This window comes from Pseudomonas sp. 37 R 15 (assembly GCF_900004865.1).
In the GTDB taxonomy this organism is placed as follows: domain Bacteria; phylum Pseudomonadota; class Gammaproteobacteria; order Pseudomonadales; family Pseudomonadaceae; genus Aquipseudomonas; species Aquipseudomonas fluorescens_AM.
Genome location: NZ_CVTV01000056.1, coordinates 207,944 through 257,675, shown reverse-complemented (window position 1 = coordinate 257,675; position 49,732 = coordinate 207,944). Strand labels below are relative to the sequence as shown.

The following is a 49,732-nucleotide window of genomic DNA, read 5'->3' as shown; positions in this document are numbered from 1 at the left end:
TGCCGGGTTACCCACGAATTCAAGCCTGCGTTCGGCCAGCGTGGTTTAACGGGGCGCCTAAGATCAAAAGCAGATCAAGATCAAGATCAAGAGCGACTCGCTTCGCATCGTGGTTACGGTTGGGCGCTACAGAGTGTGCCAGTCAATACTCTTGTGACTGATCCACCGCTATCGGGGGCAAGCCCCCTCCCACATTTGGATCTGGGCGTCCGCCGGCATAAGGTTAAACGTTTTTTGTCCTACAAAAATGCCTTTAAACCCGACAGGCTCCGGGATCTGGCCTAGACTCACGACCGATGGGTCCCTTCCAAAACAAAAACCCCGCAAAAAAACTAAACTTTTCAACTCGGCCCCTGGTCAAGTTTTAAGGCAAGGCGAGCACTCCGCGATTCACGCTACATGCCCGTCCATCCAATCTTTTTAGTTATCCGAGCAACTGGCATACGCCTTGCCAGATTGTCGTGCGCTTGTGCGCTTGGCCGCAGGAAGCGGTCATCGAGCTAATGGCAGCGGGCCACTAGCTAACCAACACGTTGGAGAGAATTATGATCAGTGCCGCAGCAAGTATTCAGGGAGAGCGTGTTAGTCAGCCAGTTGGCGGGTCGACCCCTTTGGTCGTCGACCTCAACACGGTGCGGCCGGTGTCCAGTCATAACCCCAACCGAAAGAAGGTGCTGTTTGTCACGTCCGAGTTTGCCGACCTGGTGAAAACCGGCGGCCTGGGCGATGTGTCGGCGGCCCTGCCCCGTGCCATGGCTCACTTGCACGATGTGCGTGTGCTGATTCCCGGTTACCCGCAAGTGATGGAAAGCGACAACCCGATTCACATCATTGGCGAACTGGGTGGCCACGCTGCGCTGCCGCCGTGCAAGATCGGGCGCATGGACCTCAAGGACGGCCTGGTCATCTATGTGCTGATCTGTCCCGAGCTGTACGAGCGCGAAGGTACACCCTACGGTGCCAACAATGGCCGCGACTGGCCGGACAATCACATCCGCTTCGCCCGTCTGGGCCTGGCCGCCGCCGACATGGCCGCCAACCTGGCACAGATCCACTGGTGCCCGGACCTGGTGCACGCCCACGACTGGCCCGCTGGCCTGGCCCCGGCGTATATGCACTGGCGTGGTTCACGCACCCCGACCCTGTTCACTATTCATAACCTCGCCTACCAGGGCGTGGTAAGCCTGGGTTGCACCCCGGAACTGGGCATTCCGCCCCATGCGCTGCAACAGGAAGGCATGGAGTTCTACGGCAAGATGTCGTTTCTCAAGGCCGGCATGGCTTATTCCAGCCATATCACCACGGTCAGCGCCACCTATGCCCAGGAAATCACCACGCCGGAATTCGGCTGCGGCCTGGACGGCTTCCTCGCCAGCAAGACCCAGCAGGGCCTGCTCAGCGGCATTCCCAACGGGATCGACGAAAGCTGGGAAACCTCCACCGACACCCACCTGACCCACAACTTCAATATCGGTGACTGGGAAGGCAAGGCCATCAACGCCGCCCACGTGCGCGAACTGTTCGGCCTGCACGATTCCACCGGCCCTTTGTTTGCCGTGGTTTCGCGACTGGTCTACCAGAAAGGCCTGGACCTGACCGAGGCAGTCGCCAGCTTCATTGTCGAAAACGGTGGCCAGATCGCGATCATCGGGCGCGGCGAGCCGGAAGAGGAACACGCCATGCGTGAACTGGCGCTGCGCTTCCCGGGCCAGGTCGGCGTGCGCATCGGCTTCAACGAAACCGACGCCCGCCGCATGTTCGCCGGCAGCGACTTCCTGTTGATGCCTTCGCGTTATGAGCCCTGCGGCCTGAGCCAGATGTATGCGCAGCGTTTCGGCTCGTTGCCGGTGGCGCGCAACACCGGTGGCCTGGCCGACACCATTGAAGACGGCGTAACCGGTTTTCTGTTCAACGAATCCACCGTCGACAGCTACAAAGCCGCCCTGGAGCGCGCGTTCAAAGTGTTCTCCTTCCCCGGCCTGCTCAACGCCATGCGCAGCCGCGCCATGACCCAACCGTTCAACTGGTCGCAGGCGGTGGAACCCTACGCCGAGCTGTACGAACAACTGGTGGTTAAAGCACTGGGGAAATCGACTAAATAATCAAGAGAGGTCTTCATAGATGCCGTTACGGACTTTGGAAACCTGGCCCCACGGCGCACTGATGCTGGACGCGCAACACACGCGTTTCGCCTTGTGGGCGCCAGACGCGTTTTATGTCAGCGTTGAATTGCAAGAAGGAAAATCCATCGCCATGCTGCCCCAGGCAGATGGCTGGTTTGAAGTCGAAATAGCCTGCCCCGCCGGGACGCTCTATCGCTTCAATATCGACGGGGAACGCGAAGTTCCCGACCCCGCATCCAGGGCCCAGGCCCTGGATGTGCACGGTTGGAGCCGCGTGGTCGACCCGCTCGCCTATCAATGGCGGCACACCCACTGGCAAGGGCGCCCCTGGCATGAGGCGGTGATCTACGAACTGCACGTCGGCGCGATGGGCGGTTACGCCGAAGTCGAGAAGCACCTGCCGCGCCTGGCCGAGCTGGGCGTGACCGCCATCGAATTGATGCCGCTCGCGCAGTTCCCCGGTGAGCGCAACTGGGGCTACGACGGTGTACTGCCCTACGCCCCGCAAGCAACCTACGGCTCCCCCGAACAACTCAAGCACCTGATCGACAGCGCCCACGAGCACGGCCTGGCGGTGATCCTTGACGTGGTCTACAACCACTTCGGTCCCGATGGCAACTACCTGGGCCAGTACGCCAAGGGCTTTTTCCAGGAAGACGTGCACACCCCCTGGGGCGCGGGGATTGATTTCGAACGCCGCGAAGTGCGGGATTTCTTCCTCGATAACGCCCTGATGTGGCTGCTGGAATACCGCTTCGACGGCCTGCGGCTGGACGCAGTGCACGCCATCGACAACCCCGGCTTCCTCCAGGAGCTGGCGCAGCAAGTACGCCAGCAAGTCGACACCGGGCGCCACGTATGGCTGATGCTGGAAAACGAGCTGAACCAGGCCGGCCTGCTCCAACATGATTTCGACGCACAATGGAACGATGACTTCCACAACGTGCTGCACGTGCTGCTCACCGGCGAAACCGACGCCTACTACAGCGACTTCGCCGAGCAGCCCACGGCCAAATTGGCGCGCTGCCTGGGTGAAGGCTTTATCTATCAGGGCCAGACCACCCGCCACGGCCATGCACGCGGCGAACCGAGCGGCGAATTGCCTCCTACCGCGTTCGTGGCGTTTTTACAGAACCACGACCAGATCGGCAATCGGGCCCTGGGCGAACGCCTGCACCTGCTGTGCCCGCCCCAGGCGTTGAAGGCGGCGACCGCGCTGTTGCTGTTGTCGCCGATGATCCCGCTGATGTTCATGGGCGATGAGGTCAATGCTGGCGAGTCTTTCCTGTTCTTCACCGACCATCACGGGGAACTGGCAGAGGCTGTACGTGAAGGTCGACGCAACGAGTTTGCCGATTTCGCCGCGTTTCATGACCCCGAGCAGCGCGAACGCATCCCCGATCCCAACGCCTTGACGACCTTCCTGCAATCCAGGCCAACCCTGGTGGAAAACGAGCATGCCCAGCTCTATCGACATTTATTGAGCCTGCGCCATCAATACGTAGTGCCTCATCTGCCTGGCAGCGCGGCCCTCGGCGCGCAGGTGCTGGCTGACAGTGCCGTTAGCGCGCGCTGGCGCCTGGGCAATGGCAGCGTGTTGCAAATCGATCTGAACCTGAGCACCGAGCCCGTCGATCAGCCGGCTTCGCCCCACGTGATTTTTCAAACGCCTGCCGACCCTGCGGCGGCGCAGTTGCCGCCCTTCAGCGCACGCGTGTCCCTATTCCCTGCTGGAGAACAGTCTTGAGTGAAGCGAACCTGGAAATACTCGCCAGCCGCGCGGGCCTGGCCGTCGATTGGATCGATGCCAATGGTCGCCCACAACATGTGAAACCCGACGCCCTGCGCGCCGTGCTCAAGGGGCTGGGTCACCCGGCCGATACCGAGGCCGAAATCGAGGCCAGCCTGCAGTCGTTGGAACACGTACAGCAGGATAAGCATCTGCCCCCGCTGATCACCGTCGACAGCGGCGAAGGCCTGGACCTGGCGCGTTTCTTTGCCCCGGACACGCCGTGCCGCGTGCAGTTGGAAGATGGCGAAAGCCTGGAACTGCGTCTGGATGGTGATGCCGTGCTGCCCGGCGTGATCGCCCTTGGCTACCATCAGGCGCATATCGACGGCCAGACGTTCACCCTCGCCGTCGCCCCCGCCCAGTGCTACAGCGTGGCCGAAGCGGTGCAAAATGACCCCGCCCGCGCCTGGGGCATCAGCGCCCAGCTCTACTCGCTGCGCCGCCTCGGCGACGGGGGGTTCGGCGACACCCTGGCCCTGGAGCACCTGGCCCGTTCGGCCGCCGAACGCGGGGCCGACGCCGTGGCGATCAGCCCGATGCATGCGATGTTCAGCGCCGATGCCGAGCGCTACAGCCCCTACTCGCCTTCCAGCCGGCTGTTTCTCAACAGCTTGTATGCCTCGCCCGGGTGCATCCTGGGTGAACGTGAAGTGCGCAATGCCATCGAGGCCACAGGCCTGGCCGATGAACTGCACGACCTTGAACAGCTCACGCTGATCGACTGGCCCGCCGCCGCCAAAGCCAAGCAGCGCCTGCTGCGCGCCCTGTATGACGACTTCCGCCACGGCCACCACCCGCAACATGCCGATTTCCAGAGCTTCCGTCAGGCTGGCGGCGAAGCCCTGGAAAACCACTGCCGTTTCGAAGCGGTGCAGGCATTGCGCGCCGCCGCCGGGGAAGACCTCGACTGGCGTCACTGGCCGCAAGACTGGCGTACGCCGCAGAGCCCGGCGCTGGCGCAGTTTGCCGAGGAGCACCGTGATGAAATCGGCTATTTCGCTTTCACCCAGTGGTTGATCGCCCGCAGTTTGCAGCGCGCACAACAGGCCGCGCGTGGCAGCGGCATGGGTATCGGCCTGATCGCCGACCTGGCGGTGGGTGCGGACGGCGGTGGCAGCCAGGCATGGAGTCGCCAGGACGAATTGCTCGCCGACCTCACCGTCGGCGCGCCACCGGACATTCTCAACCGTGCAGGCCAGGGTTGGGGCATTTCCGCGTTTTCCCCCGAGGGGCTCAAACGCCACGGTTTCCGTGCCTTTATTGAAATGCTGCGGGCTAACTTCGCGCACGCGGGCGGGCTGCGAATCGACCATGTGATGGGCCTGCAACGCCTGTGGGTCATCCCCAACGGGGCTTCACCGCGCGAAGGCGCCTACCTGTATTACCCGGTGGACGACATGCTGCGGCTGTTGGCCCTCGAATCCCATCGTCACCAGGCCATTGTCCTCGGTGAGGACCTCGGCACCGTACCCGACGGCCTGCGTGAAAAACTCAGCAGCCGGGCAATTCTGGGCATGCGTGTATTGCTGTTCGAGCAAAACCATGAAGGCCAGTTCAGGCCGATCCTCGACTGGCCCGACAACGCCCTGGCCACCACCAGCACTCACGACTTGCCGACGCTCAACGGCTGGTGGCACAGCCGTGACATCGAATGGAATATCGAACTGGGCCTGATCGACGCGCCGACCGTGGATCAATGGAGCGAACACCGTCTGCGCGAACGCCAGGCATTGCGCCAGGCCTTGAGCCAGGACCCGCAGAACTTTGTCGATGAGATCCGCAACGACACCGACCACATGATCGATGCCAGCGTGCGCTACCTCGGCCACACCCGTGCGCCGCTGGTGCTGCTGCCCCTGGAGGATGCCCTGGGCATGGAAGAACAACCCAACCTGCCCGGCACCACCGACACCCACCCCAACTGGCGCCGCCGCCTGCCCGGTGAAGCGTCCAGCCTGCTCGACAATGCCGGCGCCGCGCGCCGCCTCGAGCTGCTGGCCGTCGCGCGCAACCAAGCCTATGAGCGTGACCGATGAAAGCACTGCCCCTGCGCGCCACTCAGCGTCTGCAATTTCATAAAGGCTTCACCCTGGATGATGCGGTGCCGTTGGTGCCGTATTTCGCCCGACTGGGCATCAGTCACCTGTATGCCTCGCCCCTGCTCAAGGCGCGGGCCGGTTCGATGCATGGCTATGACGTGGTCGACCCCACCTGTGTCAACCCGGAACTGGGTGGTGAAGCGGCGTTGCAGCGCTTGGTTGCCGCGTTGCGCGAACACGACATGGGCCTGATCCTCGACATCGTCTCCAACCATATGGCCGTGGGCGGCGCCGACAACCCCTGGTGGCTGGACCTGCTGGAATGGGGACGCTTGAGCCCCTACAGCGAATTCTTCGACATTCAATGGCACTCACCCGACCCGCTGCTCAAGGGCCAACTGCTGATGCCGTTCCTGGGCAACGATTACGGCGAAGCGTTACAGAGCGGCAGCCTGGTGCTGAAGTTCGAGGCGGCGCACGGCGCCTTTTACGTTGAGCACTACGAACATCGTTTCCCGATCTGTCCACGGGACTACGCACTGATCCTGGGCAACGACGAACCGCTCAAGCCGCTGGCCGAGCGCTTCGCCGCCCTGGCGTATCAGGACGATGCCTACGCCGAAGCCGGCTGGCTGAAACAGGCACTGGCCGAGCGAGCCGGCGAGGTATTGCCCGCCATCGAACAGCGCCTCGCCGCGTTCGACGGGCGCACGCCTGAGGGCTTCGCCCGCCTGCATCAGTTGCTGGAAGAACAGAGCTACCGCCTCGCCAGTTGGCGCACGGCGGCGGACGACATCAACTGGCGGCGCTTCTTCGACGTCAACGAACTGGGTGGCCTGCGCGTCGAGCGCACGGCGGTGTTCGAGGCCACGCACGGGAAAATTTTCGAGTTGATCAGCGCAGGCCTGATCGATGGCCTGCGCATCGACCATATCGACGGGCTGGCCGACCCGCGTGGTTACTGCCGCAAGCTGCGGCGCCGGGTGGATGCGCTGTCGCCGCAGCGGCATTTGCCGATCTTCGTGGAAAAAATCCTCGGTGAAGGCGAGACCCTGCGCGAAGACTGGCAAGTGGACGGCACTACCGGCTACGAATTCATGAACCAGCTGTCATTGCTGCAGCATCACCCGGACGGTTTCGCGCCTCTCGCCGAGTTATGGTCGCGCCACAGCGAACGGCCGTCGGCGTTTATCGAAGAGGCGCGGCTGGCCCGCCAGCAAATCCTCAACGGTTCATTGGGCGGCGATTTCGAGAGTGTGGCCCAGGCGCTGTTGCAAGTGGCCCGTGACGACGTAATGACCCGCGACCTGACCCTGGGCGCGATCCGCCGCGCGTTACAGGAACTGATCGTGCATTTTCCGGTGTACCGCACCTACATCAGCGCTCGCGGGCGCAGCGCGGCTGACGACAAGATCTTCCAGCAGGCCATGGAGGGCGCGCGCAGCACCCTGAACGAGGGCGACTGGCCGGTACTCGATCACCTGGAACAATGGCTGGGTGGGCAACCGTGGCGCAATCGCCCGCTGGGCCGTGCGCGCAAGATGCTCAAGCATGCCTGCGTGCGCTTCCAGCAACTGACCTCACCTGCCGCAGCCAAGGCCGTGGAAGACACGGCGTTCTATCGTTCGGCGGTGTTGCTGTCGCGTAACGACGTAGGCTTCAGCACCGAGCAGTTCAGCGCGCCGTTGGCCGATTTTCATGCAGTGAATCAGCAGCGTCTGAAGAGCTTCCCCCATAACTTGCTGGCCACCGCCACCCACGACCATAAACGTGGCGAAGACACCCGTGCGCGTCTGGCGGTACTGAGCGAGTGCGCGCCCTGGTACGCCGAGCAGGTCGAACACTGGCGCAGCCTGGCCGCGCCGTTGCGCGAGACGCCAGACAGCCCCTCGGCGGGCGACGAGTTGATCCTTTATCAAGTGCTGCTCGGCAGTTGGCCGCTGGAGCCGAACCCTGACCTTGAGGCCTATCAGCAACGCCTCTGGCAGTGGCAACAGAAAGCGCTGCGCGAAGCCAAGCTGCAAAGCAGCTGGAGCGCGCCGAACGAGGCATACGAGCGCGGCGTCGAGACCTTTGTGCAGCGTGTATTGCTCAGTGAAACCGGCAAGCCGTTGCGCGACGCTCTTGCCGGCGCAGCCCAGGCCATCGCTCCCGCCGGCGCCTTGAACGGGCTGGCGCAGACCTTGCTTCATCTGAGCGTGCCGGGTGTGCCGGACGTGTACCAGGGCGATGAGTACTGGGACTTCAGCCTGGTCGACCCGGACAACCGGCGCCCGGTGGACTTCCAGGCGCGGCAACGTGCCCTGGAAAACCCGGCGGACATCGGTGAACTGCTGTCCAGCTGGCGCGACGGGCGTATCAAGCAGGCGGTGATCGGGCAAGTACTCGCCTTGCGCAAGGCTAACGTCGAGCTGTTCAGCGACGGCGCCTACACCGCTCTGGAGGTGGTTGGCCCACTGGCCGATCATGTCGTTGCGTTCTGCCGCGAACTTCACGGCAAACACGTGTTGGTGGTGGTGCCTCGCTGGCCCCGGCGCCTGCTCGAAAATGCGCTGCTGCCCCTGATTCCTGCCCAGGTTTGGGGCGATACGCGGGTGAAATTACCGTTCGCCGCCACAACTCAAAACTGGAAGGGACTTTTTCAGACAAGCGCAGTCACACCAGACAAGGAGCTGTTGATCAGCGCTGCCCTGGGGGATTTCCCGGTCAATGTCTTTATCAATGCCGATATTCAAGAAAGCTGAACATTTTCTGAGGAGTGTGTGATGAGTAATGAAGACAAACGCATCCGCGAACTGGCACACCAGATCTGGGAGTCCGAAGGCAAGCCCCACGGTGAAGATGCGCGTCACTGGGAAATGGCACGCAAGCTGGCCGAAGCCGAGGCATTGACGCCAAGCAAGCCCAAGCCGGCCGCCAAGCCCAAGACCGCGCCCAAGCCTGCGGCCAAAGCCAAGCCGGCGCCCGCCGCTGCCAAACCTGCGCCGAAGAAGCCCGCGGCACCGAAGAAACCCAAGCCCTAAGCTCATCGATCGCCGCGCCTCCTGACCGCATTGCCGTCAGGGGGCCCTCAACTGTCTACGTCATACGCTGAATAACTGTCAGTACGGCCGCGTTCGGCCCGAAAAAAGAATCCTTGCAGGAGCAACACCATGAGCAAACCCGATAAAGCCTCAACCACGCCGGACCATGAGCCGTCGCGGATTCGTGAAGGTTTGCCCTTCCCGCTCGGCGCCACCTGGGACGGCCTGGGCGTCAACTTTGCGCTGTTTTCAGCCAACGCCACCAAGGTCGAGCTGTGCCTGTTCGACGATGCCGGCGAAGTGGAACTGGAGCGCATCGAGCTGCCCGAGTACACCGATGAAATCTTCCACGGCTACCTGCCCGACGCCCATCCCGGGCTGATTTACGGCTACCGTGTGTATGGCCCTTACGACCCGGAAAACGGCCATCGCTTCAACCACAACAAATTGCTGATCGACCCCTATGCCAAGCAACTGGTGGGCGAACTCAAATGGTCCGAAGCGCTGTTTGGCTACACCATCGGCCACCCCGACGACGACCTCAGCTTCGACGAGCGCGACAGCGCGCCGTTCGTGCCCAAGTGCAAGGTCATCGACCCGGCGCACACCTGGGGCAATGACCAGCCGGTGCGCGTGCCATGGGACCGCACGATCATCTATGAAACCCACCTGCGCGGCATCAGCATGCGCCATCCTTCGGTCGGCGAATCCGTGCGCGGCACCTGCGCCGGGCTGATGGAAGACGACGTGCTCAAGCATATCCGTCAGTTGGGGGTGTCTTCGGTCGAGCTGTTGCCCGTCCATGCCTTCGTCAACGACCAGCATCTGCTGGAAAAAGGCATGACCAACTACTGGGGCTACAACAGCATTGCGTTTTTTGCGCCCGACCCGCGCTACCTGGCCAGCGGCAAGATCGCCGAGTTCAAGGAGATGGTCGCGCACCTGCATGAGCAGAAGCTCGAGGTGATCCTCGACGTGGTCTACAACCACACCGCCGAAGGCAACGAGCGCGGCCCTACCCTGTCCATGCGCGGCATCGACAACGCCTCGTACTACCGCCTGATGCCCGACGAAAAGCGCTTCTACATCAATGATTCCGGCACGGGCAACACCCTGGACCTGAGTCACCCGTGCGTGCTGCAGATGGTCACCGACTCCCTGCGTTACTGGGCGACCGAGATGCACGTCGATGGTTTCCGCTTTGACCTGGCGACCATCCTCGGACGCTATCGCGACGGCTTTGACGAACGTCACAGCTTCCTCGTGGCGTGCCGCCAGGACCCTATCCTGCGTCAGCTCAAACTCATCGCCGAACCCTGGGACTGCGGACCGGGCGGCTATCAGGTGGGCAATTTCCCACCGGGCTGGGCGGAATGGAACGACCGTTTCCGCGACACCGTGCGCGCCTTCTGGAAAGGCGATGACGGCCAGTTGGCGGACTTCGCCGGGCGCATGACCGCCTCGGGCGAAATGTTCAACCACCGTGGGCGCCGACCTTACAGCTCGGTGAACTTCATCACCGCCCATGACGGGTTCACCCTGCATGACCTGGTGTCCTACAACGACAAGCACAACGAAGCCAACGACGAGAACAACCAGGACGGCAGCAATAACAACCTGTCGTGGAACCATGGTGTCGAAGGCCCTACCGAAGATCCGGAAATCAACGCGTTGCGTCTGCGCCAGATGCGCAACTTCTTCGCCACCCTGCTGCTGGCCCAAGGCACGCCGATGATCGTGGCCGGCGATGAATTCGCCCGCACCCAGCATGGCAACAACAATGCTTATTGCCAGGACAGTGAGATCGGTTGGGTCAACTGGGAACTGGACGACGACGGCAAGGCGCTGCTCAAGTTCGTCAAGCGCCTGATCAAGTTGCGCCTGGCGTACCCGATCCTGCGCCGTGGGCGCTTCCTGGTCGGCGACTATAACGAAGATATCGGCGTAAAAGACGTCACCTGGCTGGCCCCGGATGGCAACGAAATGACCACCGAGCAGTGGGAAGACAGCCATGGTCGTTGCCTGGGCATGCTGATGGATGGTCGCGCCCAGGAGACCGGGATTCGACGTGCCGGCGCCGACGCGACGTTGCTGCTGGTGGTCAACGCCCATCACGACATGGTCAATTTCCGCCTGCCACCGGTGCCCCAGGGCGAGTACTGGAATTGCCTGCTCGATACCAATGACCCGGCAGTCCGTGGCCAGGAGCGTTTTGAGTTTGAGCACGAGTACGCTGCAACCGGCCGCTCGCTGCTTCTGTTTGAGCTGCATCACGACGACGAGGTGTGAAATGGCGTTGCACGGATTCCTTTCCGGCTACCGGGGCTATGCGAATACGCAAGCCCTGGGTAATGCCTTAAGGGACCTTCAGGAAGAAGGCCTGGACCAACTGCCCTTGCCCGGCAGCGGCCAGACGCTGGAGCGTTACAGCGGGCTGGCGCAAGTCGCCGGACATGACCTGCGTTTGTGCAAGCTGTTCGAGGGCCACGCCGACGCCCTGGCGATCATTGCCGAGCTCGACAGCCCGCTGCCGCCGTTGGGCAGCATCTGGGGGATGTGGGCCGCCGAGCCGCCGAGCGCCAGGGCGCGCGTGCGGCGCGATGGCCAACGGCTGATTGTCGACGGGCGTAAAGCCTGGTGCTCAGGGGCCTCCGTTGTCTCGCACGGGTTGTTGACCGCGTGGGATGAAGAAGATCGCCAGCAACTGGTTGCCGTGGCGATGGACCAGCCCGGCGTCACGGTGACGGATGAAGGCTGGGATGCGGTAGGCATGGCGGCTACTGGCAGTGTCGAGATCGTCTTCGATGAGGCCCCGGGGCTTGCGGTTGGCGGGCCAGGCGACTACCTGGCCCGCCCGGGCTTCTGGCACGGCGGCATCGGCATTGCGGCGTGCTGGTATGGCGCGGCGCAGCGCCTGGCCGAAGTGTTGCGCGAGCAGTGCGGCAAGCACCCTGAGCCCCATGCCCTGGCCCACCTCGGCGCGGTGGACAGCGCACTCAACAGCGCGGCCTGCGTGCTGCGCGCCAGTGCCGAGCAGGTCGACCAGGCACCGACCGCCGATGCCCGGCTCCTGGCCCAGCAGGTGCGCGCGTGCGTCGAGGAAACCGTCGAGCAGGTGATCCATCACGTCGGGCGCGCCGTCGGTGCGGGGCCTTACTGCAAGGACCCGCACTTCGCCCAATTGATGGCGGACTTGCCGGTGTATGTGCGTCAAAGTCACGCCGAACGCGACCTGGCCGCCCTGGGCGAACAGGTCGCCGGCGAACCGTCAGGGAGGTGGCAGTTATGAAACCCAACCCGATTGTCGGCCAGGGTACGTCGCTGCATTACTGGCAAACCTCGTCGTGCCTGGCTGAATTGCCGCATATCAGCGTTGAACAACTGGTGCCCGAGGGGCGGCGCGCAGTCATCATTGCGCCGCATCCGGACGATGAAGTGCTCGGCTGCGGCGGTTTGCTGCAAGGTCTGGCCGAACTGGGCCGGCCCATTCAACTGATCTCGGTCACCGACGGCAGCGCCAGCCATCCGGGCTCCAAACGGTGGCCGGTGCAACGTCTGAGCGTGGTACGGCCCCAGGAATCGGCCCAGGCGTTGCACCGCCTGGGCTTGCCGCTGCACAGTTTGAAGTGGCTGCGCGCCGGGTTTACCGACAGTAAAGTTGCCGAGCGTGAAGAAGAACTCGCCGCTTTCATCCAGCGCTACCTCAAGCCCGACGATGTGGTGTTCGCCACCTGGCGTGAAGACGGGCATTGCGACCATGAGGCCGTCGGCCGCGCCAGCGCGAAAGCCGCCCAGGCAGTGGGCGCTACGTTGTACGAACTGCCTGTGTGGACCTGGCACTGGGCGACCGCTGAAGATGGCATGGTGCCTTGGGACCGTGCGCGCAAGATCCCTTTGACGTCCGAAAGGGTGGCGCGCAAACGCCATGCCATCCACGCCTTCGCCAGCCAGCTGGAGGGCGACCCGCAGGCCGGTCTGCCGCCTGTATTGGCGCCCTATATAGTGGAGCGTTTGCTGCAACCTTTTGAAGTGGTGTTCGTGTGAGCGTGACGACCCCTTATTTCGACCGGATGTTCGCCGGCAACGACGACCCGTGGGCGTTTCGTCAACGCTGGTACGAGCAACGCAAACGCGCATTGACCCTGGCCATCCTGACCCGGGCGCGCTACACCTCGGTGTTCGAACCCGGCTGCGCCAATGGCGAGTTGAGCGCCGAGCTGGCGGCGCGTTGTGATCGCTTGCTGTGCTGCGATACGGCGAGCGCTGCGGTGGCGCTGGCCAGCAAGCGGCTGGCCGGGTTTTCCAACGTGCAGATAGAGCAGCGCTGTTTGCCCGAACAGTGGCCATCGGGGCAATTCGAGCTCATCGTATTGAGCGAATTCTGTTACTACCTGGACGCCGCTGATCTTGAGCGCCTGGCCGAGCGCTGCCGCGCCGCCCTGGCGCAGGGCGGCCAGCTACTGGCCTGCCATTGGCGACCGCCCATCGAAGGGTGCCCGCAGACCGCCGAACAGGTGCACGCGCTGCTTGAGCAACGACTGGGGCTGCACGCGGTGGTACGCCACCATGAAGACGATTTCCTGCTCGACCTGTGGGGCCGAGATGGCACCTCGGTAGCACGCCTCGAGGGCCTGCGATGATCGGCATCCTGATTCCGGTGCATAACGAAGAAGCGTTGTTGGGCGAATGCCTGAACGCTGCGTCAATCGCCGCCAACCATCCGGGGTTGCAGGGTGAAGCGGTGCACATCCTGGTCGTACTCGACAGTTGCAGCGACGCCAGTGCGACGATTGCCCAAGCGCACGGGGTGCACAGCCTGCCGGTGCAGGCACGTAATGTCGGGCATGCCCGCGGTGCGGGGGCGCGGCATCTGCTGAATCAGGGCGCGCGCTGGATCGCTTGTACGGACGCCGACAGCCGCGTTGCCCCGGACTGGCTGGTGGCGCAATTGGCGCTGGGCTGCGACGCCGTATGCGGCACCGTGACCGTAGACGCCTGGAGCGAGGGCTTCGACGCGGCGGCGCAGATGCGCTATCACCAGGCTTACGAAGCCCGCGACGGGCATCGGCATGTCCACGGCGCCAACCTGGGCGTCAGCGCCAGCGCGTATTTACAGGCGGGTGGCTTTGAACCAGTGGCCTGCCATGAGGATGTGCAATTGGTGCGCAATCTGGAGCGTTGCGGCGCGTCAATCGCCTGGAGCCATTCGCCCCAGGTGATCACCAGCGCGCGCCTGGATTGCCGCGCCCAGGGTGGTTTCGGTGACTACTTGAAGGGCCTGCTGCAGGTTTCGTAAAAATACGACGCTGCGCCCATTCGTCCTTGTCTATGCTCATAACGTCTCGCACAGCGCTCCAGGATCGGAGCGCCGCGCGCTCACCGCAGCCGGAGCCTGGGGTGAGTACAAGAGCGTCAACCGACAAGGATGTAATACCCCATGAGAACTGCCTCGTTAAGCGAGGGCCGTCGCGGCCCCGCGCAAATCTGGAACAGCGCGCCACAGTTGGCGCAGATCCCCGTCATCAGTTTGTCCAGCCTCATACCGCCGGGTGCTCGCGTGGTGGTGATCGCGCCGCACCCGGGCGATGAAGTGCTGATCTGCGGGGGCCTGCTGCAAATGCTCAGCACGCGCCAACACCCCTTGAAACTGATCTCCGTCACCGATGGCAGCGCCAGCCACCCCGGCTCCCGGGTCTGGTCGGCCGGTCGCTTGAGTGTGATTCGCCCCCAGGAAAGCGCCGAGGCCCTACGCCGCCTGGGTATGCCGTTGCACAGCCTGAAATGGATTCGTGGCGGGTTTTGCGACAACGCCCTGGCCAACCACGGGCAACGGATAAGCCAGTTCATCGCCCGATACCTGACGCCAGGTGATGTGGTGTTTACCACGTGGCGCCATGACGGCAACGATGATCACGAAGCCGTCGGCCGTGCCAGCGCCGAGGCATGCAATCGGGTGGGCGCGCAATTGTATGAACTGCCAATGTGGGCCTGGCACTGGCCCGCGCGCGAAGGCTCGGTGATGCCGTGGCAGCGTGCGCGCAAGTTGTGCCTGGACACTTGGAGCGTGGCGCACAAACTCCACGCCTTGCATGCCTATGCCAGCCAGCTCACGGGGGACCCCGCGATCGGCCTGGCGCCGATGCTCGCCCAGGTGTTGCTGGAGCGCATGCGTGAGCCTTACGAAATCGTATTCATCCAGGCACAGGCAGCAAAACGCACTGGCCCTCCCCACGTGTGAAAAATTCGTTAACTGATTCATTCATTGGGCTTTTTCCCACAGACCTGATCTGCCACACTGCCGCGAATAATTATCAACAGCCTTATTATTCGCCACGGACGGCATTCCGGGAGAGTTACATTCATGTCTGTGCACCACCACGGCGATAAAGGGTTTTCACCCAGCTTGATAGCGATGGCCATCTGTCTGACCACCTCCCACGCGGCCTTCGCCGCCGACGTCGCCACTCAGCCCGCCACCATAGAACTGGGCGCCACAGAGGTTTCCGGCCAACAGCTTGGCGAAACCACCGAAGGCAGCCAGTCGTACACCACCGGTTCGATGAGCACCGCGACCAAGCTGCCGCTGACCCTGCGCGAAACGCCGCAGGCCGTCACCGTGATTACCCGTCAGCGCATGGATGACCAGGCGATGACCAGCATCAACGATGTGGTCAATGCCACGCCGGGATTGTTCCTCAACTACTCCAACGGCCCCGGCCGGCAGGCCTACACTGCGCGCGGTTTCAACGTCGACAACCTCATGTACGACGGCATTCCCAGTGGCTATAACGGCGTCGACGTAGGGGCTCAACCGAACCTGGCAATGTTCGATCGCGTCGAGGTGGTACGCGGCGCTACCGGGCTGGTCACCGGCGCCGGCAACCCATCAGCGGCCATCAACCTGATTCGCAAGCGGCCCCTGGACGAGCAGAAAGTCACCCTGACCGGTGCCGCCGGCAGTTGGGACGACTACCGTGGCGAACTCGACGCCTCCAGCCCCCTCAATGACAGCGGCACCTGGCGCGGCCGAGTGGTCACCTCCTACCGCGACGCCAACAGTTTCATCGACAAGGCCGAGCAGGATCACGGCCTGTTCTACGCCGTGACCGAAGCCGACCTGAGCGAGGACACGAGCCTGACGCTCGGCTACTCCAACCAGAAAGACAAGACCAACTACTTCTGGGGCTCGTCGATGGTCGGCCTGGACGGCCATCACCTTGGCCTGTCGCGTTCCTACAATCCCGGCACCGACTGGGAGAACAAGGACCAGGAGATCAACACGGTTTTCGTCGAATTGCGCCAGCAACTGGCCAACGACTGGAAACTGCAGGTCAATGCCAATTACGCCGAACAAAACGCGCTGTTCTCCGGCTCCTACCAGTCGCGCTGGGTCGAAAATACCTTGGCGCGCACGGTGTACCAGGCCGCCTTCGATGAAAATCAGGCCGGGCTCGACGCCTTTGCCAGCGGCCCGTTCCAGGCGTTCGGGCGCACCCATGAGCTGGTGGTGGGCGCCAGCAAACGCATCTACGACATGACCACCCACGCTTACAGCCCGTACCGTCTGGATTGGCCGATCAATGCCGGCAAGCCGAACTTCACCCGCACCACCAACCAGCGTGACGTCACCACCCAGGACGGTGTCTACGTCACCACGCGCCTGAGCCTGGCCGACCCGCTCAAGCTGATCCTCGGCGGGCGCCTGGACTGGTACGACTATGACAACCGCGACGGCGACGGCGACTATAAGGTCACCCGCAACCTCACCCGCTACGCAGGCCTGATCTACGAGCTGGACGACCAGCACTCGGTGTATGCCAGCTACAGCGACATCTTCACGCCGCAAAAAGAAAAGAGCACCGGCGCGACGCCGCTCAAGCCCATCGTCGGCAAAAACTATGAAGTGGGCATCAAGGGCGAATACCTGGGCGGCGCACTGAATGCCAGCGTGGCGCTGTTCCGTGTCGACCAGGAAAACCGTGCCGTGCAGATCGTTGTGCCGGACTGCCCGCAGGCGGCCTGCTATCAAGCCTCGGGGGAGATCCGCAGCCAGGGCATCGACTTCGAACTGCAAGGCGCCTTGACCGACAACTGGCAGGTCGGCGGTGGCTACACCTACGCGCGCACCCACACTATCAGGGACGACGCCAACCCGCAGAAGGTCAACAAGCAGTTCGATACCGACACCCCGGAACACCTGTTCAAGGTCACCACCCGCTACAACTTCCAGGGCCCGCTGGAGAAACTCCGGGTGGGCGGCAACGTGTCCTGGCAGAGCCGTATGTACAACGACATCCAGCTGGCGGACGGCAGCACCTATCGGCTCAAGCAAGGCGGCTACGCCGTCACCGACCTGATGGCCGGGTACCGGGTCAACCAGCACCTGGATCTGCAGCTCAACGCCAACAATATCTTTGATCGGCACTACTACCAGTCCATCTCCGAGGACGTCAGCTACGGCGGCGACTCCTACGGCAGCCCGCGCAACATGATGCTGACGGCCAAGTACAGCTTCTGATCGTCATTGCAACCTCGGCTGCCCGCCCGGGCAGCCGTTCTTAAAGTCTCCCTGCGACGTGCCGATAACCGATTTGCCGGATCTTATCGCCGCACCTGCCTGGCTCTTTACCGGCTCCGCGCGTGGCACGCCGCGTGCTTGATTCCTGGCTAAATCACATGGAGTAAACGCCAATGCCCCTCCGCACACGCTTTCTGGAGCACTATCGCAAGGCCGACCGCATCATGCTGGCGTTGATCTGGCTGATGTTCCTGTTCTCCCTCGGCCTGGGGTTCTGGCATGACACCTTCACCCAGGCGGTGATCGTCGGTGGCGGCACCGGCGTGGTGCTGACCGCGCTGTATCGCGCCATTGGCGGCACCCGTGCGATGCGCTGCGCACTCGGTGCCGGCCTGATGGTGATGGCCGCCTTGCACATCAACCAGGCGCAGGGTGTCATCGAAGCGCACTTTGGTATCTTCGCGCTGCTCGCGGTATTGACGTTCTACCGTGACTGGCTGCCGATCCTGGTGGCGGCGCTGACCATCGCCGTGCATCACCTGGTGTTCCATGCCCTGCAGCATCAAGGCTGGCCGGTGTTTGTGATGGCGCATCATGGCGGCTGGACGATGATCTTCGTCCACGCCTTCTATGTAGTGATGGAAACCGTCGCCCTGCTCTACCTCGCCGTGCATAGCCACGCCGAAGCAGTCGAAAGTCAGGAAATGCTGGAAAAAATGCTCGCCGTCACCTCGCAGTTCACCGAAGACACGGCCAAGGGTGAAGACAAGGAGCACGTGTCCCTCGCCAAGCGCTTCGACCATTTCCTGCAGCAACTCACTCACCTGATCGACGGCGTCGCACGCGACTCCCATGGCCTGGGCCAACTCGGCCAGGAACTGGCCACGGCCAGCGGCACCCTGGAACAAGGCGCGCGGCATCAACTGGCGCAAATCAATGAAATGACCGGCTCGATGCAGCGCATGGAAGACGCCACGGGCCACATCACTGTGCACGTCGAACAGGCCGTGGAGCACGCCGGCCAAGCCAGCCAGCAGATTGAACGCGGTCAGCAAAGCGTTGGGCGCGCCCAGCATGAAATCACGCAACTGGCCTCGCGCATCAATGGCACGCAATCGACCGTGCAATCGCTGGCCGTGCAGGCGGAGCAAATCGGTTCGGTGCTGGAGGTGATCAGCAGCATCGCCAACCAGACCAACCTGCTTGCCCTCAATGCCGCCATCGAAGCCGCCCGCGCCGGCGAGCAAGGCCGTGGCTTTGCCGTGGTCGCCGACGAAGTGCGTAGCCTGGCCCAGCGCACCGCCCTCTCCACCCAGGAAATCAAGACCATCATCGAAGGCTTGCAGCAAGGCAGCCGCCAGGCCGTCGAAGCCATGCACGACAGCCGCCAGGGTGTGGAGCGTTGCGTGGAAGACAGCCAAGTGGCCGTCGATATGCTGCGCGCAGTGGGCGAAGACATTGCGCATATCGACCAACTCAATGGCCGCATCGTCACCACCACCCGCGAGCAAAGCTCGGCGAACCTGGAAATTGTCGAGCGCCTGCAATCGGTGCAGCACATCGCGCAAAACACCGCCGACGACGTGGAAACCCTGGCCCGCAGCAGCGAACGCCTGCCACCGATCGCCGTACGCCTGGATGCGCTGGGGCGCAGGTTTCATCCCTGATTCAAGGGTGTACGAACAGTCGTGGGTCGGCCGCAAGGTCGACCTCTTCATCGCTTGACCCACCGCCATCGCAGCCTCGCCGGGGCTCGAGCGCTCCTACAGAACATTGAAAGGTTGGGCAGGTTTGGCTTTGCACTGCAGATCATCGCCTCCCGATCGCGCACGACGAAACTCTCGCACCATCCTTCGGTCGATGCTTTCAAGAGGCCGACAGTGCCTCCGTTGCCTTGTGTGTAGTGAATGCCTGCGGAGAACGGCCATGAAAGAAGCCTTGAACGACTTGCCCGGCCCTATAAAGCGACAGGCTGACAGAATTCTGCGTGAGATCGAGCTGGCGGGGTCGATGATTCTTGCCGTCAAAGGCGGTGCCAAGGCCCAGGGCTTTGTGTTGGGAATAACCTGCTGTGAAGGGCTCACCCCGGAGCGCTGCGAGCAGCTGGCAAGCCATTTTGACAGCGTGGTGGAACAAAGGCTGCGGTCGCTGACATTGGGGCTGTAGCGTCAGCCCCATGAATGCTGTCTGTGCACCGATGGGATCAGCGGCCTCACGCTAGCGGCCGGGCTTTAAAAGCGACGAACAACCTCCTACACTGCCGGGCATTGCCCCTTCATCTGTGCAGCCTCGCTTTTCTGCCCGCCTCCCATCAGGATTACAGACATGCGCCTGCCCGACTTCATTCTGGAAAACCTCGAGCCGATTCTGCAGGCCTGGGAAGATTTTGCCAGAACCCTCGACACCCCGGGCGAGGCACTCGACAGCGTCGCGCTGCGCGATCATGCCGAGCAGATGTTGCTGGCCATCGTCAGCGACCTGCGCACCAAGCAGACCCGCCAGGAGCAAATCGACAAGGCCCAGGGCCTGGCCCCGGCGGATGATCAGGAAACCGCGGCGGAAACCCATGCAATGACGCGGCTGATGGCCGGGTTCACGATCGATCAGATGGTCTCGGAATACCGCGCGCTGCGCACCAGTGTGGTCAGCCAGTGGATGCGCCAGGTCAAGGACGGCACACCGATCAACGTCGACGACATGACCCGATTCCACGAGGCCATTGACCAGGCCCTGGCCGAATCGATTGCCAGCTATTCACGAGCGGTCGAGGCCTCGCGCAATATGTTCCTGGGCATCCTCGGCCACGATCTGCGCACCCCACTCGGCGCAATCCTGCTGGGTGCCGACGTGCTGCGACGCTCGCAGGACGCCGGTGCCCGGGCGACCAAGATCGCCAATCAGGTCTACACCAGCGTGCGCCGAGCGAGCCAGATTGTCGGCGACCTGCTTGACCTGACACGCTGCCAGATGGGGCCGGGCATCCCGGTCAAAACCGCCGATATAAACCTCTCGCCGCTGTGTCAGCGGGTGATCGAGGAAATTCGCGCGTTTCATCCCGAAGCCATCGTGACGTTCGACGCGAACACAAGCGTGTCAGGCAAGTTTGACGGCGGGCGGATGGAGCAGGTGTTTTCAAACATCATCAGTAACGCGGTGCAGCATGGCGACACCACACGGCCTATCCAGGTCGAGCTGGGTATACAAGAGGATTCCGCGGTATTCACCGTGCACAACAGCGGTGAAGCGATACCCGAGGATGCGCTCCCGTTCATATTCAACCCCATGGGCCGTTTTTCCCAGCGTACCGCAATCGACCACGGCCCCACGGAGGGCCTGGGCCTGGGGCTGTTCATCGCCTCGGAAATCGTCGCCTCCCATGGTGGGTCGATTGAGGTCAGCTCCGACACGGAACAGGGCACGGTGTTTCGGGTGAGGATTGCGCTCAATCGATAACTGCAGCCGGCCATGCCTCTTGCGCCTGTGACGACGAGCGACTCCCTGCAAGCATAGCTATGCGCCGATATGCACCCACCGCAACCACGATGCGAAGCGAGTCGCTCTTGATCTTGATCTCGATCTTGATCTGGCTTTTGATCTAAGGCGCCCCGTTAAACCACGCTGGCCGAACGCAGGCTTGAATCCGTGGGTAACCCGGCAGGACGCCGGGTTAGCCGCCCCGCGCCATGGATGGCGCGTGGCGGCGGCCCACGGATTCAAGCCTGCGTTCGGGCACACCGAGCCTAGGCGAGGTGCCGAGTGGTGGGGCAAGAGCCTTTTTGGTTACTTTTGGGGCTCTTTTCCAAAAGTGACCCGCTGTAAAAGCGGAACCCATAGTAGCCGTGACCGCAGAAACGGATATGTACCCGGTCTGATCCAACATCCAGGTCGGCCCAGAGGCCGCCATCGGGGGCAAGCCCCCTCCCACATTTAGATCGGGATCGACACAAAATACTGGTCGGGCCAGAGGCCGCCATCGGGGGCAAGCCCCCTCCCACATTTGGACCGGGATCGACACAAAATCCTGGTCGGGCCCTGAGGCCGCCATCGGGGGCAGGCCCCTCCCACATTTAGATCGGGATCGACACAAAATCCTCGTCGGCGCTGAGGCCGCCATCGGGGGCAAGCCCCCTCCCATATTTAGATCGGGATCGACACAAAATCCTGGTCGGCCCTGAGGCCACCATCGGGGGCAAGCCCCCTCCCACATTTAGATCGGGATCGACACAAAATCCTGGTCGGCCCTGAGGCCACCATCGGGGGCAAGCCCCCTCCCACATTTGGATGGTGAAGGACGCCGGGCCGCAACGGGGACCACGCTCCCTCGCCACAACTTCAGCGTCCCCCCAAAGCCGTATCAATACCTATGCCCTAGAAGCTGTAACGCGCAGTCAATTTCACATTACGCGGGTCGCCGTAGATGTCATATGGGCTGTAAGCGCCATTGGCCACACTGCTGTAGTAGACCCGGTCGAACAGATTGTTCAGGTTGACTTGCAGATCCAATTGCTCGCTGGCCTTGTAGCCCGCCACCAGGCCGACCACCGTGTAAGCGCCCTGCTGGTTTTTCCAGGCGGTGGCACCTGCCCCTCCCGAGGTGCGGATGCGACTCTGCTGGTAGACATCGCCGCCAACGCGCCAGCGCTGCAGCTCACCGGGCAGGCTGTAAATGGTCGACAGTTTGAACAGTTGACGCGGTTTCTTGCGGTCGAAGTCTTCACCTTCTCGGGCGGCGTTGGCGTCGCTCACGTAGTGGGTCTGGGTGTACGTGTAGCCAGCCGCCAATTGCCAGTTATCGGTCAGGGCCCCCTGGATTTCCAGATCGACGCCGCGGCTGCGCACCAGCCCGGCCGCCTCATAGCAGGCACTGGCCGGGCCTGAGCCGCAGCCTTTGACGTCCGGCAGCTCTTGGGCGCGATTCTTCTGGTCGATCTGGAAAACCGCCATGCTCGCGTTCAAGGCGCCATCAACGTATTCGCCCTTGATCCCTACTTCGTAGTTCTCGCCCACGATGGGGATAATCACGCGCCTGTCGACACCTTTGCCGCTCTGCGGCTTGAAGATGTCGGTGTAGCTGACATACACCGAGTGATTGGCGTCCAGGTCGTAGACCAGCCCGGCATAACGGGTCAGATTACGGGTGACTTTGTAGTCGCTTTCACGGTTTGCACTGTCTTCGAATTCGTACCAGTCGACACGACCGCCGAGAATCAGCGAAAGGGGTTCGGTCAGGCGCAGCCGGGTACTGGCATAGACACTATCTTGCGTGGTGGTCTCGGGAAGGCCGTTGCCGCCTCTGACGTAATCGGGCTTGGCATGCCCGTGTGGATTCCACGTGAAGGGATTGATGCCGGCATCGACGTAGGCACTCCAGGCCTTGCCGGAACGATAATCCAGCTGGCGCTTGCTGACCCCCAGCGTCAGGTCATGCTGCCGGCCGAACAATTGGAAAGGGCCGCTGAGCGCCAGGTCGTAGCCGGTTTCCTTCTGCTCCATGGCTTCGGTCCAGAGGTAATGGCGATCGTATTCCCATACCGAAGAGGCCAGCACATCGGCGTCGGTTTTCGACTGCATGGCGGCCGCACGCAGTGTCCAGTCGTTGGGCAAGCCTTGCTCCAGGGTGGCGAAATACCCGGTGGTGCGATTGTCGGAGTATTCCCAGTCGTGCCCCAGGAAGGTGTCGCGTGGCAGCCCCAGATGGCCGCCACCGCGGGCCATGGGCAACCCGCCCCAGATGTAGTTGGTATGGGTTTTCTGTCTGTAGCCGCCGAGCGTGAGGGTGGTGCTTTCACTGAGGTCGGCGTCGACTACACCGTAGAACAGGTCGTTATCACTCTCGACCGAGTCACGGAAACTTTTGGCGTCTTGCCGTGAGACCACCGTACGCGCACGCAGGGTGCCGCTGTCATTGAGCGGGCCGCCGACATCCAGCGTACCGCTGTAATCATCCCAGCTGCCGGCGCTGCCGGTAAGCGTGGCCTGGAATTGATGGGTCGGGCGCTTGCGCACCAGGTTGATGGCGCCCGCCGGGCTGCCGGCGCCCTGGGCCAACCCGGTAGCGCCACGCACGATCTCCACCCGGTCGTACATGGCCAGGTTGGCCTCGCCGCTGGGCAGATAGGTCAGGAAGCTGGTGGGGAAACCGTCATACATGATGTTGTCGACGTCGAAGCCACGTGCGCTGAACGTGGGTCGCCCGACGCCACCGGCGTTATTCAAGAAAAGCCCCGGCGCACTTTTGACCACGTCACTGATGCTGGTCATGGCCTTGTCGTCCATGCGCTTGCGCGTCACCACGCTGACCGACTGCGGCGTTTCGCGCAGGCTCAGGGGCAACTTGGTGGCCGTCTGCATCGCGCCGGTGGTGTAGGAACCGCTGTGTTCGGTGGTTGACGTCAGCCCTTGTCCGGTAATGCTGGTTGCGCCCAGCTCCAGGGTCGCACCGGCGGCCTGCGGGCTCAGCAGATAAAGGCCATTGCCCTGTGCTGTGGCTTGCAGGCCTGTGCCCTGCAGCAGTTGCTGCAGGCCGACGTCCACGCTGGTGACGCCATTCAGGCCCGGGCTGCGCAGGCCCTCCACCACGGCCGGCTCGATGGGCAGGGTGATCCCCGCCTGGCTGGCGAAAGCCGCGAGTGCTCGGCTCAGGTTACCCGCCGGCACCTGGTAGGTACGACTCTGCCGGGCATCAGACTCGGCGGCGTGCGAGGATGCGGCGGGCAGGCTGCCGCCCGCAATCATCAGTCCCAGCGCGGCCGCGTGTACTGTCCGTGTCAATGGTTGCATGCCTTGCGTCGTCGCCATGTGTTCGTCCCCGCCCTATGGAAGTGATGTTGTTATGAGGGGGACACGCAGCCCAACGAAAACACGACAATCTTTTTAAGCGTTCATACGCGCGGTGACAGTCACCCAATAGGGCGTGCGGTAGTGGATGCTCACCGGCAGGGTCTGGCTGAGGGCCTGGAGAATCTGATCGGTGTCGCGCAACTGGAAAGCGCCGGAGATCAGCAGCCCGGCCACTGCCGGGTCGCAACGCAGCAGGCCGGGTCGATAGCGGTCCAGCTCATTGATGAAGTCATCAAGGCGCATCTTGTCTGCACGAAGCACGCCGCTCAGCCAGTCGAGCCGGTCCGCCTCCAGCGCTGTCGGGGCCTGCGCAAGGTGGTTGTTCACGTAGGTCTGCCGGCCGGCGGCAATTCGCAACGTTCCTGCATCCCCGCGTGACAGCCATGGGCGTACCTGGGCAGCGCCCTGCAGCGCGGCAAGGTAAGTCATGTGCGGGTACTGACGCACCAAAAAACGGCTGCCCAAAAGGGCGAGTTGCGCTTGCGCGGTCTCGACGATGAACGGCCGCATTGCGCTCTTGTGGGGCACCTCGACGAGCATCTCGCCCGCAATCAGGCGCACGCGACGAACGCTGTCCTCATAGGCGATATCGACGGCGCTGTCGGTGTTCAGGCGGATCTGTGCGCCATCCGGCAAGTCCAGGGTGCGCTGCTGTCCGGTGGCGCTGCGTTCATCCGCCTGCCACTCACGCCACGGCAGGTTCCGGTATGCCGCGAGGCCCAAGGGAGCGACCGCGATCAGCAATGCAAGGTTCTTGAGCACCTGCCGCCTCTGCGGGCTTTGCGGGCGCTCCAATGCACTGCGCCCGGCAGAGCCGACAAGGTGCCGGGCTCGATCACTGAAACGCTCGGCCAGTTGCCAGGCGCGTTCATGGTCAGCATGTTGTGCTCGCCACTCGGCTGCTGCGGCGTGTTCGTTGGCACCGGCGTCGCTGTTCTGCAAGCGCACGAACCAGCCTGCCGCTTCACGGGCAATGCGCCGGTCGATGGGCGCGTTAGTCATGCCGCGCTCTGGCTGGCCAACACAATGCACTCCTCGAAGGCCCGCACAAGATAGCGCTGCACCGAGCGCACGCTGAGATTGAGCCGGCTGGCAATCTCTTCCTGCGTATACCCTTCCAGCTGCGCCATCAGGAATGCCTGCCGGGTTTTGACTGGCAATGAGGCAAGTACCTGGTCGATCTCGTCGAGGGCTTCAAGCACCAGCGCCTGATTTTCCAGGGACGGCACCTGTTCCTGCGGCGCTTGCGCCAGCGCCGCCAGATAGGCTTTCTCAAGTGAGCGACGGCGATAGAGGTTGAGGGTCAGGCGATTGGCAACGGTGGCCAGGTAGGCGCGCGGCGATGTGAAACTCAGCGGCTCGCCAAGCCCGTTGCTGAGCAGGCGCAGGAAAGTGTCCTGCGCCAGGTCCGCCGCATCGGCCGCATTGCCCAGGCGATGGCGAAGCCAGCCCTGCAGCCAGCCGTGATGGTGGCTGTAAAGCTGGTCGATGGACGGATGAGGGTTAGCCGAAGGAATAGACTGCACGGGATAGGACAAATGTTAATGAGAATTTGTCGCATTCTATCAGGTAAGGTAAGGATTCGTACAAGTAAAAAGGCTGTGAGAAGGGGCGGAGATTCTGGCGGATGATTGGGTGTAAAGCTGGGAAGGCGACCCTACAAATGCGGGCATCGGAGGCGTATCTGTAGGATGGGCAATCTCAGCTCCATCCTGATGATTAGAACAAACAGAGGCAGTGCGGCATGGATGCCGTATGGGTGACTGCCCGGGCAAACACAGTGGGTTCTTATATTGTGGGCTATCAGTTTATTTTCAAAGGAAGCATGGCTGAGTCACTCGCATTATCGGCAACCCATACCTCACCTCCACCAGGGTGACACCGCCCCTCTCAAGCGTGCGCTCTGTTCCGGTTTGCTCAACACATCCTGCCTTGCGATAAAATCGGATAGCCCTTTCATTACCTGCCAGGACCCACAGCGTCAAACGCGCATATCCTTGCGCCATCAGATCCCGCAGGCCCGCGCGCCACAGGGCCAGCCCGACGCCTGTTTGCCAATACCGGGCCAACACATAGAGCGCCATGACCTCACCGGCATCTGCCCCAACGGCATCGTCATCGCGGCTGGCGCCGACCGATATCCAACCGACAATCTGCTGGTCCAACTCCGCAACCCAGACGTTCGACTCGCCCGATGCAATCAAGCGGCGCCAATGCGTTTCCCGTTGAGCCAGCGTTGTATTCAGCGCGCTCAAGTAATGGGCAGGCATCAGATCGCGATACGCGTCTTGCCAACTGCTGATATGCACCTGGGCGACAGCCTTGGCGTCGGCAGGTAACGCTCTGCGGATCATGGGTTTGCTCCATCTTGCCGTCGTCTGACTATGCACGCGACCCTGTGACGAAATTAAGTTTGACTAGGGGTAATACCCGCTGGATAACGCCCGCTTTCGGCGCACGGATTGCCGCACCGCCCCAACAACCCTTATTCTCGACACTCCCGCCCGACCCACTCCGGAGCCGCCATGGACCTCGCCACCCTCGCCCTCTTCCTGCCCGCCTGTTTCGCCCTCAACATGGCACCCGGCCCCAACAACCTGCTGTCGGTGAGCAACGCCACCCGTTACGGCTACCGCACCTCCTGCCTCGCCGGTATCGGCCGCTTGCTGGCCTTCGCCGGCATGATCGCCCTCGCCTCCGCCGGGCTGGCGGTGGTGCTGCAAACATCGGAGTTGTTGTTCTACGCGATCAAGCTGCTCGGCGCGGCGTATCTGTTTTACCTGGCCTACCAACTGTGGCGGGCAGACCCGCAGGCAGAAGCGGAAACGGCGACGAAAAAAGTCGGCTTATGGGCCCTGGCGCGGCAGGAGTTTCTGGTGGCGGCAGGCAACCCCAAAGCCATCCTGATCTTCACCGCTTTCCTGCCGCAGTTCGTGGTGCCCGGCCAACCCATCACCGCGCAATTCGCTTTGTTGGGCGCACTGTTCCTGGCCCTGGAATGGATCGCCATCAGCGCCTACGCCTACATGGGCCTGCACATGCGCCGCTGGTTCGCCGAGCCGAGCGGCAAGCGGCTCTTCAATCGTTGCTGCGCGGGGCTGTTATCGGCGGCGGCGGCGGTGTTGTTGACCGCGCGCCGGGCGTGAACCCCGCGCCTGCCTGCGTAAGCAGTGCAGGCCCCGACCGCGCTTTAGCTGGCCTTACTCCTTGGTCAAATCAACCAACGGCGTCTGCCGCACCTCGGTCTCGCGACCCGCCTGAATCTCGCTGACCTGCTTCAAAGCCCTGTCCACAGCCGCCTTATCCGCCAACAAGCTGTAGCTGATGCGGAACTGCTTGTGTTCCTTGGCCCCAATGGTAGGTACCAGGTTCAGCGGCCGCTGATAACGACGGTTGTAGGAAAAACTTGTCCCCGGCTCCAGCCCCGTGACATAGCCCTGCCCTTGGGTATCGGTGTTCTTCCACAGGGAAAATACCGGCAGTGTCTGCGTATTGAAACCAACCGACACGCCCAGGCTACCGGCCTTGTTATGCAGCACGGTCAAGGTATCGCCCTTGGCATCGGCATAGGGCACCACGTTGTAAACCGTTTCGTCGTAGTCCTTGGTGGGTGCGCGGTAGGTTTGCCAGTCGGCCAGTTCGCCCTTGGCCTTGTCGTTGAACGGCGACACCTGCTTCACCGGCGCGGCGAACCGCGCGCCCTGCTCCAGGAACGGGGTGCTGAAGTTACTGTGATACAGCGCCTGGTATTCCTTCGGATAGTCGCCGTTGTTGGTCAGCGTGTCGTTGAGCGCGAACACAACGCTGCCGGGTTCGGTGACCAGTTCGGTCGCCACGGAGAAGTCGACCTTCTTGAACGCCTGCTCTTTCAGCTCACCGCGCAGAGTGATGGCGTACGGCGGTTTTTCATCGATGTGCAGGGTGACTTTATTCGCAGGGATATTCGCCGCCCGACCATGCAGGGTCAGCAATTCGCCATTGTCGATGCCCGGGTGACCGACCCATTCGTAGCCGCAACGGGTGACCAGCTCGTTGAAACCTTCCAACCAGCCCAGCCCGCCGCGGCCAGTGAGCTCGATAAAGGAAGGATTGACCACTTCCTTGACCGGTGAATCCCACCCCATGCGCACCTCGCCGACCGAAGCCTGCAACACATTCATACCGCGAGTTGGCACTACCGAGAGCTTCATCGTGCCGTTATCGATGTCGACAATGCTCACGCCCTCCTGCCGACCGCCGTGCAAGGTGCGCAAGGTTACGCTGAAGGGTTTGTCGGTTTGCACGCCGAGTTGCTGGCTGGTGACCTGCCAGTTCTGGGCGGCTTTGTCGGTGTCGAGGAGCACGTAGTCCCAGGCCATGGCGTGGGAGGCGGCAGAGAGTGCGCTGAGGGCGACAACGAATTTGAGTGGTGTCATGGCGATAGCCTTTTTTGGAGTTGTGTGCGATTTATAAACTCGATGAAACGTTTCAGCAAGCTTAAAAGGCGGTATCTGGCCAAGCGCTGAAAAGGGGTTGAGGCTGTAGGTCGGCTCCCTTGGTGCCCTGAGCTATACGCGAATGAATCTGAACGTGCAGTGCAACCTGTTAAAAGCTGAGTCACCGATTCTTGCCGATGCCCAACATACTCAAAGGCTTGCGACCTGCACGATATGGCTCGCATGAGCGTCTTCTATTCGAATGAATCCGCAGCGCAGGTAAAAAGTGTTCCCCTGGGAGGTGTCGGTGTAGAGACGCACACGTTCAAAATGCACTGCGGCGTGGGCAAGCAATGCGCCAACCAGTCTGCGGCCAACCTCTTGCCCGCGTGACGCAGGCGCCACATACACACGTCGCAGCCTTCCTGTACGGTCATGGGTGAACGGATCAACCGACAGGCCTCCAATGCCCACAAGCTGCTGGTTCAGATAAGCCGCCATGAGGCATTCGCCAGGCGCATCAAAGCGATGGGTGCCTGATTGCCATTCTGAAGTCAGCCGGGTGAGAAACCTGAAGCCTTCTGCAACTGCCGCTTTTTCCAGGTCGAGGATTTGGGGCGGCAGATGCGTGATCCGTTGAATCTCCATTGAGGTCAATCTTCTCCTGACCGGGCGCGAGACCCTTCTGAGGTCTCTGGGGATCTTGATGTGGGCCGTGGGCACGCCAGTGGCAGCTATCGACCAAGGCTGTGTTAAAACGCAGACGTCAAATCACAGTTTTGTTGCTTATAAAAAGCGGCACAAATTTGAAGCCAGCCTTGACTATAAACGCCGTGACATAGGTATTGCTCTTTCCCCCAGGCCTCAAAGCGCTCCAATACTTTCCAGCCAGGCTTGGTGTAATAACTGCTCTGGCTGTGGGTGTGCAAGTACAAACGGGGTCAGGCCACCACTATATAGAGTGTGGTCCGACCCTGGCTTTCTGATTAATAGCGGTCTGACCCCTATAGTGCATGACCCCTATAGTGCACCGCAGAGCAGCGCCTGAAGGCAAAATCCGATTCCCTCGCCGCGGCTTGCTCCATTGCCTACGCGTGCGTCAGAATCCGCCGGCTTGTGCGCTGGGGTGGCCGTCTCTAAGGTGGCTCGGTCGCTGAATTGTTCAGTGATTCGGGTTTAGTAGCCTGAGCTTGGGTATCTATTAGTGCATGAGTTTCATCAGTCAGACAGTGCGTCTGTGCTTGATGGTGGCTGTGCGTAGGGCGTCTTCGGGCGCGCCGGCTTTAGATATCCACCGGTCTACTAACCTGCGTACAGCTGCCACCCACTGTTTAGTAGCGGAAAGGTGGTGGCATCACTCAGGATGTCTACTCATGTCAAAAGCTGATTCAAGTGCCCTCTTCAACGTTGCCCCCAACGCCAGCAACGAAACCCTTATCACCAACAGCTACGAAACCTTCACCAGCGTCAGCACCCTGCTGCTCGACCTGTCTGAAGACCTCAACGGCAAACACCGCGACATCGCCCTCGCCATCCACCAACTGAGCGAACTGGGCGTACTGCTTACTGCCCGGCTGCTCGACCGCGAAGTGCCGTACGCTGGATGATTTTCAAGCACCCAAAGCGAAAGCCCCTTTAATCGCCGCGTCGCTGTACGCACGTACGACGACGCGGCGATTTGCTTTTGATGGCTGGGTCGAATGACACAAAATGCGGCAGCTTTCGGCCAGAAGCAGACGATCGACGTTTTTAGTGCCATTATGATATTCCGGCGGCCCGGCAAAATTATTTTCTAGGGAAGGGGTTTTCAGTGGAGCAAAGCAGATCAGAACACATCCTTGCCTTAGCCAAAGAGCTGCTGGACGACATAGAACTAAGCAGGCTGCCTGCCGAGTCATTGCTTTTGAAAGCATCAAGACTTGCCAGATGGGTCGGATCTGACGAGATTAAATATTGGATCACCCTGGAGATGCAAGGGTATAACAGCACAAATGAAATATCGCTGAAGTACATGGGGCTTACAGGTAGATGGGCAAATAGGGAGGAAAAGAAAGGCTATTGGGGACCTCTTGCGCAGCAGGAGGCCGCACTGGCCGCTCAGAATATCAAATTAAAATCTTTGACCACTCCCGACACTAGTGGTGATTGGGCATTTCGCGTAATGGGCATGTACGAAACACAGCTAGCCAATACAACAAGCTACATAGCCACCTTGAGCGCAATTAAAAGTCGAGTTCTTTCGATACTTCATGCATTCGTTTCGGCAATATATTATGAAAAAGAATTTGATAGCTTGTCCGAATCTATTTTTGAGAAATACAAGAGCGACGTAGATAGCCTGATATCCGCTCATTGTGGTGACGTCCTAGAGCAGATACCGTCAGTTATATCAAGGCTGGCGGAAGGAGATGCTGAATCCATTAGTCAAGCTTTAACCACGGTTCGCAGAATAATTGATTCTTTTGCAGACTCAATTTACCCCGCAAGAGAAACGACGATTAACATAGGCGGAAATGAAGTTTCGCTAGGCGCGAACAGGCATCAAAATAGAATCAATGCTTTAGTTCACGAAAAAACTGAGAGCAAATCGCGAAAAACTAAGATTCGTCAAAATCTCGCAAACCTTTATGACCGGGTCTCGACAGGCGTTCATAATGATGTATCTGCGGAAGAAGCTAGATCATTATTTCTAAACTGTTATCTCTTGCTAGGTGAGATTCTGCATATAGCTGAGACTTAGCAGCGATTTCGTGCATCTATACACTGAATGCTTGGGGTCGAATGCGGTCAGACGCGGCCGATTGCTTTCGACCCTAAGCGGTCATTTGATTTTTAAATTGTAGGTTCCGAAACAGGCGCTTCATACCCGTGATCAACTGTACCGCAGGAGCAAAGATGGCCTTACCTGTTGAACCAAAAGACAAAGTCCATTGGACCACCCATTGGATCTAGGCCCTTTCCGACCATCACAGCTTCCAGCGCATTGATGATTTCCTCCGGCAACTGTCTCTTAGCGAACTCGTTAGGAGAGAAGACAGGATTCACTGGGGTTCGTGGCTTCCAATATGAACCATAATCCAGATCGGATGCTAGATGATCTGGGCGATTCCCTGCAAGTGCACTTTTTAAGAAGCTTTGTTGCTGGGTGGTGATCACGCCAGAGACGTGCGGGAACTGCACGACGGCATCATCTTTACGATAGAAGCTCTCCGCATTGAGCAGTCCGCATCCCTCATTCGAGAGTGGTGACACAGCTTCAAACATTCGCTCTGTCCAGCAGACCACAAGCACTCCGTAAGTGGGAATGGAGACCTCTTGAAAACTAGAAAACTTCTTTTCGGCACTTACTAAGAAATCCTTCAGTTTGTTGTCCAGCGGGAGAGCTGGCTCTCCGCCGGAGGATGAGGACATAATATCTTTGAGGAAAGGAAGCCTTGCCGCAAGTTGTTGCGTTGCAGCACGGTTCTTAGCCTCGTACTCATGTAACGAGGGGCATTTCACTTCCACCAATACGCGCCATTCGGGTCCCACAAGCATGAACTCGGGATTCGCTTTACCAACGTCCGTGGGCTCCCAATGCAGCGTGAATCCCTTGTCTGCTGGGAACGTCTTGATAAACCTTTTCCCGATGACTAACTCGCAAAGCGCCTGAATGATTTGGTCATACGTTGCTGGATCTGTACCGCGTAGAGATGCAATTTTCTTCACCGTGGCGCTTCCCGCCCCAGGGGAAAGATCTTCAAGAATACACATCAGCGCGACGAATTCCTGTGCGAATTCGTTATGGTTGGCGAAATGGAAGTCTAAGAAATGCCGGCCTTCGCCGCTAAGGATTGCTGCATCAACATCATTTCGCATTGCACCAAAATTCTTGTGCGTCATGTCTACTGAACCAAGGAGGTTTGGCTGGTGAGGATACCGTATTCCGATAGGACAACCCACCGAGGAAATACTTCCGACAGATCCGAGTGGCTGTTTCGAGGCATAAGCCGGAACAGGTCGAGAGTCCGCTTTTGGCCGGTTTCTGCCGTTCGTGAAGGTCAACAATCGGCAAACCTGTTACCCAGAGTTAACCCCCCGGTATCTGGTACACAACCGAATCATATTTCTCCGTCATCCGCCTCTCAATGACAACTCCCCCCAAAGCTTCGGCAATACGTCGACTCGCACGATTCTGCGTCGCCACAGGGTAAATAAAGCACTTTGCCGCCACCCGCTTGCTAGCCCACTGAACAACCGCCCGCACCGCTTCACCACCAAAGCCCAGCCCGTGTTTATCTTCACGGATCCAGATACCCAACTCCGGTGTTTCACTGCCGGTATGGTGCAGCCCGACCAAGCCGGTAAAACGGGCACTCACCAGTTCCCTGACCGTGAACACGATGTCGCTGCCATCCGCTATCGCAGGCAGCCACTGCTCCCAGACTTGCGCGTACTCTTCTAGCGAGGCAGGCGGTTCCCAGGACATGTAGCGAGTCAGAGACGGTGTGAGACAAGGGAAAGACTCAGCAACGTCCTGCTCGCAGAAGGGCTCAATACTAAGGCGTTGCGAGAGAATGCGGATTGGGTGGGTGTCGACTGGCATTGCAATTTCCTTCCTGGCGGCCGTTACTCCATTTATGCCGTGAACATACCATGCGGGTCGCTTCATCAGAATCAGGCTCTCTATACTGAGCCCCCAGGATGGTAGTTGGAGCACACCAAATGCCCGTCACACCCAATCAAAATTCCCCCATCATTTTGGTCCCCGCTCAACAAAGCGACTTGGATAATCTGGTAGCCATTCGAATTGAGCGCTCTCAAAGAAAGCGCTTCCAATCGCTTTTATACCCGCCATGGCTTCCAGTTCATCGAAAGCAGTGAATTCGACAATTATTATGTTCGTCAGCATGTTCCGGCGATTGGCCCAGCCTGCCAGCTGGATATGATGCACCTCGGCGTACGCAAAGCTGTGCCTTTTCAACAGGCTCGTTTTCAGTTTGGCCAGCCGGGTTCAAACGCTGCAACGCGACCAGGCACTGGCCACCGTTCAACAGAATCAATTCATAGTCCTGACCCGCCTTTGGGGTGAAGCGGAAGGTTTGCTGGCAGGGTTAGCGGCAGTGGTAAGGACTCTCGCTGCGCAGTTCCTCGCCGGTTTTGGCGTCGCGAATGATCACCGTCGCCCCTGGCGCGTTAAGGCAGAAGGCGTTGCGTATGGGGTAAATGTTATGGCCCTGGGCAACGAAGGTCCCGAGCTTTGTTATCTGAGCGCCGGATGCGTCGTGAGCCGTCACGGTGTACTCACCCGACATGGTCACGCAGCCGCTCAGCGCCAGAAGCAAGGTGACGCAGATTGCGTACTTCACAGGTGATGTCCTTAAAGCGTTCAATGCGATTGCTCCAGAAGTGGGCGAGACGGTCCAACACCAGATCTGCCCTCGCCGCCCGAGCGACGGCGGCCTGCTCTTCATTGCCGACGGTGGCCGCTACCCAAGCGCCCGCCCACTTTGCCAGGAGGATGGCGGCAGTGCCATCTTTCTACCGAAACGAGCAGAGCATAGTGGTGCCGGCAGGCAATGGCGAAAATGAATAACTCAACCTATGTACTGTGACTAGGGTGATAGCCGGCAGCGGCAACCAGGACCACTGCGCAAGCTATTGAAATTGAAGGGTTGCAGGCTGGATATGTGTTAGTTCCTGCAGGTAGTGAATTCGCTGTTCATCCGATGTGTCAAAAAGGCAACCCTTGGCTTAAAGAATTCTGGTCACCTGCCGTTATAGAGGTTGAGTCTTGCTGTCTTTTCTATACAAGACGACGCGCAAGGACAAGAGTCATAGTGATTATCAAATTAAAGGGATATTTATGAGATTCGCTAAACTGTTCGGGGCAGCAACTCTATTCGCCTCTATGATTGCATCTGCCCAGGCAGGCATAATCGTCACCGTCAAGGTAAAAAACTCTACGACCGGTCCGGCTGCCTACACCTTCGAGTACTTTTCAGGGAGTGTAGCCCCCTCCCCAAGTACGATTCTGCCGTCTGCAACGACCACATTTGCCCTGACCAGTGTAGCGGATACGGTTTCAGGAATGCGCTTCGTCTATACGTCAGGTAATAAGAAATGTCGTTTTGCAGCAAGCCACCAAGTCAATCCAACGACTAAAGCTCCTAGCTGGACTAAAATGGGCACCAGCACTGGTTCTGATATGGCTACTTGCAATGCCACTATCACAGCCATTCAATCGACGCCTCCCTATAACTACACTGTCGAATTTGAAATCAAATAATCCGACATTTGTATAGGCACCTTAGCTAAAGGTAGCTCTCGATCTATCTCCAGCGCATGGAGTATCACCATGGATATTTCGATTAAATCGTATCAAGCAAGCACACAGGCAAAAGTGTCTACACAAGAGAAGCCGCCTTCGTCCAACCCTGTAAATTTACCTTCAGGGGATGTCGCCCTCAAGACGACGGAGACCGTCACAATCTCCGATTCTGCACGGGCACTGTACGCATTAAGTAACGCTGATGACAAACAAGCCTCTATGCCCAATAAGGATTTAAAAGGACAATATGCAAAAGGTCAGAGCGATATGTACAATTTCGGGCAGCGGATTGCTGGCGGGAATCTTGATAATGAGGACCTGCTTCCCAAAACAGACGACCCTGCCCGTTTGGCGTTAGGTCAGCAGTCACTGGATTACGCAATTGGGCTTTCTAAACTCCCCCCGGAAAAACTTCCAAACCCATTTGAAGGTATGGCTCGAAACGGGCTAAGCAATATTGTTTATGATGATTCAGGAACCTATACGGATGCCGAACGATATGCCGCCTATGGGGAGCTTAGTAAGCAGGATGAAACCTATTTTTCCAAGTTGTACGCCACTATCACGAACGGCGGTGACAACAGCGAAATCTTCAAAGGCATCATGGACTATTTCGATGATCTTCCAGCGGTCGAGAAAGCGGCATATCCTGATGGCTTTAGGGACAGTATAAAAAGTCTTTATCAAGAGCAGTTAGAACACTCGGGGCCGCTCGCCCTTCTCAGGCAATCGACTGAAAACGACGCTGATACATTGTCACCAAGCGTCTTCAACAAGGCACAATCACCGGAGAAGATGTTACAAGCCGTCTTAGAAAAAGCGATTGCTCTTTCGACGGCCTGACCAGTCCAAGGCAACCAATGTGTCACTGCACGGATCAATCAGGAACGTCAGCATGGTGGGATATCCGACAGTATCAGCGGCTTGCCTGGGTACGCCACAGCACAGGCCAGTACACCTGATCCAGTCCCATGCACGGGATCATTTCAGCCGCATGCGTCAGCGTGAAACCGTTACCATCGTAACGCCAGCGCAGCGCAGTGCCACAATTGCCCATACTCATCGCCCTTACCTGACTGCTAAGTTCACCCGTGGCCGGATCAAACGCTACGAAGCCCTGGGGCTCTCTTTCCGGCAGGTTTGGCACTTCGGCGATCAGCGCTGCACGCGCCTGCTCCGGGTGGTCCAGGGGTGCTTGGTAAATATTGTAGAAACAATTGTAGGCCCCACAGCCGGTTTCGATGATCACTAGCGCTTGATCTGAACTCAATGCATACGCTTTGGCTTTTGGCGCGATACCTTCATTCAGATCTTCCTGCCAGTCCTTGCGCGTGGCGACCACCACGGCATCCGTGATCTCTTTTGCTTTGTCCGGCGTCAGCGCGGCAGGTGCCTGCCAACTTGGCGCTAGCGGAGCGGCAGCGGCTTGCGGCACGCTGCCAGCGGGCGCCGGCCCCTTGGAGATCAGGGCGTCCTGCGTGCCGACCCGCCCCTGGACCGAGTCCATCAGCAACAGCGCCGCACTCATCCCGCTTAGCGATGCGTACGATTTATCCTCCTTGAACGGCAGTACCAGGTAGTTCCCGTTGCGCAATTCTGTGATCAGGGCTTGGGCTGACTTACCGTTCAGCGCAAACACCTCGGGTGTATCGCCTTCTTTCAGTTCGCCAGGCTCAAATTGAGACTTCAGCGGTTCGTCATCAAGTGTTGGCTGGCCGAGGGGTTTCGTGTAGCTGAACACCCCGACATGCAAGGCGCCCTGCGGGCCGGCTTCACGTGTGATCCGTACGCTGAACGTTGAAAAACCAGTGTCATCGCGCTGCTGCACGGCACTGATGGCCGTGCATGTTCGTGTGTTATCGCAGCCGATAATCCAGTCCTTGATTTCGCGCTCCAACGGCACCTTCTCGGCCGCGTGGACGCAGCCAATGCCTGCAGCCAAAAGGAATATGAAAGTGCTTCGTATCATCAGACAGACGCCTTTGAACCAGTAAAAGCCTATTAGGACAGAATTATTTGCTCATACCTATTGCATGGCCGTCAGTCACAACAGAATTGCCGTAATGAACAATCGGCAATAAAAAAAGGGGGCAGACTTTAAACAAATGAAAAACTGATATGTCGCAGCGTTACCTCCATCGTAGATAATCCCGCGCAACCTGATCCCGATTAGAACCACACTGTCGATCATAGGTCGTAAACGCATGAGCGCTCTGAACTATCTGATAAGTCAAATCTACGAGCAGGCCAAAAATGGAGACTGGGACAGCGTTATGTCGCAGTGGATGCAAGAGCCTTTGCTTGGCCGGCTTTGCAGCCTGTACCAGGCGCCCTCCTCCGGCTGGACATTCTTGCACCAAGCCGCTTATTTCGGGCACGAGGCTGCATGCATTGAACTCATTCGCCTTGGTGGTTCAGCTGCCAGGCAGAGCGCCAAAGGGAAGTCCGCAATTGAGGTGGCTCGGGAGCATGGACACAGTGAACTCGCTCTTCTACTGGATCGGTCAAGCTTTGAGGATCGCTCCTTGTGGTCAGTTCCGTCCAACCCAGCTCTGCTGCCCAGCAGTAACCTTTTCCAGGAGGCGAATGAGCATCGAGCGAGTACGTTGATGCTCGTTGCCTATGCGGGAGGAGTGGTACAAATTCCCAGCGAAGCCAAGTATTACGCAGATTCGTTTGGGCGCCCGCTGATTGGATGGCATGGCACATTCGATCCTCCCTGCGGAATGGACGGTGAATCGATGCTGCGTATGTGAAATGCCCTGTCTATCGGCCTTGCCCATCGCATACATGCGGGGCCATAGAAACAGGGTCAGACCACCACTATCTGAAGTGTGGTCTGCCCTGATTTCATGACCCAGATTTCACCGTACAACCACTCAGGAATCGCTCCGAGTGCCCTGGCGCAGCGCATCAAGCTGTCGTTGCGCGTGGGCGGCTTGGCAATAGGCGTTGAGGATGTGTGCAACCTGGTCGCAATCCAGGGTAACGCCCTCATGCATCAGGCCGGCAGAATGGATGCGGATCTGCGGCTGGGGCTTTTTCAGGGCGAGGGCCTGGTTGCCGAACAGCTGTCGCGCGGAGCGATGAACAGGCAGGGGCGCATCGGGCCGCAACATCAGTTTCTGCACCGTCAGCCAGCCTTCCTCACCGGCGCAGACGTCGACAATGTCCACCAGATTCAACGGTGCGCTCAGGGTGTCTACAAACAGCTGGCGGCGGGTCAAGCGCATAAACGCGTGTTGCCCGGCGTTGCGGTGCTGCCAAGTGATCAATACAAACACCACCGCCATCACCGCGGCACACACGGCCAGGCCGGTGGCCCCGCGATTCAGGGCGTACCCCAGCAAGCCCAGGGCAATCAGCAAAAACAGCGGGCCGCGCACCTTGTACCGGCGCGAGTTGGTGAATTCGGTCTGTTCGGGGACGCGCTGGATAACCTGCTCGAGTTCGGCCATCGCCCGCTCGCGCTGGGCGTCGCGGGATTCGGCATATTCCTGGCTGAGTGAACTGGCGAGATCCGACAGCGGATCGAAGGGTTGGGTCATGGGTCATTCTCCTTGAGCGTTTGGTATCTGCGGTTATCCGGGCTGCGCGGCAGCCGGCGGCGCCGTACGGGTGAGTTGGCTGAACCAGTGTCGGTCGTGCTCGGTGGGCACGCGGGTGGCCTCGGCCAGCAGCGCCTCATCCAGCGTTACGCCCAGTTGCTGGAGGCGTAATGCCGTCGGCGGGTGTGTATCGAAAGGGTGCGCGATGGCGTGGTCCAGCGCCGCCTCGTTCAGGCGCAGCGGCGTGTGGCTCAGGTGGTCGGCCAGCGCCTGGATCAGGTTGGAGTGACGCTCGGCGAGCAGCGTGGCGATTTCACCGTCCAACGCGATCACCCGTAACAGCGCCTGGCAGAACAGGCGCTCACCGCCGATATTGGCGCCCACCCGATCCGCGACCAATTCCTGAGCGCGTCCCCAGTGATGCACCGCCAGTTGAAAGTAATGCAGGAAACGTTGCGTCATCCAGATCGCCGGGCGCTCGATCCACGCCGGGTCGGCATCCTCGGCACGGATAAACGCAAAGTGCAGGCACATCAGGCTGAATTGCGCACCGATCTGGCTGCCGCGCTCGGTGTCGCGGCGGCTGAAATGGCCCAGCTCATGACCGATGATCGACGCGGTCTCGGCCTGGCTCAGGGTCGAGAGGTAGGTCAGCGGCAGGTACAGGGTACGCCCGCAGAGCAAGTCGCAGGCCGGTTGCAGGGCCACATTGACGCTGGTGACGAAAAACGATTGGTCGATGCCCACCACGATATGGTCGGGCACCGGCGCGCAGGTGGCTGTGGCCAGTTGTTCAATCCACGCCCACAAGGCCGGGGCCTTGTCACGCCCGATCCTTTGCCCCAGAAGCGCCGAGGACGGGCTATCCAGGGCATGCCATCGCTGGCGCAGACGCCCGATCAACAAACATCCCGCCCACAGCACCGCAATCAGCGGCACCGCCACCACCAGCATGAACGCGCCACCGGCCTTGAAGTGGTCCCAGCCCCAGCTCAGTTCATACACCAGGCTCAGGGCCAACGCGCCCACCAACAGCCCGGTGTACGCCACCAGCCAATGCCCCAAGGCACGCCAGCAGAGGAACAGGCGGTCGTAGAGAAAATCCCTGGACTTCAGCGCGCGCCACGCATCCAGCCTCAGCTTGAGCCACGCCGCAGGCCCGGCCACCAACGCGGCGAGCGCCAGCCAGTAGGCCAGCCCCGCCAGCACCTGACGCACGCGCAGCCAGACGTAGTGGCTGCCCATACCCTGTGCTTCGCGCAGCACGTCATCGACCCGCCCGCCTTGCACACTGGCCCAGCCCATCAGTACCAGCGGCAGCAGCAACATCGTCAGCGGCCACGACCACGGCGCGAAACGGCCCATGGCTCAGTTGGCCTGCAAATAGTCGGTCAGGAAAGCCTGTGCATTGCCTTGGCTGGACAGGAACTCGTCATAGCCGACGTTCAGCGCCTGCGATTCGCCAGGCAGGTACAGCTCGCCCCAACCTTGTTGCAGCACCAGCACCACGAATTTCTGGCCGTCCACGGTGGTGGAATAACGGGTGTCCTTGCTGGTCTTTTCCACGGCCATTTTCTGGATCTTCATGTTCCAGTCATGGTCCACGCCCTCCACCTGCACCAGCGCCTGATTGTCACCGCGCGCACCGATGCGCAGGGTCCAGACTTTCACGCCGCCTTCGCCGGCATAGGCCAGCACTTTTTCCGCGACTTGCGGACGATTGTCAGCATGGGCGAGGCCCGCGATCACGGCCAGAACCAGGCCCAGCAGCGCTGCCCACTTGCGATACATCAACATTTATGGCTTCCTCGAGAGTTGAAAGCCAACCATTGAAATCAAAGCTCCGGCGCGTGCCAAGCGGCCCGGCCGTGGCGCACAACAATAAGGCCGTGAGTCACAACAACTGATCGGACTGCCCGATGTCGATATCATGCAACGCTGCCCACCAGCCCTGACGGACGCTTTTACCAATGGACCGCCGCAACCCCTATCTGGACACCCACTTCTGCTTCGATCACCCAGAGGCCCTGGACCAGGCCGGTGTATTCGATGCCAGCGCGCGGCAGGTCATCGGCAGCGCGGTCGGCCATTACCGCGCGCAGACTGTGCGGTCGCACCTGCAATATTTCGACTGCGATTTGCAGTTCCCCGAACCGTTACGCATCCACAAGGTGCTGCCCGACAGCGTGTGCATCGTGCAGGTACTGAATGGGCAATGGCAGCATCGGGTAGACGGTCGGCTAAATGAATACACCCTCGGCGCGCCTCATGTGCTGGGCTTGAGCGAAAGCATGGAAGCCATGGACCAGATGCCTGCCGGCAGCCATGCGCGCATGGCCGGGCTGCGCATCGGCGGCGACTACCTGCGCGAATTGGCCGAAGAAGACCCGTCACTGCAATCGCTGGCCAGGCTGCTCGACGATGGCATGCACTTTTCAGAACTGCACGGCTGCCGTGTCGTCGGGCGTTTGTTCGAGCGCCTTTATCACTCGCCCTACCAGGGCACGTTGGAACGGCTGAATCAGGAAAGCCTGAGCCTGGCCGTGCTGGTCGAGCTGGCGACGCACCTGGCGCCACAGCCGGCCACCCCTGAGACCGCGTTGCGCAGCCATTCGGACCTGGCACACGAAGCACGCTTCAAGCTCGACGCCAACCTGATGAACCCACCCGGCACTCTGGCGCTGGCACGGGAACTGGGCGTGGGTGAAACCACCCTGAGACGCGCCTTCAGCCGGGTGTACGGCCAGTCGATGCTCGATTACGTGCGCCAACAGCGCCTGGAACTGGCGCGCAACCTGCTGCGCCAGCGCAAATGGCACGTGGCACAGATTGCCCACCGTCTGGGCTACGCCAACCCTGCCAACTTCAATCATGCCTATAAGGCGTATTTCGGCCATCCGCCAGGGGCGCAGTCCTGACGTTCGCTACGCCCCGCAGCCGCTTTGATGATGCTTTTTCAACCGATTATTGCGGAGGAGCGTTGTAGCCCTGGCGACTCGACTTGCGCCTACGCATGGGTGAGCCCGGTCAACGTATCCGCAATGGTTTTAGTGCGTTGCGCCGTACCCTCGGTCGCGCGGCTCGACGCCCCCAGTGCATCGAGCATTTCGCGCAACGCGCCGACGCCGGTGGATTGGTCTTCGATCTGCTGGGCAACACGCTGGATCTCACTGGACAGCAGGTCAATATCCACACCGATTTCCGCCGCATTCTTACGGGTGATTTCCGCCAGTTTGCGCACTTCATCCGCCACCACCGCAAACCCCCGGCCCAGGTCGCCCGCGCGCGCCGCTTCAATAGCGGCGTTAAGCGCCAGCAGGTTGGTCTGCCCGGCGATCTGCTGGATCACCTGCACAATCGACTGGATACGCAAACTCGACCCGGCCAGCGTGCGCGCACCTTCCACCGCCACATCCGCCTGGCTGGAAAGCCCTTCCACCGTTGTCCCGGCCTGGGCAGACACGGCGTTCTGCTGGTTGATCGTACCCACAAGTTCATCCATCGACGCGTGCAACTCACCCGAGTAATGCTTGAGCTGCGCGGCGATGTCCTCCTGCTGACGCTCGGCATGGGCCAACACCATGCCTAAGTCTGCCAAGCCTTCGAACACCGGCAGGATATTGCGGTCCAGCCCACGGGTATTGAGGGTATTGCTGAAGTCATTGTTCTTGAACGCGGTAATCTGCTTGACCACCACATGGTTCAACCCCGCCAACTTCTTCACCTGGCGCCGTAGGAAAAACGCCTTGAACTCGCCGTAATGGGCGATGAAATTGTCCACGTACTCATCACTGAAACTCGCACCCTTGGCCACCCGAAAGAAGAAAATCGCAGTCAGCGTCTGATTCAGGTTCAAGCCCAAAATCTCCCCAAAGGTCGAAAAACCCGCCAACGGTACATCACCAAAAATGCCGGCCATGCTGCCCAGCTCGGCGCCGTTGTTCAGCCGGCGCAAAATGCAGTCATTCAAAATCCCCGCCACCGGCTGGCCACCCTTGCCGCGCAGGAACTGCTCATAGTCCAGGCGCGTCGCCTCACGCAACGGCGTACGCCGCACCATCACCAATTCCTCGCCCGGCGCCACGTCGCAAAACAACTGCACGATCTGCTGCTCATAATCGATGCGCGCGATGGATCGTACAAACAACTCACTGCCCACCCGAATCGCAAACGAATAGTCCGCCAGCTTCGACTCCAGCGCCTGGGGCACGCAACTGAACGCATCACACAGCGCTTGCACCATGCTCTTGATATTGCCGTTGCTGTCGATCACCTGGTCAATCGTGCGGTCCTCCACCGACGCGGTCAGCACACTGAAGGTCAAATCCGCCGGTTTGAAGTTCTGGCTCTTGAACACCCCAAACCGCACATTTGCCGCCGTCTTCAGGAACACAATCTGCGCATGGTTCTGATAACTGCGCTGACCGTCATGAATCAGCGTCTTCTGGAAATCCGACTTACCCCCGGCCGATCCCCCTACAAACAAACATGGAAACCGCCCCGACTCATACAGCGCCTCCATAAAGAACGACTCCGACGCCGACAGCCCGTCGAACACCACATACGCCAACGTATCGCGATGATCAATCGACATGCGTACCTGCACTCGCTTGATATTGGCCACCAACTTGGCAATCCGCTCCTGCATCCCCAACCGCTTACCGCCGCCGCGAATGTCCTCACACTCCAACGGCACCATCACCACCTCGGCCGAGGCGATCAGACTGTCGTCGAACAGCTGCAATACAACCCGGTCCCAGCGCTCGCCCGTGGCGCAATACAGCGAATTGGGTGCATTGCAGAGTTCGCCGGAGGTGGTGCACAGGCTGATGGTGGATTGGGGGAAGCGGCGTTTGAGCTTGGCGGAGATTACGTCGATGTCCAGATGCGGCGAGATAAAGCCGGTGATCAGGGTGGGGGTGATACGTAAGGCGGTGAGGGCGGCGTCCAGATCGTTGGCAGTGCTGGTGAGCGTGGCGGTGCCTTGACGATCACCCCGGGCTTTTTTTAGACGGGAGAGTGGGTTCATGTGGTGGACTCGATTTGGGGGGATAGGGGTAGGCACGCGATTGGTAGGGTTATCGGCCGGTTGGGTGGGGGCTGGAGGGGGATGTGACGGATGGACGCGGTTTTAGGGAATTCTCCTTTATTGCCAGGCCGCTTTAGGCCGAGCGTGAATCGCTCCGGGTTTCGTAGACGCTCCTGGTGTCCGCTTTTAGCCGATTCAAGCCCGTCGTCAGAAGCAGGAAACTGCGCAGTTCTTCGCCGGTTCCGGCGTCACGAATGATCACCGTAGCACCCGGGCTTGACCGACATATACCCACTATCCGCCAAGCGATACAGCCAGGGATATCGTCAATCCTCATGCCGCTCCACCAAAAAATCCACAAACGCCCTCACCCGCGCCGGCATCGCCGTGCCCCCCACAAACACCGCATGAATCGGCTCCACATCCCCCGGGTTATAAACCTCCAGCAACGGCACCAGATCCCCGCGTTCAATATCCTGCGCCACGCTGAACGTTCCTACCCGCGCAATCCCCGCCCCCAGCTTCGCCAATTGCGCCAATGCCTCGCCGCTGTTCCCTTCAATCGTTCCCGCCACCTTTAAAGAAAACTCCCGCCCGTCCATGCGAAACGGCCAGTCGGGAGCCGCCCGGCGGAAGTTGAAGCGCAGGCAGTTGTGCTGAAGTAGGTCCTGCGGCGTCACGGGGGTGCCGTGCCGGGCCAGGTAGTCCGGGGAGGCGACGATGACTTGGCCGGTGGCGCCGATATGGCGGGCGGTCAAGGGGCTGTCGGGGAGTGGGCCGAAGCGGATGGCCACGTCTGCCTGGCCGCCGAGGATGTCCACCACTTCATCGCCGAGCATCAGGTCGACCACGATGGCGGGATAGCGGGCGCTGAAGGCGGCGATCAGTGGAACGATGGTCATGCGGCCATGGGCCAGTGCCGCGCTGACTCGCAAGCGGCCGCGTGGGGCGCCCTGGTCGGTGATGGCGTCTTCGACTTCGGCCATGTCCGCGAGGATGCGCCGGGCGCCGCGCAGGTAGGCTTCGCCTTCGGCGGTGAAGGTGATGGCGCGGGTGGTGCGCAGCAGTAGCCGGGTGCCGATGCGCTGTTCGGTGCGGGTGATGATGCGGCTGATGGACGATGGCGTCAGCCCCAGGGCGCGCGCCGCGCCGGACAGGCTGCCGTGTTCGGCGACCAGGGTGAACACTTCCATCTCGCCTGAGCGGCCGGCCATGTCCATTTTTGCCTCCTGCGCAAAGGTGTAATTCCCAACCAGGGGCTACTGCTTGAAAAGCTTGGATTGTAGCATTCGGCACACAGATGAGGAGTCACCCATGCGTATCAATCCACCCCTTGTAGCGTTGTCCGTCGGTGCCTTTGGCATCGGGGTTACCGAGTTTGCACCCATGGGCATGTTGCCCGGTATTGCCGCCGATCTAGGCGTATCCATTCCCGCCGCCGGGCTGTTGGTGAGCGCCTACGCCATGGGCGTGCTGATCGGTGCGCCGATCATGACGCTGGCGACGGCCAGGGTGCCGCGCCGTTATCTGCTGATCGGGCTGATGGCGATTTTCACCCTGGGTAATTTGCTGTCGGCGCTGGCGACCAATTACCAGACCTTGATGATCGCGAGGCTAGTGACGTCGCTGAACCACGGGGCGTTCTTCGGCATTGGCGCGATTGTGGCGGCAAGTGTGGTAGCACCGGAAAAGCGCGCGGGTGCGGTCGCGGCGATGTTTCTGGGGCTGACCCTGGCGACCATCGGAGGCGTGCCGCTGGCGACCTGGTTTGGTGAGAACTTCGGCTGGCGCACGGCGTTCTGGGGCATCAGCGGGCTCGGCGCGGTGGTGATGGCGGCGCTCTGGTGGGCATTGCCGAATGCGCCCGCGCCCAAAGGCGGCAGCCTGATGGCGGAGATTCGCGTGCTGGGTCGCGGGCCGGTGCTGGCGGCATTGGCGCTGACGGTGGTGGGCTCCAGTGCGATGTTTACGGTGTTCACTTACATCGCGCCAATTTTGCGCGACGTTACTCACGCATCGACTAACTTCGTCACTGGCATGCTCGTGCTGTTCGGTATCGGGCTGACCCTGGGCAACGTGTGGGGCGGCAAGTCTGCGGACCGCTCGGTGGACCGTACGCTCATTACGTCGTTGGTGGTGTTGATTGCCGTGCTGCTGGCTTTCTCGGTGCTGATGCAATGGCCGCTGCCGGCCGCCTTGTCGATCCTGCTGTGGGGCGCCGCCAGCTTTGCCCTGGTGCCGCCGTTGCAGATGCGTGTGATGGAGGCCGCCAAAGCTGCGCCCAACCTGGCCTCGGCGATGAACATCGGCGCCTTCAATTTTGGCAATGCGATTGGCGCGGCAGTGGGCGGCGCGGTGATCAACGCCGGCTTGGGCTATCCGGCCATTTCCCTGGCCGGTGCGCTGATGGCAGGGCTGGGTTTGCTGATGGTGCTGGGGTTGGGCTGGCGTTCGCGGCGTAAGGGGTCACGCACTTGCGCCGACATCCATTTTCCGACGACAGTGGATGAGCGCGTTTAACCGAAGAGAGTAGCCCATGACCCGCGACCAACTCGCCAGCTTCTACGAAAGCTATATCGATTGTCTGAATCGCCAGGATTGGCAGCACCTGGGTGATTTTGTCCACGCCGATGTCACCTACAACGTGAGCCGGGTCGGCCTGGAGGGTTACCGGGCGATGCTGGAGCGGGACTTCCGGGAAATTCCCGATCTGGTGTTCCGTATTCAGTTGCTGGTTGCCGACCCGCCGACGGTCGCCAGTCGGCTGAACTTTCGGGTCAGCCCCAGGGGTGAGTTTTTCGGGCTGCCGATCAATGGCAAGACGGTCGTGTTCGACGAGAACGTGTTCTATGAATGCGTCGACGGTAAATTCGCTCGCGTCTGGTCGGTGATTGACAAGGCTGCGATCGCCGAGCAGTTGTGAGGCAACGCCCACTGACGGTGTGGGAGCGCTCGAGCCTTGGCGAGGCCGCGATGGCGGTAGGTCAGGCAACGTGAATGCCAGCAGTGCCGCCGCCTTCGCGGCCTCGCCAAGGCTCGTGCGCTCCCACATTTGCTCATCACCAGTCCCACCTCCCCATCGCCCATGCGCCAAAAAAAGTCATGCATCGGACCGCTCGGTTGCGAGCCTGGCGATAGCGGCCTATGTTTCAAGCCATGCAGTAATTTGCTGTCCCCCCACCCTGTGCCCATCCCGTAACCCAGGTGACGACATGCCTACCCTCTCCCGCCCCGCCGTACTTGAACTGATTGGCAACACGCCGCTGGTCAAGGTCAGCCGCTTCGACACCGGCCCCTGCACGCTGTTTCTCAAGCTTGAATCGCAAAACCCCGGCGGCTCCATCAAGGACCGTATCGGCCTGGCCATGATCGACGCCGCCGAGCGCGACGGCCGCCTGTGCCCCGGCGGCACCATTATCGAAGCCACCGCCGGCAACACCGGCCTGGGCCTGGCGCTGGTCGGTCGGGCCAAGGGCTATCGGGTGGTGCTGGTGGTGCCGGACAAGATGTCCACGGAAAAGGTGCTGCACCTCAAGGCCATGGGCGCCGAGGTGCATATCACCCGCTCCGATGTGGGCAAGGGCCATCCCGAGTATTACCAGGACGTGGCGGCGCGCCTGGCCAAGGATATTCCGGGCTCGTTCTTTGCCGATCAATTCAACAACCCGGCCAATCCGCTGGCCCATGAAACCAGCACCGCACCGGAGATCTGGGCGCAGACCCAGCATGATGTCGATGCGATTGTGGTGGGCGTCGGCTCGGCCGGCACCCTTACCGGCCTGACCCGTTTCTTCAAGCGCGTGCAGCCCGAACTGGCCATGGTGCTGGCCGATCCGGTGGGGTCGGTGATGGCCGAATACAGCCGCAGCGGTCAGCTTGAAACCCCGGGTTCCTGGGCCGTCGAAGGCATCGGCGAGGATTTCATTCCGTCGATTGCCGACCTGTCCAGCGTGCGCCACGCCTACTCGATCAGCGATGAAGAAAGCTTCGACCATGCCCGCCAACTGCTCAAGGCCGAAGGCATTCTGGGCGGCTCGTCCACCGGCACCCTGCTCGCCGCCGCGCTGCGCTATTGCCGCGAGCAAACCGAACCCAAGCGCGTGGTGACGTTCGTGTGCGACACCGGCACGCGCTACCTGTCCAAGGTCTACAACGACCAGTGGATGAATGACGCCGGGCTGTTGCAGTACAAGCATTACGGCGACCTGCGCGACCTGATCGCCCGCCGCTTCGAAGATGGCCGGGTGATCAGCGTCAGCCCCGACGACACCCTGCTTACCGCCTTCCAGCGCATGCGCCTGGCGGATGTCTCGCAACTGCCGGTATTGATCGACGGCCAGCAACTGGCCGGGGTCATCGACGAGTCCGACCTGCTGCTGGGCCTGCATCAGGACGCCGCGCATTTTTCCATGAGCGTGGCCAGCGCCATGACTCGCACCCCACACACCCTGGCCCCCGGCGCCAGCCTGGCCGAACTGCAGGCGGAACTGGATCGCGGCCTGGTCGCCATCATTGCCGACGCCTCGGGCTTCCATGGCCTGATCACCCGCGTCGACCTGCTCAACCATCTACGGAGATCCCTTGCATGAGTCAGCCCGATAAAAGCGCGTTTGCCACCCGTGTGATCCATGCCGGACAGTCCCCCGACCCGACCACGGGCGCGCTGATGCCGCCGATCTATGCCAACTCCACCTACCTGCAAGACAGCCCTGGCGTGCACAAAGGCTTCGACTACGGGCGCTCCCACAACCCCACGCGCTTTGCGCTGGAGCGTTGCGTGGCCGACCTTGAAGGCGGCACTCAGGCCTTCGCGTTTGCCTCGGGGCTGGCGGCGATTTCCACGGTGCTGGAGTTGCTCGATGCCGGTGCGCACATCGTCTCCGGCAATGACCTGTACGGCGGCAGCTTCCGCCTGTTCGACAAGGTGCGCCAGCGCAGCGCCGGCCACAGGTTCAGCTACGTAGACCTGAGTGACGTGTCGGCCTTCGAAGCGGCGCTGCAAGACGACACGCGCATGGTCTGGGTCGAAACCCCGAGCAACCCGCTGCTGAGCCTCACCGACCTCAGCGCCATTGCCCGCGTGTGCCGTGCGCGCGGCATTCTCTGTGTGGCCGACAATACCTTCGCCAGCCCGTGGATCCAGCGCCCGCTGGAGCTGGGGTGCGATATCGTCGTGCACTCCACCACCAAGTACCTGAACGGCCACTCGGATGTGATCGGCGGCATCGCCGTTGTCGGCGACAACCCGGAACTGGCCGAACGCCTGGGCTTTCTGCAAAACTCGGTGGGCGCCATCGCCGGCCCCTTCGATGCCTTCCTGACCCTGCGCGGCGTGAAAACCCTGGCCCTGCGCATGGAGCGCCACTGCCGCAACGCGCTGGAACTGGCGACCTGGCTGGAACAGCAGCCGCAGGTGGCGCGGGTGTACTACCCAGGCCTTGAATCCCACCCGCAGCACGAACTCGCCAAACGGCAGATGCACGGGTTTGGCGGGATGATTTCGGTGGACTTGAACAGCGACCTGGCGGGCGCGACACGCTTTCTGGAAAATGTGAACATCTTCGCCCTGGCCGAGAGTCTGGGTGGCGTGGAAAGCCTGATCGAACACCCGGCGATCATGACCCACGCCAGCATCCCGGCGGCGACGCGGGCGCAGTTGGGGATTGGTGACGGGTTGGTGCGTTTGTCGGTGGGGGTTGAGGATCTGGAAGATCTGCGCGCAGATTTGGCCCAAGCCCTGGCACACATCTAAAGTCAGGCATCAATCAAATGTGGGAGGGGCTTGCTCCCGATGGCGGTGGGTCAGTCAGTTTACTGGCAACTGACCCACCGCTATCGGGGGCAAGCCCCCTCCCACACTGATTGTGCTAATCAGCGCGAGGTTAGGCGGCGCGGGCAGATCTGGCCCCAGGTCCTGGCAAACACTTGAAGTCAAACATCGATCAAACTGTGGGAGGGGGCTTGCTCCCGATGGCGGTGTGTCAGTCGGCTTACTGGCAACTGACCCACCGCTATCGGGGGCAAGCCCCCTCCCACACTGATTGTGCAAATCAGCTGAGGTTAGGCCGCACGGGCAGATCTGGCCCCAGGTCCTG

At 60.7% G+C, this 49,732-nt stretch carries 41 protein-coding genes and 1 pseudogene; 27 read left to right on the top strand and 15 right to left on the bottom strand.

Annotated elements, in window-relative coordinates; all coding sequences use genetic code 11:
* The first annotated feature begins 545 nt into the window (after window positions 1-545).
* From glgA to BFQ04_RS22030, 15 genes are all read left to right on the top strand, one after another.
* On the top strand, window positions 546-2,102 hold the full coding sequence (glgA, locus tag BFQ04_RS22100; RefSeq protein WP_065952616.1) for a glycogen synthase GlgA: 1,557 nt from the start codon (window positions 546-548) through the stop codon (window positions 2,100-2,102).
* Between the two features lie 19 nt (window positions 2,103-2,121).
* Window positions 2,122-3,870, top strand: coding sequence for a malto-oligosyltrehalose trehalohydrolase (gene treZ, locus BFQ04_RS22095; protein WP_065952615.1), 1,749 nt, complete (start codon window positions 2,122-2,124; stop codon window positions 3,868-3,870).
* Window positions 3,867-5,951 carry a 4-alpha-glucanotransferase gene (malQ, locus tag BFQ04_RS22090; RefSeq protein ID WP_065952614.1) on the top strand — a complete coding sequence of 695 codons (2,085 nt, stop codon included), beginning with the start codon at window positions 3,867-3,869 and terminating at the stop codon, window positions 5,949-5,951. Before treZ ends, malQ begins: the two co-directional genes overlap by 4 nt.
* Window positions 5,948-8,698 carry a malto-oligosyltrehalose synthase gene (locus BFQ04_RS22085; protein ID WP_065952613.1) on the top strand — a complete coding sequence of 917 codons (2,751 nt, stop codon included), beginning with the start codon at window positions 5,948-5,950 and terminating at the stop codon, window positions 8,696-8,698. Before malQ ends, BFQ04_RS22085 begins: the two co-directional genes overlap by 4 nt.
* Window positions 8,699-8,719: 21 nt before the next feature.
* On the top strand, window positions 8,720-8,977 hold the full coding sequence (locus BFQ04_RS22080; RefSeq protein WP_065952612.1) for a DUF2934 domain-containing protein: 258 nt from the start codon (window positions 8,720-8,722) through the stop codon (window positions 8,975-8,977).
* Window positions 8,978-9,106: 129 nt separating this feature from the next.
* Window positions 9,107-11,266, top strand: coding sequence for a glycogen debranching protein GlgX (glgX, locus tag BFQ04_RS22075; protein ID WP_065952611.1), 2,160 nt, complete (start codon window positions 9,107-9,109; stop codon window positions 11,264-11,266).
* Window position 11,267: 1 nt separating this feature from the next.
* Window positions 11,268-12,266, top strand: a complete 999-nt coding sequence (locus BFQ04_RS22070; RefSeq protein WP_065952610.1) for an acyl-CoA dehydrogenase family protein — start codon at window positions 11,268-11,270, stop codon at window positions 12,264-12,266.
* Window positions 12,263-13,021, top strand: coding sequence for a PIG-L deacetylase family protein (locus tag BFQ04_RS22065; RefSeq protein ID WP_065952609.1), 759 nt, complete (start codon window positions 12,263-12,265; stop codon window positions 13,019-13,021). Before BFQ04_RS22070 ends, BFQ04_RS22065 begins: the two co-directional genes overlap by 4 nt.
* Window positions 13,018-13,617, top strand: coding sequence for an SAM-dependent methyltransferase (locus BFQ04_RS22060; protein ID WP_065952608.1), 600 nt, complete (start codon window positions 13,018-13,020; stop codon window positions 13,615-13,617). The genes BFQ04_RS22065 and BFQ04_RS22060 overlap by 4 nt, the downstream gene beginning before the upstream one ends.
* Window positions 13,614-14,273 (top strand): glycosyltransferase, encoded by a 660-nt coding sequence (locus tag BFQ04_RS22055; protein WP_065952607.1) that lies wholly within the window; start codon window positions 13,614-13,616, stop codon window positions 14,271-14,273. The genes BFQ04_RS22060 and BFQ04_RS22055 overlap by 4 nt, the downstream gene beginning before the upstream one ends.
* A gap of 141 nt (window positions 14,274-14,414) precedes the next feature.
* Entirely contained in the window at window positions 14,415-15,215 is an 801-nt protein-coding gene (locus BFQ04_RS22050; RefSeq protein WP_065952606.1) for a PIG-L deacetylase family protein, read from the top strand.
* 123 nt (window positions 15,216-15,338) lie between these two features.
* Window positions 15,339-17,495, top strand: coding sequence for a TonB-dependent siderophore receptor (locus BFQ04_RS22045; RefSeq protein ID WP_065952605.1), 2,157 nt, complete (start codon window positions 15,339-15,341; stop codon window positions 17,493-17,495).
* A gap of 173 nt (window positions 17,496-17,668) precedes the next feature.
* Entirely contained in the window at window positions 17,669-19,162 is a 1,494-nt protein-coding gene (locus tag BFQ04_RS22040; RefSeq protein WP_065952604.1) for a methyl-accepting chemotaxis protein, read from the top strand.
* 259 nt (window positions 19,163-19,421) lie between these two features.
* Window positions 19,422-19,661, top strand: coding sequence for a hypothetical protein (locus BFQ04_RS22035; protein ID WP_065952603.1), 240 nt, complete (start codon window positions 19,422-19,424; stop codon window positions 19,659-19,661).
* Window positions 19,662-19,820: 159 nt separating this feature from the next.
* Complete coding sequence (locus tag BFQ04_RS22030) at window positions 19,821-20,948, top strand: sensor histidine kinase (RefSeq protein WP_065952602.1); 1,128 nt, start codon at window positions 19,821-19,823, stop codon at window positions 20,946-20,948.
* 915 nt (window positions 20,949-21,863) lie between these two features.
* Here BFQ04_RS22030 and BFQ04_RS22025 read toward each other — a convergent pair.
* The 4 genes from BFQ04_RS22025 to BFQ04_RS22010 all read right to left on the bottom strand — a co-directional run bounded on the left by BFQ04_RS22025 (window position 21,864) and on the right by BFQ04_RS22010 (window position 26,689).
* A complete protein-coding gene (locus BFQ04_RS22025) occupies window positions 21,864-24,293 on the bottom strand; it encodes a TonB-dependent siderophore receptor (protein WP_065952601.1) in 2,430 nt (809 codons plus the stop codon).
* Between the two features lie 75 nt (window positions 24,294-24,368).
* A complete protein-coding gene (locus BFQ04_RS22020) occupies window positions 24,369-25,337 on the bottom strand; it encodes a FecR domain-containing protein (protein ID WP_065952600.1) in 969 nt (322 codons plus the stop codon).
* Window positions 25,334-25,861, bottom strand: coding sequence for a sigma-70 family RNA polymerase sigma factor (locus BFQ04_RS22015; RefSeq protein ID WP_065952599.1), 528 nt, complete (start codon window positions 25,859-25,861; stop codon window positions 25,334-25,336). The genes BFQ04_RS22020 and BFQ04_RS22015 overlap by 4 nt, the downstream gene beginning before the upstream one ends.
* Before the next feature lie 288 nt (window positions 25,862-26,149).
* Entirely contained in the window at window positions 26,150-26,689 is a 540-nt protein-coding gene (locus BFQ04_RS22010) for a GNAT family N-acetyltransferase (RefSeq protein ID WP_065952598.1), read from the bottom strand.
* 171 nt (window positions 26,690-26,860) lie between these two features.
* Between BFQ04_RS22010 and BFQ04_RS22005 the strand changes: the two genes are divergently transcribed.
* Complete coding sequence (locus BFQ04_RS22005; RefSeq protein WP_065952597.1) at window positions 26,861-27,481, top strand: LysE family translocator; 621 nt, start codon at window positions 26,861-26,863, stop codon at window positions 27,479-27,481.
* Between the two features lie 54 nt (window positions 27,482-27,535).
* Here the strand turns inward: BFQ04_RS22005 and BFQ04_RS22000 are convergent, their stop codons facing one another.
* Window positions 27,536-28,750: an aldose 1-epimerase family protein gene (locus tag BFQ04_RS22000; protein WP_065952596.1), complete on the bottom strand. Its 1,215-nt coding sequence runs from the start codon at window positions 28,748-28,750 to the stop codon at window positions 27,536-27,538.
* A 210-nt stretch (window positions 28,751-28,960) separates the two neighbouring features.
* A complete protein-coding gene (locus BFQ04_RS21995; protein ID WP_065952595.1) occupies window positions 28,961-29,398 on the bottom strand; it encodes a GNAT family N-acetyltransferase in 438 nt (145 codons plus the stop codon).
* A 725-nt stretch (window positions 29,399-30,123) separates the two neighbouring features.
* On the opposite strand from BFQ04_RS21995, the gene BFQ04_RS21990 reads away from it, so the two are divergent.
* Both BFQ04_RS21990 and BFQ04_RS21985 read left to right on the top strand, forming a co-directional pair.
* Window positions 30,124-30,357 (top strand): DUF6124 family protein, encoded by a 234-nt coding sequence (locus BFQ04_RS21990; protein ID WP_065952594.1) that lies wholly within the window; start codon window positions 30,124-30,126, stop codon window positions 30,355-30,357.
* Window positions 30,358-30,560: 203 nt separating this feature from the next.
* Window positions 30,561-31,490 (top strand): AbiTii domain-containing protein, encoded by a 930-nt coding sequence (locus BFQ04_RS21985; protein ID WP_065952593.1) that lies wholly within the window; start codon window positions 30,561-30,563, stop codon window positions 31,488-31,490.
* A gap of 161 nt (window positions 31,491-31,651) precedes the next feature.
* Here the strand turns inward: BFQ04_RS21985 and BFQ04_RS21980 are convergent, their stop codons facing one another.
* Together BFQ04_RS21980 and BFQ04_RS21975 are read right to left on the bottom strand one after the other, a co-directional pair.
* A complete protein-coding gene (locus BFQ04_RS21980) occupies window positions 31,652-32,632 on the bottom strand; it encodes a hypothetical protein (protein ID WP_139111957.1) in 981 nt (326 codons plus the stop codon).
* Between the two features lie 187 nt (window positions 32,633-32,819).
* The gene (locus BFQ04_RS21975; RefSeq protein ID WP_065952591.1) at window positions 32,820-33,335 is read right to left on the bottom strand and encodes a GNAT family N-acetyltransferase; all 516 of its coding nucleotides are present in this window, start codon (window positions 33,333-33,335) and stop codon (window positions 32,820-32,822) included.
* 195 nt (window positions 33,336-33,530) lie between these two features.
* On the opposite strand from BFQ04_RS21975, the pseudogene BFQ04_RS30510 reads away from it, so the two are divergent.
* A pseudogene (locus BFQ04_RS30510) lies at window positions 33,531-33,665 on the top strand (GNAT family N-acetyltransferase); the annotation flags it as partial.
* Window positions 33,666-33,843: 178 nt separating this feature from the next.
* On the opposite strand, the gene BFQ04_RS21965 reads toward BFQ04_RS30510, so the two are convergent.
* Window positions 33,844-34,098 carry a hypothetical protein gene (locus BFQ04_RS21965; RefSeq protein ID WP_065952589.1) on the bottom strand — a complete coding sequence of 85 codons (255 nt, stop codon included), beginning with the start codon at window positions 34,096-34,098 and terminating at the stop codon, window positions 33,844-33,846.
* Between the two features lie 425 nt (window positions 34,099-34,523).
* Between BFQ04_RS21965 and BFQ04_RS28845 the strand changes: the two genes are divergently transcribed.
* Both BFQ04_RS28845 and BFQ04_RS21960 read left to right on the top strand, forming a co-directional pair.
* Complete coding sequence (locus BFQ04_RS28845; RefSeq protein ID WP_232790589.1) at window positions 34,524-35,018, top strand: hypothetical protein; 495 nt, start codon at window positions 34,524-34,526, stop codon at window positions 35,016-35,018.
* A gap of 69 nt (window positions 35,019-35,087) precedes the next feature.
* Window positions 35,088-35,903, top strand: coding sequence for a hypothetical protein (locus BFQ04_RS21960; protein WP_065952588.1), 816 nt, complete (start codon window positions 35,088-35,090; stop codon window positions 35,901-35,903).
* A gap of 73 nt (window positions 35,904-35,976) precedes the next feature.
* On the opposite strand, the gene BFQ04_RS21955 is transcribed toward BFQ04_RS21960, so the two are convergent.
* The gene (locus BFQ04_RS21955; RefSeq protein ID WP_065952587.1) at window positions 35,977-37,029 is read right to left on the bottom strand and encodes a DUF1176 domain-containing protein; all 1,053 of its coding nucleotides are present in this window, start codon (window positions 37,027-37,029) and stop codon (window positions 35,977-35,979) included.
* 235 nt (window positions 37,030-37,264) lie between these two features.
* Here BFQ04_RS21955 and BFQ04_RS21950 point away from each other — a divergent pair, with 235 nt between their 5' ends.
* Window positions 37,265-37,816, top strand: coding sequence for an ankyrin repeat domain-containing protein (locus BFQ04_RS21950; protein WP_065952586.1), 552 nt, complete (start codon window positions 37,265-37,267; stop codon window positions 37,814-37,816).
* A gap of 123 nt (window positions 37,817-37,939) precedes the next feature.
* Here BFQ04_RS21950 and BFQ04_RS21945 read toward each other — a convergent pair whose 3' ends face one another.
* From BFQ04_RS21945 to BFQ04_RS21935, 3 genes are read right to left on the bottom strand one after another with little or no spacing between them, the layout of a single operon-like run.
* Window positions 37,940-38,608 carry a hypothetical protein gene (locus tag BFQ04_RS21945; RefSeq protein WP_065952585.1) on the bottom strand — a complete coding sequence of 223 codons (669 nt, stop codon included), beginning with the start codon at window positions 38,606-38,608 and terminating at the stop codon, window positions 37,940-37,942.
* Between the two features lie 33 nt (window positions 38,609-38,641).
* Entirely contained in the window at window positions 38,642-39,973 is a 1,332-nt protein-coding gene (locus BFQ04_RS21940) for a M48 family metallopeptidase (RefSeq protein ID WP_065952584.1), read from the bottom strand.
* Between the two features lie 3 nt (window positions 39,974-39,976).
* On the bottom strand, window positions 39,977-40,405 hold the full coding sequence (locus BFQ04_RS21935) for a hypothetical protein (protein WP_065952583.1): 429 nt from the start codon (window positions 40,403-40,405) through the stop codon (window positions 39,977-39,979).
* A gap of 173 nt (window positions 40,406-40,578) precedes the next feature.
* On the opposite strand from BFQ04_RS21935, the gene BFQ04_RS21930 reads away from it, so the two are divergent.
* The gene (locus BFQ04_RS21930) at window positions 40,579-41,526 is read left to right on the top strand and encodes a helix-turn-helix transcriptional regulator (RefSeq protein WP_065952582.1); all 948 of its coding nucleotides are present in this window, start codon (window positions 40,579-40,581) and stop codon (window positions 41,524-41,526) included.
* An 89-nt stretch (window positions 41,527-41,615) separates the two neighbouring features.
* On the opposite strand, the gene BFQ04_RS21925 is transcribed toward BFQ04_RS21930, so the two are convergent.
* Both BFQ04_RS21925 and BFQ04_RS21920 read right to left on the bottom strand, forming a co-directional pair.
* The gene (locus BFQ04_RS21925) at window positions 41,616-43,637 is read right to left on the bottom strand and encodes a methyl-accepting chemotaxis protein (protein ID WP_065952581.1); all 2,022 of its coding nucleotides are present in this window, start codon (window positions 43,635-43,637) and stop codon (window positions 41,616-41,618) included.
* A 326-nt stretch (window positions 43,638-43,963) separates the two neighbouring features.
* The gene (locus tag BFQ04_RS21920; RefSeq protein ID WP_065952580.1) at window positions 43,964-44,857 is read right to left on the bottom strand and encodes a LysR family transcriptional regulator; all 894 of its coding nucleotides are present in this window, start codon (window positions 44,855-44,857) and stop codon (window positions 43,964-43,966) included.
* A 94-nt stretch (window positions 44,858-44,951) separates the two neighbouring features.
* Between BFQ04_RS21920 and BFQ04_RS21915 the strand changes: the two genes are divergently transcribed.
* The 4 genes from BFQ04_RS21915 (at window position 44,952) to BFQ04_RS21900 (ending at window position 49,389) form a co-directional block, all read left to right on the top strand.
* Window positions 44,952-46,157, top strand: coding sequence for an MFS transporter (locus BFQ04_RS21915; RefSeq protein ID WP_065952579.1), 1,206 nt, complete (start codon window positions 44,952-44,954; stop codon window positions 46,155-46,157).
* Between the two features lie 16 nt (window positions 46,158-46,173).
* Window positions 46,174-46,560, top strand: a complete 387-nt coding sequence (locus tag BFQ04_RS21910; RefSeq protein WP_065952578.1) for an ester cyclase — start codon at window positions 46,174-46,176, stop codon at window positions 46,558-46,560.
* Window positions 46,561-46,849: 289 nt separating this feature from the next.
* A complete protein-coding gene (locus BFQ04_RS21905; RefSeq protein WP_065952577.1) occupies window positions 46,850-48,226 on the top strand; it encodes a pyridoxal-phosphate dependent enzyme in 1,377 nt (458 codons plus the stop codon).
* On the top strand, window positions 48,223-49,389 hold the full coding sequence (locus BFQ04_RS21900) for a cystathionine gamma-synthase (RefSeq protein ID WP_065952576.1): 1,167 nt from the start codon (window positions 48,223-48,225) through the stop codon (window positions 49,387-49,389). Before BFQ04_RS21905 ends, BFQ04_RS21900 begins: the two co-directional genes overlap by 4 nt.
* The last annotated feature ends 343 nt before the right edge of the window (window positions 49,390-49,732 follow it).

What these genes read in the sequence shown, in the direction of transcription:
- BFQ04_RS22020 (WP_065952600.1), bottom strand. Translation starts at nt 25,337, where the DNA reads ATGACTAACGCGCCCATCGACCGGCGCATTGCCCGTGAAGCGGCAGGC.
- BFQ04_RS21975 (WP_065952591.1), bottom strand. Translation starts at nt 33,335, where the DNA reads ATGCCAGTCGACACCCACCCAATCCGCATTCTCTCGCAACGCCTTAGT.
- BFQ04_RS21995 (WP_065952595.1), bottom strand. Translation starts at nt 29,398, where the DNA reads ATGGAGATTCAACGGATCACGCATCTGCCGCCCCAAATCCTCGACCTG.
- BFQ04_RS22070 (WP_065952610.1), top strand. Translation starts at nt 11,268, where the DNA reads ATGGCGTTGCACGGATTCCTTTCCGGCTACCGGGGCTATGCGAATACG.
- BFQ04_RS21955 (WP_065952587.1), bottom strand. Translation starts at nt 37,029, where the DNA reads ATGATACGAAGCACTTTCATATTCCTTTTGGCTGCAGGCATTGGCTGC.
- glgX (WP_065952611.1), top strand. Translation starts at nt 9,107, where the DNA reads ATGAGCAAACCCGATAAAGCCTCAACCACGCCGGACCATGAGCCGTCG.
- BFQ04_RS22030 (WP_065952602.1), top strand. Translation starts at nt 19,821, where the DNA reads ATGCGCCTGCCCGACTTCATTCTGGAAAACCTCGAGCCGATTCTGCAG.
- BFQ04_RS22085 (WP_065952613.1), top strand. Translation starts at nt 5,948, where the DNA reads ATGAAAGCACTGCCCCTGCGCGCCACTCAGCGTCTGCAATTTCATAAA.
- BFQ04_RS22010 (WP_065952598.1), bottom strand. Translation starts at nt 26,689, where the DNA reads ATGATCCGCAGAGCGTTACCTGCCGACGCCAAGGCTGTCGCCCAGGTG.
- BFQ04_RS21920 (WP_065952580.1), bottom strand. Translation starts at nt 44,857, where the DNA reads ATGGACATGGCCGGCCGCTCAGGCGAGATGGAAGTGTTCACCCTGGTC.
- glgA (WP_065952616.1), top strand. Translation starts at nt 546, where the DNA reads ATGATCAGTGCCGCAGCAAGTATTCAGGGAGAGCGTGTTAGTCAGCCA.
- BFQ04_RS22025 (WP_065952601.1), bottom strand. Translation starts at nt 24,293, where the DNA reads ATGGCGACGACGCAAGGCATGCAACCATTGACACGGACAGTACACGCG.
- BFQ04_RS21950 (WP_065952586.1), top strand. Translation starts at nt 37,265, where the DNA reads ATGAGCGCTCTGAACTATCTGATAAGTCAAATCTACGAGCAGGCCAAA.
- BFQ04_RS21905 (WP_065952577.1), top strand. Translation starts at nt 46,850, where the DNA reads ATGCCTACCCTCTCCCGCCCCGCCGTACTTGAACTGATTGGCAACACG.
- BFQ04_RS21960 (WP_065952588.1), top strand. Translation starts at nt 35,088, where the DNA reads ATGGATATTTCGATTAAATCGTATCAAGCAAGCACACAGGCAAAAGTG.
- BFQ04_RS22005 (WP_065952597.1), top strand. Translation starts at nt 26,861, where the DNA reads ATGGACCTCGCCACCCTCGCCCTCTTCCTGCCCGCCTGTTTCGCCCTC.
- BFQ04_RS22050 (WP_065952606.1), top strand. Translation starts at nt 14,415, where the DNA reads ATGAGAACTGCCTCGTTAAGCGAGGGCCGTCGCGGCCCCGCGCAAATC.
- BFQ04_RS21980 (WP_139111957.1), bottom strand. Translation starts at nt 32,632, where the DNA reads ATGACGCACAAGAATTTTGGTGCAATGCGAAATGATGTTGATGCAGCA.
- BFQ04_RS22035 (WP_065952603.1), top strand. Translation starts at nt 19,422, where the DNA reads ATGAAAGAAGCCTTGAACGACTTGCCCGGCCCTATAAAGCGACAGGCT.
- BFQ04_RS21990 (WP_065952594.1), top strand. Translation starts at nt 30,124, where the DNA reads ATGTCAAAAGCTGATTCAAGTGCCCTCTTCAACGTTGCCCCCAACGCC.
- BFQ04_RS22080 (WP_065952612.1), top strand. Translation starts at nt 8,720, where the DNA reads ATGAGTAATGAAGACAAACGCATCCGCGAACTGGCACACCAGATCTGG.
- BFQ04_RS21930 (WP_065952582.1), top strand. Translation starts at nt 40,579, where the DNA reads ATGGACCGCCGCAACCCCTATCTGGACACCCACTTCTGCTTCGATCAC.
- treZ (WP_065952615.1), top strand. Translation starts at nt 2,122, where the DNA reads ATGCCGTTACGGACTTTGGAAACCTGGCCCCACGGCGCACTGATGCTG.
- BFQ04_RS21940 (WP_065952584.1), bottom strand. Translation starts at nt 39,973, where the DNA reads ATGGGCCGTTTCGCGCCGTGGTCGTGGCCGCTGACGATGTTGCTGCTG.
- BFQ04_RS21945 (WP_065952585.1), bottom strand. Translation starts at nt 38,608, where the DNA reads ATGACCCAACCCTTCGATCCGCTGTCGGATCTCGCCAGTTCACTCAGC.
- BFQ04_RS22055 (WP_065952607.1), top strand. Translation starts at nt 13,614, where the DNA reads ATGATCGGCATCCTGATTCCGGTGCATAACGAAGAAGCGTTGTTGGGC.
- BFQ04_RS22045 (WP_065952605.1), top strand. Translation starts at nt 15,339, where the DNA reads ATGTCTGTGCACCACCACGGCGATAAAGGGTTTTCACCCAGCTTGATA.
- BFQ04_RS22000 (WP_065952596.1), bottom strand. Translation starts at nt 28,750, where the DNA reads ATGACACCACTCAAATTCGTTGTCGCCCTCAGCGCACTCTCTGCCGCC.
- BFQ04_RS22065 (WP_065952609.1), top strand. Translation starts at nt 12,263, where the DNA reads ATGAAACCCAACCCGATTGTCGGCCAGGGTACGTCGCTGCATTACTGG.
- BFQ04_RS21900 (WP_065952576.1), top strand. Translation starts at nt 48,223, where the DNA reads ATGAGTCAGCCCGATAAAAGCGCGTTTGCCACCCGTGTGATCCATGCC.
- BFQ04_RS21925 (WP_065952581.1), bottom strand. Translation starts at nt 43,637, where the DNA reads ATGAACCCACTCTCCCGTCTAAAAAAAGCCCGGGGTGATCGTCAAGGC.
- BFQ04_RS22040 (WP_065952604.1), top strand. Translation starts at nt 17,669, where the DNA reads ATGCCCCTCCGCACACGCTTTCTGGAGCACTATCGCAAGGCCGACCGC.
- BFQ04_RS21910 (WP_065952578.1), top strand. Translation starts at nt 46,174, where the DNA reads ATGACCCGCGACCAACTCGCCAGCTTCTACGAAAGCTATATCGATTGT.
- BFQ04_RS21915 (WP_065952579.1), top strand. Translation starts at nt 44,952, where the DNA reads ATGCGTATCAATCCACCCCTTGTAGCGTTGTCCGTCGGTGCCTTTGGC.
- BFQ04_RS21935 (WP_065952583.1), bottom strand. Translation starts at nt 40,405, where the DNA reads ATGTTGATGTATCGCAAGTGGGCAGCGCTGCTGGGCCTGGTTCTGGCC.